The organism is Streptomyces sp. TBY4 (assembly GCF_024213195.1).
GTDB lineage: Bacteria > Actinomycetota > Actinomycetes > Streptomycetales > Streptomycetaceae > Streptomyces.
In genome coordinates, this window is the sequence record NZ_JANAVF010000009.1 from 169,101 (window position 1) to 223,707 (window position 54,607).

Below are 54,607 nucleotides of genomic sequence, written 5' to 3' on the forward strand. Positions count from 1 at the left end.
CGGGATTGAGCCGCCGGGAGGTCTCGTCCTCGCTCGCCGTATCGGTCATCTCGCCTCCTCCCCTTCCCAAGCAATGGTTCTATTCAATACCTTAGGCCCCCTCGGCTCACCGAAGGAGAGATTCCCGTGGTAGACCGCAAGCCACCGCTTTCGCCCGATGAGCTCCGCGCTCTCGTGGCCGGCGGTGAAATCGACACAGTGGTCCTGGCCTTCCCCGACATGCAGGGGCGCCTCCAGGGCAAGCGGTTCGCCGCACCGTTCTTCCTCGACGAGGTCCTCCAGCACGGAACCGAGGGCTGCAACTACCTGCTCGCCGTCGACACCGACATGAACACCGTCGACGGCTACGAGATGTCCTCCTGGGACCGGGGCTACGGCGACTTCGCCATGCACCCCGACCTCGCCACCCTGCGCCGGATCCCCTGGAACCCGGGCAGCGTCTTCCTCTTGGCCGACCTGGCCTGGAGCGACGGCTCGCCCGTGGTCGCCGCACCCCGGCAGATCCTGCGCCGCCAGCTGGAGCGGCTCGCCGAACTCGGATACACCGCGATGGTGGGCACTGAGCTGGAGTTCATGGTCTTCCAGGACACCTACGAGCAGGCCTGGAACTCCAACTACCGCGGCCTGACCCCCGCCAACCAGTACAACATCGACTACTCCGTCCTCGGGACCGGCCGGATCGAGCCCCTGCTGCGCCGCATCCGCAACGAGATGCAGGCCGCCGGCCTGGTCGTGGAGTCGGCCAAGGGCGAGTGCAACCTCGGGCAGCACGAGATTGTCTTCCGCTACGACGAGGCGCTGACCACCTGTGACCAGCACTCCGTCTACAAGACCGGGGCCAAGGAGATCGCCGCGCAGGAGGGCGTCTCCCTTACCTTCATGGCCAAGTACGACGAGCGCGAGGGCAACTCCTGTCACATCCACCTCTCGCTCTCCGACGCCGACGGGCGCAACGCGATGGCCGGTGACGGGCAGGACGCGCACGACCACGGCGGTATGTCACCCGTGATGCGCCACTTCCTGGCCGGCCAGCTCGCCGCACTGCGCGACTTCTCCCTTCTCTACGCCCCCAACATCAACTCCTACAAGCGTTTCCGGCCGGGATCCTTCGCCCCCACCGCCGTCGCATGGGGCGTGGACAACCGGACCTGCGCACTCCGAGTGGTCGGCCACGGCCGCTCCATGCGCTTCGAGAACCGCCTGCCCGGCGGCGACGTCAACCCGTACCTCGCCGTCTCCGGCCTGGTCGCGGCCGGGATCTACGGCATCGAGAACCGCCTGGAACTGCCCGAGCCCTGCGCCGGCAACGCCTACACCGCCGATTTCGCGCACGTCCCCACCACCCTGCGCGAGGCCGCCGAGCTCTGGGAGAACAGCGAGATCGCCAAGGCCGCCTTCGGCCCCGAGGTCGTCGCCCACTACCGGAACATGGCCCGCGTCGAGCTCGACGCGTACGACTCCGCCGTGACCGACTGGGAACTGCGCCGGTCCTTCGAACGCCTCTAGGCACACGCACCGCACGCACCGCACCGCACCCGAACGTCTGAAAGGCCACCACGTGTCCGATGCGCTGGAAGTCCTGAATCCGGCCACCGAGGAACTCGTCGCCGTCGTCCCGGCCGCCACACGGGACGACGTCGACGCCGCCGTCGTACGGGCCACCGCCGCCCAGCGGACCTGGTCCGCGGCCGCGCCCGCGGACCGGGCCAGGCTGCTGCGCCGCTTCGCCGCGGTCGTCGACGGGCACATCGAGGAACTGGCGCAGCTGGAGGTCCGGGAGGCGGGCCACACCATCGGCAACGCCCGCTGGGAGGCGGGCAACGTCCGTGACGTGCTCGACTTCGCCGCCGGGGGAGTGGAGCGGCTCTCCGGCCGCCAGATCCCCGTCGCCGGCGGCATCGACGTCACCTTCCTCGAACCCCTCGGCGTCATCGGCGTCATCGCGCCGTGGAACTTCCCCATGCCGATCGCCGCCTGGGGCCTGGCCCCGGCGCTGGCCGCCGGCAACGCGGTCGTCCTCAAGCCCGCCGAGACCACCCCGCTCACCGCGCTGCGCCTCGCCGAACTCGCCCTGGAGGCCGGACTCCCCGAGCACCTGTTCCAGGTGCTGCCCGGCCGGGGCGAGGTGGCGGGCGACGCCCTCGTCGAGCACCCGGGGGTGGCCAAGATCGTGTTCACCGGTTCCACCCGGATCGGCAAGCGGATCATGGCCAAGTGCGCCGACCGGGTGAAGCGCCTCACCCTCGAACTCGGCGGCAAGAACCCCAACATCGTCTTCGCCGACGCCGACCTGGAGGCGGCGGCGGCCTCGGCCCCGATGTCCTTCCTGGACAACACCGGCCAGGACTGCTGCGCCCGCACGCGGATCCTCGTACAGCGCTCCGCGTACGACCGGTTCATGGAGCTGCTCGCCCCGGCCGTCGAGAAGGTCGTCGTCGGGGACCCGTACGACGAGAACACCCAGATGGGGCCGCTGATCTCGCGGGTCCAGCTGGACCGCGTACGGTCCTACGTCACCGACGACCTCACGGTCGTCCGGGGCACCGCCCCCGAAGGCCCCGGCTTCTGGTACCCCCCGACCCTCGTGACCGGCGTCGACCCCACCGCCGCCATCGCCACCGAGGAGGTCTTCGGACCGGTCGCCGTCGTCCTGCCCTTCGAGGACGAGGAGGACGCCGTACGCCTGGCCAACGCCACCGACTACGGCCTCGCGGGCTCCCTGTGGACCCGCGACGTGGGCCGCGCGCTGCGCGTCTCGCGCGCAGTCGCCGCGGGCAACCTGTCGGTCAACTCCCACAGCAGCGTCCGCTACTGGACCCCCTTCGGCGGCTACAAGCAGTCCGGGCTCGGGCGCGAGCTCGGACCCGACTCCCTCACCGCTTTCACCGAGACCAAGAACGTCTTCATCAGCACGGAGGCCTGAACACCATGAGCAACGAGCCCACCGAAGAGATCGTCTGCCGCCGCCTGGTCGGCCGTACCGCCGTCATCACCGGAGCCGGCAGCGGCATCGGCCTCGCCACCGCCCGCCGGCTGGCCTCCGAAGGCGCCAACGTCGTCTGCGGGGACATCGACGAGACCGCGGGCAAGGCCGCCGCCGAGGAGGTCGGAGGCACCTTCGTCAAGGTGGACGTCACCAGCCCGGAGGAGGTCGAGGCCCTGTTCAAGACGGCCTTCGACACCTACGGCTCCGTGGACATCGCCTTCAACAACGCCGGCATCTCGCCCCCGGACGACGACTCGATCCTCACCACCGGCCTGGAGGCCTGGAAGCGGGTCCAGGACGTCAACCTCACCTCCGTCTACCTCTGCTGCAAGGCCGCCCTGCCCTACATGCAGCGCCAGGGCCGCGGCTCCATCATCAACACCGCCTCCTTCGTGGCGCGGATGGGCGCAGCCACCTCGCAGATCTCCTACACCGCCTCCAAGGGCGGCGTGCTCGCCATGTCCCGCGAGCTCGGCGTGCAGTTCGCCCGCGAGGGCATCCGCGTCAACGCGCTCTGCCCGGGACCGGTCAACACCCCGCTCCTGCAGGAGCTGTTCGCCAAGGACCCGGAGCGCGCCGCCCGCCGGATCGTGCACATCCCGCTGGGCCGGTTCGCCGAGCCCACCGAGATCGCCGCCGCCGTCGCCTTCCTCGCGAGCGACGACTCCTCCTTCATCAACGCCACCGACTTCCTGGTCGACGGCGGGATCTCCGGCGCCTACGTCACCCCCCTGTAGGCCGCAGCGGTCAGCAGACTCCAGCCGGGCGCCGCGAGGTGCCCGGCTGGTTCCTTTCCGGATCTCATCGAGGAGCAGCATGCAGAGAAGATGGGCGGCCCCCCTCGCCCTCATAGCGGTCACCGGCTCCGGACTCCTGGTGGCACCGCCGGCCGAGGCGGCCCGCCCCGGCGCGCACTGCACGACCCCCCGGCTCACGGAGGCCTGGTACGGGGACAACCGGGCGCGGCTCCAGCAGCTCATCGACGACTACGGCAGGTGTGCCCCGTACCGGCCGCACCGCAACAAGCCCGTCGCCGTCTTCGACTGGGACAACACCGTCGTCAAGAACGACGTGGGCGACGCCCAGATGTTCTGGCTGCTGCGCAACGGCAAGATCCGCCAGCCCGCCGGGGGCGACTGGAGCAGCACCAGCCGCTACCTGACCCCGGCCGCCGCCCAGGCCCTGGCAGAGGCCTGCGGCAGCCTCGCCGAGCCCGGCGCCCCGCTGCCCACCCACACCCCCGGGGGCGCCGCCTGCGCCGACGAGATCAACGCCGTCTACGGCACCGCCGCCACCCGCGCGGCCGCCCCCGCCTTCGCCGGCTGGGACCGCCGTACGAACGAGCCCTCCTACGCCTGGCTCCCGCAGCTCATGCAGGGCTGGACCGCGCGCGAGATCCGCGGCTTCACGGCCGCCGCGCGCGCCGAGAACCTGGCCGCCCCCGTCGACGCCAAGCAGCAGGTCGGCACCACCACCGCCACCGGCTGGGTGCGCTACTACGACCAGCAGAAGGAGCTCATCGGCGCCCTGCAGAAGGCCGGCTTCGACGTCTGGATCAGCTCGGCCTCGCCGCAGCCGGTCGTCGAGGTGTGGGCCGCGGGCGTGGGCATCGACGCCCGGCACGTCATCGGCATCCGCAACACCACCACGCGCGGCGGGAAGTTCACCTCCCACCTGCAGGGCTGCGGATCCGTCGCGGACGGCGCCGACACGATGATCACGTACATCGACGGCAAGCGCTGCTGGATCAACAAGGAGATCTTCGGGGTCCGCGGCGCCGCGGCCGAGAAGGTCCAGCCCGCCGCCCGCCGCCAGGTGTTCGCCGCGGGCGACTCCGACACCGACATCTCGTTCCTGCGGGACGCGACCGCGCTGCGGCTCGTCGTGAACCGCAACAAGAACGAGCTGATGTGCCGCGCCTACGACAACAGCGACGGCAAGTGGATCGTGAACCCGATGTTCATCCAGCCCAAGAAGCAGAAGGCCACGCCCTACCCGTGCGCGACCACCGGCTTCACCGGCCCCGACGGCACCCCGGGGCCCGTGCTCCGGGGTGACACCAGCGTCATCCCGGACCAGACGGACACGGTCTTCTGAGCCGGGCCTAGAGGAAGGTGCGGCCCTCGCCCCGGTAGGTCGGGGCGGTGGCCGTCACCCGGTCGCCCTGGACCAGGTGCAGGGTGTCGAAGCGCTCGCACAGCTCACCGGCCTTCGCGTGCCGGAACCAGACCCGGTCGCCGATCAGCAGATCGTCGGCCGGGCTGCCCAGCAGCGGGGTCTGCACCTCGCCGGCCCCCTCCTGCGGGTCGTAGCGCAGCCCCTCGGGGAGGTACGGGACCGGCAGCCGGTCCGCGCCGGGCGCGCCGGAGGCCGGGTACCCGCCGCCGAGCACCGTGACCACCCCGACCCCGGGCCGGCGGACCACGGGCTGGGCGAAGAGCGCCGCCGGGCGGCCGCTGAAGGAGGTGTAGTTGTCGAACAACCGCGGTACGTAGAGCCCCGACCCGGCGGCGATCTCCGTCACGGCGTCCTCGGCCGCGGTCTGCTGCACGCTGCCGGTGCCGCCGCCGTTGACGAACTCCAGGTCCGGGACCACCGCGCGCACGGCCCGTACGGCCTCGGCCCGGCGGGCGGCCAGCTCCCTGCGGGCCGCTCCCTGCATCAGCCGGATGGCGCGCGACCTCAGCGGACGCCCCGCGAGCGAGTCGCCGACCCCGGCCACGTGACCCTCGTAGCCCATCAGCCCGACCACCCGGAACCCGGGCCGGGCGTCCACCGCGCGGGCCAGTTCGGCGAGCTGGGCGGGCTCGCGCAGCGGGGAGCGACGGGCGCCGACCCGCACCCTGCCGCCGAAGAGGTGCAGGGCGGTGTCCAGCTCCAGGCAGACCCGGATCTCCTGGGTGCCGCCGTCGCGGGCCCGGTCCACGAGCTCCAGCTGCGCGGGGTCGTCGACCATCACGGTGACCGCGGCGGCCAGCTTCGGATCGGAGGCGAGCTCGGCGAAGCCGGCCCGGTCGGCGGACGGGTAGGCGAGCAGCACGTCCTCGAAGCCCGAGCGGGCCAGCCAGATCGACTCGGCGAGGGTGTAGGACATCAGTCCGGCGAACCCGGGCCGTGCGAGGACCCGTTCGAGGAGCGCGCGGCACCGTACGGACTTGCTCGCCACCCGGACCGGCTTCCCGCCGGCGCGCCGCACGAGATCGTCGGCGTTCGCGTCGAACGCGTCCAGGTCCACGAGGGCGAGCGGTGCGTCGAGATGCGCGGTGGCCCGGTCGTAGCGGGCCCGGTCGGCGGCGGGGGAGTTCATGGGCGGCAGCCTGCCAGACGGTTGTACTCGTGGGTAGGGGGTTCGCGGAGCCCGCGGGAGGCCCGGCCAGGTCAGGGGCCCGGGAACGGGCCGCGGTCACATCTGGGTCTCGACCGCCCGATGCCCCCTTCGGGTATTGAGACGGCGGTTCGGATGTGTTTACTGTCGCTCCTCCCCGGTCGGCATTCCGCCACTGACGGGCGCGTAAAGTATGGGCAGGCAGCCGACGGGAACGGGGGGCTGAGCCGCCGGATGAGCACGTCCACACAGCACGGCGGGGTCCAGACCGCGCCCGACCAGACCCAGGTACCGCCACGCCGGCGCCGGGGAAGGGTCCTCGCCGCCGCCCTGTGCGGCCTCCTCGGCCTCGGTCTCACCGGTGCGGCCGTGTACAAGGCCGTCGCCGACCACCGCGCCGCGCAGCAGCCGCTGGATCCCGCCACCGCGTACCGCAAGGCCGCCTCCCTCTGGCACAGCGCCCCCGTCGACACCCTGCTCCCGCCCGTCCTCGACGGGCACGACGCCGGGCCGGGCGGCGCCGACCGCACGTGGACCCGGATCACCGCCGCCGCCGACTCCGCCTGCCCCGAGGCGCTCGCCGCCGACTGGCAGGCCCTGTTCGCCGACACCGGGTGCACCCGCGTGCTCCGCGCCACCTACACCGACGCCACCCGCAGCTCCCTCGTGACCGTCGGCATGGTCTTCACCCCCGCGGACCCCCTTGCCATGGACTCCCTGCGCGGCCGCCTGACCGCCCCCACCGGCTACAAGTTCCCCGACAACCGCCGGGCCGCCTGGACCGCCTCCGTGCTCACCGAGGCCCCGGTCGTCGTCTACTCCGTCTCCGCCTTCGCCGACGGGCGCCGGCTCGGAGCGCCCAGTCCCGCCGAGGACAAGATGGCCGAGGACGCCAAGGGACGCGTGGCCAAGGCGGGCCTCGGCCACGAGGCCAAGGCCCTCGCCGACCTGATCGAGGGCACCCTGCGCACCCTCGCGACCACCCCGCCGGGGCGGTGGTCGGCCCCGCAGAAGCCGCAGCTGTCGCAGACGTCGCCGCCGCCGGAACCGGGACAGACGTCACCGGAACCGGGGCAGACGCCGGCGGAAACCCAGGAGGCCGTCCGATGACCCGCCGCGCGCCGGCCCCCGGGCCGCTGAACCGCCGCACGCTGCTCCCGGCCGCCCTCGCCCTCGGGGCCCTCTTCGCCGTCACCGCAGCGCCTCCGGCCGCCGCCGACTCCGTCCGCGACCGCCAGTGGGGCCTGACGGCCCTGCGGGCCGAGGAGGCCTGGGGCACCAGCCGCGGTGACGGGGTCACCGTGGCCGTCCTCGACACCGGGGTCGATGCGACCCACCCCGACCTGGTGGGCCAGGTCCTGGAGGGCACCGACCTCGTCGGCATGGGCGCCACGCAGGGCGACAAGACCTGGGCCAAGCACGGCACGGCGATGGCGGGGATCATCGCCGGGCACGGCCACGGCTCCCTCGGGGGCGTCCTCGGCGTCGCCCCCCGGGCGAAGATCCTCCCGGTCCGGGTGATCCTGGAGGAGGGGGACCCCGTCCGGGACCAGGCCCGCGCCACCAAGGGCGGCGCCCTCGCCGAGGGCATCCGCTGGGCCGTCGACCACGGCGCCGACGTGATCAACCTCTCCCTCGGCGACGACAGCAGCGCCGCCCACCACGAGGCCACCGAGGACGAGGCCGTCCAGTACGCCCTGGGCAAGGGCGTGGTCGTCGTCGCCTCCGCCGGCAACGGCGGCAACAAGGGGGACCGCATCTCGTACCCGGCCGCCTACCCCGGGGTGATTGCCGTCACGGCCGTCAACCGCGAGAACAAGAAGGCCTCCTTCTCCACCCGCAGCTGGTACGCCACCGTCAGCGCCCCGGGCGTCAACGTGATCATCGCCCAGCCCGACCGCTCCTACCCCTACGGCTGGGGCACCAGCGCCGCCGCCGCCTTCGTCTCCGGCGCCGTCGCCCTGGTCAAGGCGGCCCACCCCGACCTGTCCCCGGCGCAGATCAAGAACCTGCTGGAGGACACCGCCTCCGGCTCGCCGCCCGGCGGCCGCGACGACTCCCGCGGCTTCGGCCTGGTGGACCCGGCCGCCGCCCTCCAGGCCGCCGACGGGATCACCCCCGAACCGGCGCTGCCCCTGCCCGTCGCGGCCACGGCCCGCTACTTCGGCTCCGGCCCCGACCCGGTGCCCGGCCCCGGGATCTGGGCCCGGTTCGCACCCCCGGCGGGGGTGGCCGCGGGACTGGCACTGCTCGTGGCGGCCGTCGTACTGGCCCGGCGGCCCCGGGCCGGACGGTGGGATCCGCAAGGGGGATAGGCTCGGGGAACTGTGGCGAACAAAAACATCCCTGACCCCGGTTTCTCCGACGACGACGGCTCGGCCGACCCCCGGCTGAGCGCGGCCCTGGCCGCCTGGGCCGAGGACAGAGCCAGGGAGCCGGAGGTGCTGGCGGCCCTGAAGGACGCCCGCCTGCTGGTTCCCGTGGTCGCCGTCCTCGGCGAGGTCGAGACGGACCCCGAGACCGGACTCAAGCGCGAGAAGACCAGCGACATGGCCGTCCCCACCCTGCGGGCGGGGGACCGGCGGGCACTGCCCGCCTTCACCTCCATCGCCTCGCTGGCCCTGTGGGACCCGGCCGCCCGCCCGGTGGCGGTGCCGCTGCACCAGGCGCTGGCCGCCGCCGCGCACGAGAAGGCCGACACCATCGTCCTGGACCTGTCCGGACCGGTTCCGTACCAGCTCGCAGGCCCGGCGCTGCTCGCCCTCGCCGAGGGCCGCACGGACGCCGGCCCGCTCGCAGACCCCGCCGTGCGCGAGGCCGTACGGGCCGTCGTGACCGCCGAGCCGGCCGTGCTCGGCGCCCACCTGGGCCCGGGCGGCGCGGACGCCGACGGAACCCTGGCGATCGTGCTGGCGGCCGGTCTGCAGGCCGCGGCGGCGGCCCGCCGGGTGGCCGAGGCCCTGGCGGCCGACGAGACCCTGCGCGCACGCCTCGTAGCCGGACTGGACCTGGCGCTGCTCCCGGAAGGGGCCCCGGTCCCGCCGGGGGAGCCGCTCTTCACGCGCTGACCTCTTCACGCGCCGACCGCCGGATGGGCGATGGGCGCCCACCCCGGTACCGGGGTGGGCGCCCTTCGCCGTTCCGCTTCCTACAAGCAGGTGCCTACGCGTACACGGGCCCCGTGAACTTCTCGCCCGGGCCCTGCCCCGGCTCGTCCTGCACCAGCGAGGCCTCGCGGAAGGCGAGCTGGAGGGACTTCAGGCCGTCGCGCAGCGGGGCGGCGTGGAAGGAGCTGATCTCGGTGGCGCTCGCGGTGACCAGGCCCGCCAGGGCGGTGATCAGCTTGCGGGCCTCGTCGAGGTCCTTGTACTCGGAGTCCGGCTTGTCCAGGCCCAGGTTGACCGCTGCCGCGCTGAGCAGGTGGACGGCCACCGTGGTGATGACCTCGACGGCCGGCACGTCCGCGATGTCGCGGGTCAGGTCGTCGTAGTCGGGAGAGTCTTGGGGGGAACCGGAGGGCGTCGCGTCAGTCATGTGCCACACGATATGCCGTGCGGCGGGCTTGCAACGCGGGTGCTAGTATGTACTTCGACCGGCCGGACACTTATGTGCCCGGCCCACAAGTGGAGGCTCCGATTCTCCCACCCAGCCGCCCTCACGGGAGGCGGGTCACCGGTCAGGCGGTATCCATCGTTCCGTACGGACGATGGAAAGCTGCCCGATTTTGCGCCCCGCGGTTCGCACGCGACGGTGCTCCGGTTGTATTGGAGCCCTCGTCTGTGCCCGGCGGGGCTTCTTTGTATGTTCCGCCGCGGTCGGTCTGACGGAAAAACGTCAGCGGCTGTCCTCCAGGCAGCCGTGTGGTGCTACCGAGGAGGATCCATCAGCACCGAGCCCCGCATCAACGACCGGATTCGCGTTCCCGAGGTTCGACTCGTCGGCCCGAGCGGCGAGCAGGTCGGCATCGTGCCGCTTGCGAAGGCGCTTGAGCTCGCGCAGGAGTACGACCTCGACCTGGTCGAGGTCGCGGCGTCCGCACGCCCGCCGGTCTGCAAGCTCATGGACTACGGCAAGTTCAAGTACGAGTCGGCCATGAAGGCCCGTGAGGCGCGCAAGAACCAGGCGCACACGGTCATCAAGGAAATGAAGCTCCGGCCGAAGATCGACCCGCACGACTATGACACCAAGAAGGGTCACGTCGTTCGGTTCCTCAAGCAGGGCGACAAGGTCAAGATCACGATCATGTTCCGCGGTCGCGAGCAGTCCAGGCCGGAACTCGGCTACCGACTGCTGCAGCGTCTGGCTTCGGACGTCGAGGAGCTCGGCTTCATCGAGTCGAACCCGAAGCAGGACGGCCGAAACATGATCATGGTTCTCGGTCCGCACAAGAAGAAGACCGAGGCGATGGCCGAGGCCCGCGAGGCGCAGGCCGCCCGCAAGGCCGAGCGCCAGGGTGTCGCTGTCTCCGACGGCGATGCCGCCGCCGAGGACGCCGCGCTGGAGGCCGAGAACGCCGCCGTCGAGGCCGCTTCCGACGAGGCTGACGCCTCGGACGAGGCTCCTGCCGGGGCCGGCTCCGACGAGGCAGCCGCCTCGGACGAGGCTTCTGCCCAGGCCTGATTCCGAGGCAGCCCGTCTCGGATCACCGATACAACATGACGCTCCCGCGAGCCGGCCCCCACCAGGGCCGGTGGGGGCGCCACCGACGAGGAGATAACGGCGCTATGCCGAAGAACAAGACGCACTCCGGGACCAAGAAGCGCTTCAAGATCACCGGCTCCGGCAAGGTGCTCCGCGAGCGCGCCGGCAAGCGCCACCTGCTCGAGCACAAGTCGTCCCGTGTTACCCGCCGCCTTTCCGGCACCGCGGAGATGGCTCCCGGCGACACCGCGAAGATCAAGAAGCTTCTCGGCAAGTGACGTCCTCCGCTCCCCTTCCGGGAGCGGGAGCACGTCAAGACCGGGACCCCATCGAATTCGGGCCGTGTGAAGACAACCGCGGCCCCGCTACAAGGAGTACAAAGTGGCACGCGTCAAGCGGGCAGTAAACGCGCACAAGAAGCGCCGGGCAATCCTCGAGGCGGCCAAGGGCTACCGCGGTCAGCGTTCGCGCCTGTACCGCAAGGCCAAGGAGCAGGTCACCCACTCCCTGGTCTACAACTTCAACGACCGCAAGAAGCGCAAGGGCGACTTCCGTCGTCTCTGGATCCAGCGCATCAACGCGGCTGCCCGTCAGAACGGCATGACGTACAACCGCCTCATCCAGGGTCTGAACGCCGCCAACATCGAGGTGGACCGCAAGATCCTCGCCGAGCTGGCCGTCAACGACCCCAACGCGTTCGCCGCGCTGGTCGAGGTCGCGCAGAAGGCCCTCCCGGCCGACGTCAACGCCCCGAAGGTCGCTGCCTAAGCAGTACGCCTTCAAGGCCGCAGTAACCGCAGTACTTTGCCCGGACCCGCAGGCCTCGCGCCTGCGGGTCCGGTGCGTTGATCACCGAGTTCGACTGAGTTCCACCCGCTGTACGTACGGAAGCGAGCCGACCGCATGGGCACCCCCGCCGAGCTGATCTCCCCCCGGTCCACCCGGGTGGCCGCCGCCAGGCGCCTGGCGCGACGCAATTTCCGTACGAAGGAGCGCCGCTTCATCGCCGAGGGCCCGCAGGCCGTGCGCGAGGCCGTGGAGCACCGCGGTACCGGGGGCGAGTCCACGCTGATCGAGCTGTTCGCGACCGTCGAGGCCGCCGAGCGCTACGCCGACATCGTCGACGCCGCGTACGCCGCCGGGGCCCGCGTCCACTACGCCTCCGACGAGGTGCTCGCGGAGGTCTCCCAAACCGTCACCCCGCAGGGGCTGGTCGGCGTCTGCCACTTCCTCGACTCCCCGTTCGAGGAGATCCTGAAGGCCCGGCCCAAGCTCGTCGCCGTCCTCGCGCACGTCCGCGACCCCGGCAACGCCGGTACGGTGCTGCGCTGCGCGGACGCCGCCGGAGCCGACGCCGTCGTGCTGACCGACGCCTCCGTGGACCTGTACAACCCCAAGTCGGTACGCGCCTCCGTGGGCTCCCTCTTCCACCTCCCGGTCGCCGTCGGCGTGCCCGTGGAGCAGGCCGTCGAGGGGCTGCGCGCGGCCGGCGTGCGCATCCTCGCCGCCGACGGGGCCGGCACCGACGACCTCGACGCCGAGCTCGACGCGGGCACCATGGGCACCCCCTCGGCCTGGATCTTCGGCAACGAGGCCTGGGGCCTGCCCGAGGAGACCAGGGCGCTCGCGGACGCCGTCGTACGGGTCCCGATCCACGGGAAGGCCGAGAGCCTGAACCTCGCCACGGCCGCCGCGGTGTGCCTGTACGCCTCCGCGCGTGCACAGCGGGCGCCCGGAGGGTGCCGCTCCGTGACCCCCAGCTAGTAATGTGGCGGCCCGGGGGGCCCACTGCGCTACTCGGAGATGTGGGGTACGGGGACATGACCGTCGGTACGAACAGCTCGCCAGGGGCCGCCAAGGCGGCCGGCGCACCGGTCCTGGCCGCCGTGTCCCCGCCGGCCGCACCCGCCGCCCGGGTGCCCGTGCAGCAGCCTCAGGGAGCCCACGGGCCCGCCGCTGCACCTGCCCCCGGGTACGACGGGCTGGACGGGCTCGACGCGCTCGGGATCGACCCCGACGACCTGCCCGACGGGCTGGTGATCGCCGACGCCACCGGCCGGGTCATCTGCTTCAACTCCGCCGCCGCACGGATCACCGCCCTCGTGGCCGGCGAGGCCCTCGGCCTCGGCATCGAGAGCGCCCTCCCGCTGGAGGACCTCGAAGGCCGCCGCTGGTGGGCGCTGACCGACCCCTACGGAGGCCTCGCCACCCGGCGCGGACAGCCCGAGCGCAACCTGCTGCTCCCCGGCGGCCGCGAGGTGCTGGTCTCCGCCCGGTACGTGCGCACCCACCCCAGGGGCCCGGTGCGCCGGCTGGTGGTCACCCTGCGCGGCACCGAGGCCCGGCGGCGCACCGAGCGCAGCCACGCCGAGCTGATCGCGACCGTCGCGCACGAGCTGCGCTCCCCGCTCACCTCCGTCAAGGGGTTCACGGCGACCCTGCTCGCCAAGTGGGAGCGGTTCACCGACGACCAGAAGCGGCTGATGCTGGAGACCGTCGACGCCGACGCCAACCGCGTCACCCGGCTCATCGCCGAACTCCTGGACATCTCCCGCATCGACTCGGGCCGCCTGGAGGTGCGCCGCCAGCCGGTCGACATCTGCACGGCCGTGGGACGCCACGTCCAGGCGCTCACGGCGAACGGGCAGGCCCCGGAGCGGTTCCTCGTCAGCGTGAGCCGGCCGCTGCCCGACCTGTGGGCGGACCCGGACAAGATCGACCAGATCCTGGGCAACCTGCTCGAAAATGCGGTGCGCCACGGCGAGGGAACCGTCACCATCGACGTGACGCCGACCAGCTTCGCGAACGCCGCGGGGAAGACCGAGAAGGGAACCGCCGTCACCGTGACCGATGAGGGCCCCGGTATCCCCGAAGAGTCGATGAAGCGCGTCTTCACCCGCTTCTGGCGCGGCAGCAAGCGCGGCGGCACCGGCCTGGGCCTCTACATCGTCAAGGGCATCGTCGAAGCCCACGGCGGCACCATCACGGTCGGCCGCGGCCCCGGCGGCGGCGCCGAGTTCCGATTTATCCTGCCCGTCGGCGCCCCGGCCTACCTCACGCAGTAACCCTGCGGAGCGTCTCGCCAGGCGGCCCGACGGGCTCCTTCACCCCCAGCGACCTTTAGACTCGACCTTTGGCACCTTTGTGTCCTTGTGCCGAGCGCGTCCTGCGCGTCGCGCGGGGGACCCACCAGCCAGCCATCGGAAGTACGGGAAGAGATGTCGGCACCGAACAAGTCGTACGACCCTGTCGAGGTCGAGGCACTGAAACCGGAAGAGATCGAGCGCATGCGGGACGAGGCGCTCGCCGCCTTCGCCGCCGCCGGCGACCTCGACGAGCTTCGCGAGGCGAAGACCGCGCACATGGGCGACCGCTCGCCCCTGGCGCTCGCCAACCGCGAGATCGGCGCGCTGCCCCCGCAGGCCAAGGCCGCGGCGGGCAAGATCGTGGGCCAGGCCCGCGGCGCCGTGAACAAGGCGTTCGGGGCCCGCACGGTCGCGCTCGAAGCCGAGCGCGACGAGCGGGTGCTGGTCGAGGAGGCGGTGGACGTCACGCTGCCCTACGACCGCGTGCCCGCCGGCGCCCGGCACCCCCTGACCACGCTGATGGACCGCATCGCGGACATCTTCGTGGCCATGGGGTACGAGGTCGCGGAGGGCCCCGAGGTCGAGGCGGAGTGGTTCAACTTCGACGCCCTCAACTTCACGCCCGACCACCCCGCGCGCCAGATGCAGGACACCTTCTTCGTCAAGGGCCCCGAGGGCACCGAGGGCGACGAGTCCGGAGTCGTGCTGCGCACCCACACCTCCCCGGTGCAGGCGCGCTCGCTGCTGGAGCGCAAGCCCCCCGTCTACATCGTGTGCCCGGGGCGGGTGTACCGCACCGACGAGCTCGACGCGACGCACACCCCGGTCTTCCACCAGGTCGAGCTGCTCGCCGTGGACGAGGGCCTGACCATGGCGGACCTCAAGGGCACCATGGACCACATGGTCCAGGAGCTGTTCGGCGAGGGCACCACCACGCGCCTGCGCCCGCACTTCTTCCCCTTCACCGAGCCGTCCGCCGAGATGGACATGCAGTGCTACGTGTGCCGCGGCGCGTCGGTGGGCAACCCCGACCGCCCCTGCCGCACCTGCTCCAGCGAGGGCTGGATCGAGCTCGGCGGCTGCGGCATGGTCAACCCGAAGGTGCTCATCGCCTGCGGCGTCGACCCGGAGAAGTACAGCGGGTTCGCCTTCGGCTTCGGCATCGAGCGGATGCTGATGTTCCGCCACAACGTAGAAGACATGCGAGACATGGTCGAGGGTGACGTTCGTTTCACCCGGCCGTTCGGGAGTGAGATCTGATGCGCGTCCCGCTTTCTTGGCTGCGGGAGTACGTCGACCTCCCCGCGGGTGAAACCGGTCGCGACGTCGCGGCCAAGCTCGTCGACGCCGGCCTGGAGGTCGAGACCGTCGAGCAGCTCGGCGGCGGGCTCAAGGGCCCGCTCGTCGTCGGCCAGGTGCTGACCATCGAGGAGCTCGAGGGCTTCCGCAAGCCGATCCGCTTCTGCACGGTGGACGTCGGCTCGGCCAACGGCACCGGCGAGCCGCAGGAGATCGTCTGCGGCGCCCGGAACTTCTCCGTCGGCGACAAGGTCGTCGTGGTCCTGCCGGGTGCGGTGCTGCCCGGCGACTTCGCGATCGCCGCGCGCGAGACGTACGGCCGCACCTCGCACGGCATGATCTGCTCCGGCGACGAGCTGGGCATGGGCGACGACGGCACGCACGGCATCATCGTGCTGCCGCACGAGCACGAGGCCGGCACCGACGCGATCAAGCTCCTGGAGCTGGTCGACGAGGTCCTCGACATCGACATCACCCCGGACCGCGGCTACTGCATGTCCATGCGCGGTGTGGCCCGCGAGGCCGCCACCGCGTACGGCCTGCCGCTGCGCGACCCGGCGCTGCTCGACGTGCCCGCGCCGAACTCGTACGGCTACGCCGTCAAGATCGACGACCCGCAGGGCTGCGACCGCTTCACCGCGCGCACGGTGACCGGCCTCGACCCCGAGGCGCGCTCCCCGATCTGGCTCACGCGCCGCCTCCAGAAGGCGGGCATGCGCCCGATCTCGCTCGCCGTCGACATCACCAACTACGTGATGCTCGAGCTCGGCCAGCCGCTGCACGCCTACGACCGCTCGCGGATCGACGGCGCCATCGGCGTCCGCCGGGCCGAGCAGGGCGAGAAGTTCACCACCCTGGACGGGGTCAAGCGCACGCTCGACGCCGAGGACCTGGTGATCACCGACAACAGCGGCCCGATCGGGCTCGCCGGTGTCATGGGCGGCGCCAACACCGAGATCGCCGACTCCGTCACCGACCCGGAAACCGGCGCCGTCACCGGCACCACCGACGTGGTCGTGGAGGCCGCGCACTTCGACTCCGTGTCGATCTCGCGCACCGCCCGCCGCCTCAAGCTGTCCTCCGAGGCCTCCAAGCGCTTCGAGCGCGGCGTCGACCCGCAGGCGGCCGCCGCTGCCGCGCAGCGCACCGTCGACCTGCTCGTGCTGCTCGCGGGCGGCACCGCCGAGGCCGGCGTCACCGAGCTCACCGCCCCGGGAGCCCCGCGCACCATCGCGATGAGCGCGGACCACCCCGACAAGGTCGCGGGCATGGACTACGGCCGGGAGACCGTCGTACGCCGCCTGCAGGAGGTCGGCTGCGACGTCTACGGCCAGGACGAGCTCGTCGTCACCACTCCCTCGTGGCGGCCCGACCTCGCCGAGCCCAACGACCTCGCCGAGGAAGTCATCCGGCTGGAGGGCTACGGGAACCTCCCCTCCACCCTCCCGCAGGTGCCCTCCGGCCGCGGTCTGACCGCCCGGCAGCAGCTGCACCGCCGGGTCGGCCGCGCGCTGGCCGGCGCGGGCTACGTCGAGGCGCTCAGCTACCCCTTCATCGGGGAGGGCGTCTTCGACCAGCTCCAGCTGCCCGCGCACGACGCCTCCCGCCAGGTCGTCAAGCTGGTCAACCCGATCTCCGACGAGGAGCCGGCGCTGCGCACCACGCTGCTGCCGGGTCTGCTCGGCGCGCTGCGCCGCAACGACAGCCGGGGCAGCCACGACCTCGCCCTCTTCGAGACCGGCTCGGTCTTCCGGGCCGCCGCGCAGCCGGGCGTCGCCGTACGCCTCGGCGTCGACCGGCGTCCCACCGACGAGGAGATCGCCACCCTGAACGCGGCCCTGCCCGCGCAGCCGCGCTACGCCGCGGTCGTGCTGGCCGGAGCCCGCGAGCAGGCCGGCTGGTGGGGCAAGGGCCGTCCGGCCGACTGGGCCGACGCGGTCCAGGCGGCGCGCTCGCTGGCCGTCGAGGCCGGTGCGGAGCTCGTCGTGCGCCAGGGCCAGTACGGTCCCTGGCACCCGGGCCGCTGCGCCGAGCTGCTGGTCACCCTGGACGGGGTGGAGACGGTCATCGGCCACGCCGGTGAGCTGCACCCGCGCGTGGTCAAGGCGATGGGCCTGCCGGCCCGCACCAGCGCCATGGAGCTCGACCTCGACCGCCTCGCGGCGGCCGGCGGCGAGGCCCTCCAGGCGCCCCGGATCTCCTCCTTCCCGGTGGCGACCCAGGACGTCGCGCTGATCGTGGACGCGTCCGTGCCGGCTTCGGCCGTCGAGGACGCGCTGCACAAGGGCGCCGGTGAACTGCTGGAGTCCCTGCGGCTGTTCGACGTGTTCGAGGGCGAGCAGGTGGGCGAGGGCAAGAAGTCCCTCGCGTACGCGCTGCGCTTCCGCGCGGCGGACCGGACGCTGACCGCCGAGGAGTCGACGGCTGCGCGTGACGCGGCGGTCGCCCTGGCGGGCGAGCGTACCGGGGCGGTCCTGCGCGGCGCGTAGCCGCTGCCGCCGCTCCTTGCGGCACCGAGGGGGTGCATCCCGATCAGGGGGTGCACCCCCTCACCCGTACCCGGGGCCGGGCGGCCCTGCGGGGGCTGTCCCCTACCCGCCCTTCGCCCGTTCCCTGGGGCTCCGCCCCAGACCCCGCGCCTCAAGCGCCGGCGAGGCTGGATTTTTCCAGCCCGTCCGGCGTTTGAGGACCGGGTCCGGGCGGAGCCCGGGGAACGGTGGAAGGGCGGGTAGAGGACCAGCCCCGCAGGGTCGGGTGGGGGCGCGGACGTCCGGGCGGCTGGGGCGCGGACGTCCGGGCCGGTAGGGGCGGCCATGCGGCCGGTGACGGGACCACGCGGGCCGGGCCCGGTGGGTGGGCCCGGCGCGCGCTCGGTCCGGCCCGGCCGGGGCCCGGCGACCAACCAGGACCCGGCGGAGCCGAAGCGCGCCGCCCGCCTGCCGTGGAGTGTCGGGCAGACAACAGGACGGGCGGCGCGGTTGACGGGTCGTCGCACTGTACGAGGGGGAGCCGACGACCCGGGCTACCTCTTTGGCGAGGCCCTTAAGTGAAGCGCCCGGACGGCCCTCCGCGGCAGGGTGCGTATCGCATTTATGCGCGTACTCGGTTCACACCCCGTGTGAACCCCGCACCCACTAGCCTGGATGCGACGAGCCCTTGGAGGGGCCCATGCAGCCCAATGCCCTGCTCGACGCCCTCCTCGCCGAGGCGGGCATGTCCCATGCCGGACTCGCCGCGCACGTGAACCAGGCGGGCCGCACGCGCGGACTCGCCCTGCGGTACGAACACACCGCCGTGACCCGGTGGTTGAAGGGCCAGCGCCCGCGCGGCCAGGTCCCGGACCTGATCTGCGAGGTGATCGGGGGCCGGCTGCGGCGCCCGCTGTCGCTGGACGACGTGGGCTTCGGCGTGCCCGGGCAGCCCGCCGATCCCCATGGGTCCCCGCTCAGCGGCTTCGTCGACCGCGCCGCCGCCCTGTGGCGTTCCGACGGCAACGGCCGCCAGCCCCTCGACGCCGGGGCCCTCACGGGTACCCCCGCGGTGATGCCCGTGTGGGAGTGGGAGAACCCGCCGGAGGACGCCGACGTCTCCCGCGAGGGGCCGATCCGCGTGGGACCCGAGCACGTGGAGATCCTGAAGGCCGCCCGCGCCCACTACGAGCTGATGTACCGCCGGGCCGGCGGCGTGGCCACCCGCGACCGGGTCGTCCGCTTCCTCGGCACCGAGACCGCCCCCATGCTGCGCGGCAGTTACTCCGACGGGCTCGGCCGCGGCCTGCACCGGGCCGGCGGCTCCCTGGTGGCCGTGGCGGGGATCTGCGCGTACGACTCGGACGCGCACGGGCTGGCCCAGCGCTACTTCCACCAGGCGCTGAGGCTGGCCAAGGCGAGCGGGGACCGGGGGCTCGGGGCCTATGTGATCGCGCTGATCGTCAACCAGTGCCTGCATTTGCGGGAGTTCCGCCAGGCGGTGGCCTTCGCCGAGGCGGCCCTGCGCGCCGCGGGCCGGCACACCACCCCGGCCCTGGCCGCGGACCTGTACGCCATGCAGGCCAAGGCCTACGCCCAACTCGGCGACACGGCAGCCGCGTTGGCCTGCATCCGCAGGGCCGAGGCGGCGGCGGAGCGGATCCGGCCCGGCACGGAGCCCGACGAGACGGGGTACGTGCAGCCCGGGCTGGTCAACGTACAGGTGGCCGAGGCGCTGCTGGGGATGGGGGATCTGCGGGCGGCCCATCAGCAGGCCGCGGCAGCGGTCGGGACCCCCGCGCACGACCGGGGGCGGGTGCACCGGCTCGCGATGCTGTGCGAGATCCAGCTGCGCCAGGGCGAGGCCGATCAGGCGGTGGCCTCGGCGGCCGAAATGGCCGAGCGGGCCAAGGGTATGGAGTCCCTGCGCCTGCGCGACCGGCTGCGTGCGGTCCGGGAACAGCTGCTGACCAGCGGTTGTTCGGGGGCGGAGGAGACGGCCGAGCTCATCGACGGGGCGCTGCGCGTTCCGCTGTGACATCCCCCGTGGCGTTCTCTGCGCCGCCCTTTGCGCGTTCCCCCGGGCCGGGGTGAGCTGCTGCCATGTTGCCACCTACTCGATCGGAAGGTGGCAGAACCGTGCAGTGGATGAACCTGAGTGAGCAAACCGTGTACACGAACCGCTGGTTCGACGTGAATCTCGCCGATGTGGAGCTCCCCGACGGCCGGCACCTGGACCACTTCGTCATCCGGCTGCGCCCGGTCGCCGTCGCCACGGCCGTCAACGCGGCCAACGAGGTGCTGCTGCTGTGGCGCCACCGCTTCATCACCGACAGCTGGGGCTGGGAACTGCCCGCCGGGGTCGTCGAGGACGGGGAGTCGGTGGAGCGGGCGGCCGCCCGCGAGATGGAGGAGGAGTCGGGCTGGCGGCCCGGTCCCCTGCACCACCTGATGACCGTCGAGCCGTCCAACGGGCTGACCGACGCCCGCCACCACCTCTACTGGGCGGACGGGGCCACGTACGTAGGTCATCCCGAGGACGACTTCGAGTCCTCGCGCCGCGAGTGGGTCCCGCTCAAGCTGGTCCCCGACATGATCGCGCGCGGCGAGATCCCGGCCGCCAACATGGCGGCCGGGCTGCTGTTGCTGCACCACCTGCGGCTCGGCTGAGCCGCGGGCGGCCGCCCGTACGGATCAGCCGTACGGGCCGGTCGCCGGGGTCAGCCGTACGGGTAGAAGCCCGAGCCGGTCTTGCGGCCCAGGCGGCCGGCGTCGACCATGCGCTGGAGCAGCGGGGGAGCGGCGTACAGGGGCTCCTTGTACTCGGCGTACATCGAATCGGCGATCGAGGCGATCGTGTCCAGACCGATCAGGTCGGAGAGCTTGAGCGGACCCATCGGGTGGGCGCAGCCCAGCTCCATGCCGTTGTCGATGTCCTCGCGGCTCGCGATGCCCGACTCGAACATCCGGATGGCCGACAGCAGGTACGGGACCAGGAGAGCGTTGACGACGAAGCCGGAACGGTCCTGGGCGCGGATCGCGTGCTTGCCCAGCACCTTCGCGACCAGGGCCTCGGAGCGCTTGACCGTCTCGTCGCTCGTGGTCAGCGCCGGGATCAGCTCGACGAGCTGCTGCACCGGGGCCGGGTTGAAGAAGTGGATGCCGATGACCTGGTCGGGCCGCGAGGTCGCGACGGCCAGCTTGACCAGCGGGATCGAGGAGGTGTTGGAGGCGAGGATCGCGTCCGGGCGGGTGATCACCTGGTCGAGGACCTGGAAGATCTCCGTCTTGACCTGCTCGTTCTCGACGACCGCCTCGATGACGAGGTCGCGGTCGGCGAACTCGCCGAGGTCCGTGGTGAACGACAGGCGGGCCAGGGTCGCGTCCCGCTCCTCCTCGCTGATCTTGCCGCGTTCGGCGGCCCTGGTCAGAGAGGTGTGCAGCCGGGTCCGCCCGATTTCGAGGGCCTCGCCGGTGGTCTCGGCGACCATCACTTCGAGACCGCTGCGGGCGAACACCTCGGCGATGCCCGCGCCCATCTGGCCACAGCCCACTACGCCGACGCGTGCGATGTCGTCTGGGAGGTCCGTCACATCGTGCCTTTCGCTGCTCTCCATCGCGGGTCCCCCGTACTCGTGCAGTGGTAACTGCGTTCCGGCGCCCGCCACGCTCCCCGACGTTACCCCCGTCGTTGCCCGGCGTGTCGGGCCGGGGCGGGCATGCTGGGCGGACACGAGGCAATGTCACGGAGCGGAACGGAGTCGTCACATGGCGTCCATCGGAAGGCGGAGCGTACTGGCCGGAGCGGCGGGGGTGCTGGCGTCCGCGGCGACGGCGGCCCCGGCCAGGGCGGTCAGGTCGTCCGCGGGGGCCGGCGCGGCCGCGGGGGCGGGCACTCCGGCGTTCCGCGGGATGTGGGTCGCCTCCGTGCAGAACGTGGACTGGCCCTCGCAGAGCGGGCTTTCCGCGCGGGAGCAGCGCGCCGAGCTGCTGGAGCTCCTCGACACCGCCGTCGCCCGCCGCCTCAACGCGGTGATCCTCCAGGTCCGGCCGACCGCCGACGCCATGTGGCCCTCGACGCGCGAGCCCTGGTCCCAGTGGCTCACCGGCGTGCAGGGCGTGGATCCCGGCTGGGACCCGCTGGGCACGGCGGTCGCGGAGGCCCACGCCCGGGGGCTGGAGCTGCACGCCTGGTTCAATCCGTACCGGGTGGCCAACCACACCGACCGGAGCCTGCTCGTCCCCGGGCACCCGGCCCGCCGGAACCCGGGCTGGACCGTCCCCTACGGGGGCAAGCTCTACTACAACCCGGGGCTGCCGGAGGTCCGCCGCTTCGTGCAGGACGCCATGCTCGACGCCGTCGCCCGCTACCCCCTCGACGGGGTGCACTGGGACGACTACTTCTACCCGTACCCCGTCGAGGGCCGCGACTTCGACGACGACGCCGCCTACGAGACGTACGGCCGTGCCTTCGCGACCCGCGCCGACTGGCGCCGCCACAACACCGACACCCTGGTCCGCGAGATGTCCGAGCGGCTGCGGGCGCTGCGCCCCGCGGCGCGCTTCGGGATCAGCCCCTTCGCCATCTGGCGCAACTCCGACCGGGATCCCCTCGGTTCGCCGACGCAGGCCGGCGTCGCCACGTACGACGACCTGTACGCGGACACCCGCAAGTGGGTGCGCGAGGGCTGGATCGACTACATCGTGCCGCAGGCGTACTGGCAGATCGGCCACCCGGCAGCCGACTACGCCGCCGTCGTCCCCTGGTGGGCGCGGACCGTCGCGGGCACCCGGGTCCAGCTCTACGTGGGGGAGGCGCTGTACCGCTGCGATCCGCAGAGCTCCACCGCAGCGTGGCGCGATCCGCGCGAGCTCTCCCGGCACCTGCGGTTCGCCGCCGGATACCCGGAGGTCCGCGGCCACGTCTACTTCTCTGCGAAGCAGGTGGTCGCGGACCCCAACGGGGCGATGGCTCGCGTGGTGGCCGACCACTACCCGACGGCGGTTGCGGTGCCGCCGCGCTGATCCGGTGTCCTCCGGCAGTCCCTCCGGCAGTCCCTTCTGAGGCTCTCGCCGGCGCTCCGGCCGCCGCTCCTCAGCGGTCGTGCTCGGCCGGGTGCTTCACGACGCAGTCGGGGCCGGGGGACATGACGGCCTCGTGTCCGTCCGTGAAGCGGACGCGGTAGGGAGGGGTTCCGTTCTCTCCCAGGACCTGGGTGATCTCACCGACCTTGTCGTGCTGGCCCACGATCCTGCCGTGCTGAACCAGCTGGTCGCCCTCGGTCGCGCGCATAGCTGACCTCCTCGGTGGCGGTCCGATCCGGTGCTAGCAGTTTAGGTCGTTCCGCCCCTGTTTGACCTGTCGGGTCGGCCGGTCCGACCGCTGCGTCACGACGATGCAGACGAGCACCGCGCAGGCGGCGACGGGAGCGGCCGCGGACAGGTGCTCGCCGAGCAGCAGCACCGACCACACCAGGGTGAGCAGCGGCTGCGCGAGCTGGAGCTGGCTGGCGCGGGGCGCGCCGATCTCGGCCATGCCCCGGTACCAGACGTAGAGGCCGAGGAAGGAGGAGCCGACCGCCACCCAGAGGAGCCCGGCCACCCCGCGGCCGCTCAGCTCGACCGGTTCGTACGCGAGCCCGAGCGCGGAGCCGGCCACGGCGATGGGCAGGCACAGCACCAGCGCCCAGGCGATCACCTGCCAGCCGGGCATCAGCCGGGCCAGCCGACCGCCCTCGGTGTACCCGGCCGCGCACACCAGCAGCGAGGCGAAGAGGAAGGCGTCGCCGGCCGAGAGGGCGCCGCCGCTCTGGGCCACGGTGAAGCCGAGGACCACGACCGCGCCGGCCACGGCCGCGGCCCAGAAGCGGCGTGAGGGCCGGGCTCCGGTGCGCAGCGAGGAGACGACCGCCGTGGTGAGCGGCAGCAGGCCGACCACCACGGCGGCGTGCGAGGTGGTGGAGGTCCGCAGGGCGAGGGTGGTGAGCAGCGGGAAGCCGATGACCACGCCGCCGGCGACGACGGCCAGCCCCGCCCAGTGGGCGCGGGCGGGCACCGGGACGCGCAGGGCCAGCAGGAAGGCGCCGGCCGTCAGGCCCGCGAGCAGGCAGCGCAGGCCGAAGAGGGACCACGGGCCGAAGCTCTCCAGGCCCCAGGCGGTGCCGGGGAAGGTCAGCGAGAAGGCTACGACCCCGGCCGCGGCGAGGGTGGTGCCGCCGAGGGCGGGGCGGGACCGGGTCGCTCCGCTGCCTCGAACCCCTCCGGTGCCCCGAACTGCTCCTGAACCTCGAACTGCTATCGCGTGGGGGAGAGTAGCGCTATTCTTTGCCGTCATGTATGAGCGTAGCAGTGTGGCGGAACTGGCGGAATCCCTTCGGATCGAGCTCGACCGCTACTCGGTAGGTGGAAAGCTCCCCTCGAGCAGGGCGCTGGTCGAGGAGTACCGGGTCAGTCCCGTCACGGTCTCCCGGGCCCTCGCCCAGCTCGCCGCCGAAGGCCTGGTCGTCACCCGACCCGGAGCCGGGGTCTACCGAGCCCGGCCCCGTACGGCGGTCCGGCCGCCCGGCGACACCTCCTGGCAGGCCGTCGCGCTGAACGCGGAGGACTCCGGCGAGGTGATCCCGCGCTCCGTGGACGCCTCCGGGGTCCTGGTCACCCTGGCCGCCCCGCCGGCCGGGGTCATCGAACTGCACAGCGGCTACCTGCACTCGGCGCTCCAGCCCGAGCGGGCCATGGCGGCGGCCCTCGCCCGGGCCGGCCGCCGGCCCGGGGTGTGGGGGCGGCCGCCCGTGGAGGGGCTGCCGGAGCTGCGGGACTGGTTCGCGCGGGAGATCGGCGGGGCCGTCGCGGCCGGGGACGTGCTGGTGACCGCGGGCGGCCAGAGCGCGCTCGCCACCGCGCTGCGCGCCCTCGCCCCGCCGGGGGCGCCGATCCTCGTCGAATCCCCGACCTACCCGGGACTGCTGGCCCTCGCGCGGGCCGCCGGCTGCCGGCCCGTGCCGGTCCCGGTGGACGCGGACGGGGTCCGGCCGGAGCTGCTGGCCGCCGCCTTCGAAGCGACCGGGGCGCGGGTGTTCGTATGCCAGCCGCTCTTCCAGAACCCGACCGGGGCCGTGCTGTCCGGCGAGCGGCGGGGCGAGGTGCTGCGGATCGCGCGCGCCGCCGGGGCGTTCGTGCTGGAGGACGACTACGCGCGGTCCCTGGCCCACGAGGACTCGGGCCCGCTGCCCGCACCGCTCGCCGCCGAGGACCCGGACGGGGTGGTCGTCCACGTGCGGTCGCTGACCAAGGTCACCTCGCCCAGTCTGCGGGTGGGCGCGCTCGCCGCCCGGGGGCCCGTCTTCGACCGGCTGCGCGCCATCCAGGTCGTCGACACCTTCTTCGTGCCCCGGCCGCTCCAGGAAGCCGCCCTGGAACTGGTCGGCGCACCCGCCTGGCCGCGCCACCTCAAGGCCGTGGCCGCCGAGCTGCGCCACCGCCGGGACGTCCTCGCGGGGGCCCTGCGGCGGGAGCTCCCCGATCTGGAAGTGCCGCATCTGCCGCGCGGGGGCTACCAGTTGTGGGCCCGGCCCGGCGGGGGCGGTGACGACGCGGACTTCGTGGCGGCCGCCCTGCGGGCCGGGGTCGCGGTCGCACCGGGACGGCCGTACTTCTGCGCGGAGCCGCCCGGTCCGTTCGTCCGGCTGAGCTTCGCCGGGGTGTCCGGCGCGGGAGAGCTGACCGAGGCCGCCCGGCGGCTGCGGTCCGGGCTTCGTCCCGACGCTTGACCCCGTGCGCCCCGCGGCTCACCATCGCCGCATGCATGTTCGGGTTTCGCTAGTCGCAGCAGCCCGTAGTACCTCGCTGCTCGCCGAGCGCTTCGACGACGACCGCCCCCTCGACGTGGACGGCTGGCGCGCGGTGGAATCCGCCGCGCGCGGGCTCGTACCCCTGGGCTCGGCCGAGCTCCGCTACTGTTCGCCGACCTCGCGCAGCCGGGCCACCGGCACCGCCCTCGGCTACGCCCCGATGGCGCAACCGGCCCTGCGGGAGTGCGACATGGGCCGCTGGCGCGGGCTCACCCTGGCCGAGGTGGCCGCCCGGGACCCCGCGGCCGTGGACCTCTGGCTCACCGATCCGCACGCCGCGCCGCACGGCGGGGAGTCCCTGCTCGCCTTCATCGCCCGGATCGGCGGCTGGCTCGACACCCGGCCGGCCGACGACGGGGGAGCGATCGTGGCGGTGGCGGAGCCGTCGGTGGTGCGGGCGGCGCTGGTGTACGCCCTGAAGGCGCCGCCGCTGACCTACTGGAACGTGGACGTCCGCCCCCTGTCCACGCTGACCCTCGCGGGCCGGCCGCGGAGCTGGCACCTCTCCCTCCAGGCGCCCGTCTGAAAACCCGCTAAATCGGTTGAGGTGCAGGTGGGGCGTGCCTAGCCTGCGGACATGGACGACATCACACACATCAGCGGCGCCGCGGACATCCGGATCACCACGCTCGCGGAGCGGCCCGAACTGGCGGCCCGGCTCTGGGACATGAAGGACTCGTGGCCCGAGTTCGCCCAGCACGACGCGCTGGCCTGGCTGCTGTATCCGCGGATGGTGGCCGAGCTCCCGGAGTTCGTCCTGATCGCCACGGACGGCGACGCGGTGGTCGCCCGGGCCTTCAGTGTGCCCTTCGCGCAGCACGCGCCGGGCCGTGACGGGGTGCTGCCCGCACAGGGCTGGGACCGGGTCCTCATGTGGGCCTTCTCCGACCTGCGGCGCGGGGTCGAGGCCGACACCGTCAGCGCGATCGAGATCAGCGTGGCCACCGACCGGCAGGGCGAGGGACTCTCCGGCCGGATGCTCGCCGCGATGCGGGAGAACGCCCGCGCGCGGGGCTTCACCGAGGTGGTGGCGCCGGTGCGGCCCAGCGGAAAGCCGGCCGAGCCGGACACCTCGATCCACGAGTACGCGTACCGCACCCGCGAGGACGGTCTCCCGTACGACCCGTGGCTACGGGTCCACGTGCGGGCGGGCGCCGTCATCGACTCGGTGGCCCCCCTGTCGATGACGATCACCGGCTCCCTCGACGACTGGCGGCAGTGGACCGGCCTCCCCTTCGACACGACCGGTCCGGTCCGCGTTCCCGGCGCCCTGTCGCCGGTCCACTGCGAACCGGAGCAGGGCTTCGCGGTCTACGTCGAGCCGAACGTCTGGCTCCGCCACCGCCTGGGACCCGTATCGGCCTCCGTCGCCACCGGGGCTTGAGTCTCCCCCGGGGGGAGACCCGAAGCTGAGGACATGAACGGCCACACGCCCCGCACTCCCGGCACACCGGGCACGCTCCACTCGATCGGCGAGCTGGCCCGGCGGACCGGCACCACGGTCAAGACCGTCCGGTTCTACTCCGACCGCGGGCTCCTGCCGCCCGCGGGGCGGAGCCCGGCCGGCTACCGCCTCTACGACGAGGGCGCCGTCGCACGCCTGGACCTGGTCCGGAGCCTGCGCGACCTGGGACTGGACCTCGCCGCCGTCCGGAAGGTCATGGACCGGGAGCTCGAGCTGCCGGAGGTCGCCGCGGCGTGCGCGGAGGCGCTGGACGCGCAGATCCGGATCCTGCGGATGCGGCGCGCGGTGCTCACCGCGGTGGCGGGGCGTGGGGCCACCCCCGAGGAGGCGGATCTGATGCACAGACTGGCAAGGCTCTCCGAGGCGGAACGCCGCAGGCTCGTCGACGAGTTCCTGGGCTCCGCCTTCGACGGCGTGGGATCCGGCGGCCCCGTGTTCGCGGGGATCATGCAGTCCATGACCCCGCACCTGCCGGACGACCCCGACGCCGAACAGCTCCGGGCGTGGGTGGAACTGGCCGAACTGGCCGAGGACCCGGAGTTCCGCGCCCACGTGCGGCACCTGGCCGAGGACCTGGCGGCCGACCACCGCCCGGACGCTCCACCCAGCCGGCACCGCGACGTGGCCGCGATCGTCGCCGACCTGATCACCCCGGCCGTGACGGCGGCCGTCGAACCGGCCTCACCCGGGGCCGACCCGCTCGTCGCGACCCTGCTGACCCGCTGCGCACACCTGCTCGGCCACCGGGACGGCCCCGGGGCCCGGAGCCGGCTCCTGGCCCGGCTGGAACGCATCGACGACCCGCGCAGGGAACGGTACTTCTCCCTGCTCGCGGTGATCAACGGCTGGCCCCGCCCGCAGACCCTGCACCCGCCGCTCGACTGGTCCATCCAGGCCCTGCGGGCCCGTACGGTCCGCCCATGAACGCTCCCGCCACCCTCCACGCCGCCGCGACGCCGGCCGCTCCGGCTCTCGTGCTGCGCCCCTGGCGCGCGGAGGACGTCGCCGCGCTGGTCGAGGCGTACCGGGACCCCGTCCTGCGGCGCTGGGCGAGCGCTCCCGTGCAGAGCGAGGACGAGGGCCTGCGGTGGGTGCGGGCCCAGGAGGCGGGCTGGGCCGCCGGGACCCGGATGGGCTTCGCCGTCCTGGAGGCGGCCCCTGACGGGGGACCGCCGCGGTTGGTGGGCGGCGTAGTGCTGAAGCGGGCCGGATCCGGTCGGCCCTCCGCCGAGGTCGGCTACTGGACGGCGGCACGGGCCCGTGGGTGGGGTGTGGCCCCACGAGCCCTGGGCGCCCTCACCGACTGGGCCTTCGCCGCCTTCCGGCGCGACGGTCTGGAACGCCTCGAACTCCTCCACCAGGTCGACAACCCGGCCTCCTGCCGCGTCGCCGAGAAGAGCGGCTACCCGTTCGACACGGTCCTGCCGTCGCTCCCTCCCGCCCACCCGCTCGACGGGCATCTGCACCTGCGGCGCGCGGGCGCGTCCCCAGGGGGCGGCTCCTAGAGGAGCGAGACGGGGGCGGTGGCGGAGGAGGGGAGGTAGATCCCGCCGATGCCCGCGTAGGTGGCCCGGTAGCCGCGCAGGAGTTCGTCCAGCGGGATCGTCAGCCGGGCCGGGCTGTCGCAGCGGGCGGCTCCGAACTGGTCGGTGACGGCGGTGCAGAGGGTCCGGCCCCCGAGGGTGGTGAAGGTGACCGGTACGCCGTCCAGCCCGGCGGGGGCGTCCGCGATCCGCACGGTGGTGCTGAGGTTCCTGACCCCGAAGAGCAGCCCGTTCAGCTTCGCCGGACCGGCCGTGGCGACCGTGGCCACGGCGGGCCGGACCAGCTCGGGCGCCTGGCAGAGCTGGGGGCCGGCGGCGTAGACCTGCCCGGTGGGGCAGGTGACGACCGTGGCGACCCCGCCCGCGCACTGTACGTAGAACCGGTGGTCCTGCAGGCGCGGCAGCCGCCCGGTGGCACCCCCGGCGCACGAGCCCTCGGCGGCGCCCGCGGGCACCGCCCCCACGCCCAGGGCGAGGACCGCCCCGGTGGCGAGTGCGGCGAGCGAGGCCAGTGCCCTGACGACCGGTCCCTTGGCGATGCGTAACACCCTTGCCCCCAGCTCACTCAGTGTGACGAAATGAATACGAAGTGACTATAGGGACGGGCGTGTGGCGGGCGCAACGCTCTCGGGTCATCGCCAGGGAGTACGAATATCCGCTAGCTTGAACGCGTTCAAGTCGACTGGGGCGGGCCCGGACGGAGCACCGGACGGACCGAAGGGGCGGGCATGGCGGGGAGTGCGGCAGCCGGGCGGGGCGCCCACCCGTGGCAGTGGGGGATCGCGCTGGCCGCGCTGATCCTCCCGGTGCCCCTCGCGGCGGAGCTGCTCGCGGCGGGGCGCTCGCCCTTCGTGCTGATCGCCCCGCTCCTGCTGCTCGCGGCGCCGCCGGCCCTGCGCGCGCACCGGGCCCGGTTCATGACCTCGTGCGTGGCCCTCGCGGTCGTGCTGTTCTGGTGGTCGCTCTTCGGGCTGGGGGACGGGGCGCTGGTCTTCCTGCCCTCGTCGCTGCTCCTGCTGTGCGCGAACTTCGCCGACCCGCGCGCCTACCCGACCCCGGCCGCCGTCTTCACGTTCGCCGCCGTGATCATCGGGGTGCTGCCCGCCGTCGCCTCTCTGGCGGCCGCCGTCCACCTGCTGGGCGGCTGAGCCGGCCTAGGCCCTAGCGCCCCCGGGGCTTGCCCCGCTTGCCGGTGGACTTGGCCGTGGCCTTGCCGCCCTTGGGGGCGCCGGACCGCGGGTTCTTCGCGGCCGACTTGCCTCCCGACCGGGGGGCCGGCTTCCGGGCCGGCTTCGCCTTCTTCGGCTCGGGCTCGGGCTGCGTACGGCCGCGCCCGCGCGAGCTGTTGACCGTCCGCCCGCGCACGATCCCGATGAACTCCTCGACCAGGTCGGGGGTCTCGTCCGCCTCGGGCCACGACAGCGCGACGCGCGACTCGGGGGCGTCCAGCAGGGTCCGGTACGTGAGGTCCTTGCGGTGGTGCAGCCGCGCGAGCGACTGGGGTACGACCAGGAGCCCGATGCCCGCCGCCACGAGCTCGATCGCGTCGGCCGTGGTCTCCGGCCGCTGCAGCGCGGGCTTGCCCGGCAGCTGCTCCCAGCCGAGGGTGTCGTCCAGCGGGTGGAGGACGATGTCGTCGGCCAGCTCCGCGATCGACAGCTCCTCGACCGCGGCCATGAGGTGGTCCTTGGGGATCACGACGACCGTGGTCTCGGTGTAGAGCGGGATCGCGCTGAGGCCCGTACGGTCGATCGGCAGCCGGACGAACCCGGCGTCGGCGCCGCCGCCGCGCAGCAGGCCGGGGGCTTCGGCCGGACCGACCTGGACGAGGGTCAGCGGAACGTCGGGCAGCCGCTCCTTCCAGATCCGGACCCACTTCGTGGGAGTCACCCCGGGGACGTATGCGAGCTGGAACGAGGGGGGTGTCCGGGAGTCTGTCACCCGGCCAGATTACCGGCCGTGGTCGGAGGTGGCGCACATGCTCGATACCCTGGACCCCATGACGTCGCACCAGACCACCCAGACCATGAAGCCCGCTACTGCGGCGAAGAAGCTGGGTGTGTACCTCGAGGCCACCCCCGCAGAGTTCCAGGAGGGTGTCGTCTCGCGCACCGAGCTGAACGCCCTCCAGTCCGAGCCGCCCCAGTGGCTGCAGGACCTCCGGGCCAACGGTCCGCACCCCCGTCCGGTGGTCGCGGCGAAGCTCGGCATCTCCATCGCCGGTCTGGCGCGCGGCGGTGTCACCGACCCGCTCACCACGGAGCAGATCGAGGCCCTGAAGCAGGAGATGCCGGAGTGGCTCGCGAACGAGCGCGCCACCCAGGCCGACGTCCGCAAGGAAACCGTCCGCATCAAGCAGATGCAGGCGGAGAAGGCCGCGAAGGCCGCGAAGAACGAGAAGTAGGCGCAGGCGGCCGGGAGGCGGCCGGTGAGCCGGTGCGCTCCCGGTCCCACGGCCCCTCTCCGACCGCACCGGCCGTGAGATGCTGGTGCGCGTGACGATCGAGGACCTGGTACGGCTGCGGTGCGCGCGGGACGTGATGGACCGCGACTACGCCGAGCCGCTGGACGTGCCGGCGCTGGCCTCCGTCGCCCTCATGTCCCCCGGGCACTTCTCCCGCAGTTTCCGGGCGGCCTTCGGGGAGACCCCGTACAGCTATCTGATGACCCGCCGCGTCGAGCGGGCGAAGGCGCTGCTGCGCCGGGGCGACCTCAGTGTGACCGAGGTCTGCTTCGCGGTCGGATGCACCTCGCTGGGCTCCTTCAGCTCGCGTTTCACGGAGCTGGTCGGCGAGACCCCCAGCGCCTACCGGGCCCGCCGGCACGAGTCCGGCGCCGCTATCCCCGCGTGTGTCGCCAAGGTCTTCACCCGGCCCGTCCGCAGGCCCGCGGCCAACGGGGGAGCGGGATCCACGGCCAGGTCGTAGCGTCGGGGCATGACCATCAAGCTCTCGCAGTGCTTCCTCTCCGTCGATGACCTAGACAAGGCGCTCGCCTTCTACCGTGACGCCCTCGGCATGGAAGTGCGCAACGATGTCGCCTTCGAGGGAATGCGCTGGGTGACGGTCGGCTCGCCCGAGCAGCCCGACGTGGAGATCGTCCTCGAACCCCCGCTCGCCGATCCCGGCGCCTCCCCGGCCGACCGGCAGGTGATGGCGGAGCTGCTGGCCAAGGGCGTGCTCCGCGGGGTGATCTTCACGACGGACGATGTGGACGCCACCTTCGAGCGCATCCGGGCCGCCGGCGCCGAGGTGCTCCAGGAGCCCGTCGACCAGCCGTACGGGGTCCGCGACTGCGCCTTCCGCGATCCGGCCGGCAACCTGCTCCGCTTCAACCAGCCCCGGCGCCGCTGACGCCGTTACAGATCCCGACCCGGTGGTGCGTCCCACCCCGGGACCGTCGGCAGCACCTGCTCGGCGACGCGCAGCAGGACCGCGTCGTCGGGCAGCGCGCCGTCGGAGCGCCACAGGCTCACTTCGAAGGAGCCGCCGCCGTCCTCCGGGTCCCGGGCCACCACGAGGGCGCGGATCGGGAGGCCGGGGCCGGCGCTCGTACTGCCGCCGCCCGGGCGGAGGCTGATGCTGATGGTGCGGTCCGAGTAGAAGGCGGCCGGGCGGCCCAGGACCGTCCGCGGTGCCGTGCGGTCTCCCAGGAGTCCGGCGACCGTGGCGACCGTCACCCGGCCGTAGGAGGCCCTCATGTGCACGGTGTAGGTCTCGAACTCGACCTCGGCCGTGGGGCTGTGGATCTCCCGGTCGCCGTCGGCGGGCTTGATGCCGCTGCTCCCGCCCTGGGCGCTCTTCGCGCGCTCCCCGGGTATGCCCAGCAGGTCGGGGAGATCAGGGCGGTGCAGTGCCGTGCACAGCTCGGCCCCGGAGGCCTGCCCGGGCGGCAGCTCCCCGGCCTTCGCCGGCGTCTTCCCGGACCCGGCGCTCCAGCAGGCGGCGGGCTCGGGCTCACCGCCCGACCCCGTCGATTCCCCGACCACCCAGAGCCCGGCCCCGAGCCCCCCGATCAGAGCCACGGCCGTGAGGGCCTGCCCCCAGGCGGCGCCCGCCGTGATCGTCCCGCTGCCTTCGGTCATGTCCCCCACCTGCTGTGATCCCCCGATACGCGCCCGGGGACCCTAACCCGTGATCGCCGGGGCTACAACGGAGTAACGGTGGGCGGGGCTACAGGATGAACAGGCTCATGCCGGGGGCGGGGCGGACGAGCTGACCCGGCAGGACGGAGCCGGTCACCCGGCCGTCACAGTGGGGTCCCGACCACAGGAAGGCGGTCCCGTCCGTGAAGTTGGCCACCTCCGAGGGCACGAAGTCGCCCAACGGGTAGCAGCCGGACGGATCGTGGATCGCCGCCCGGTCGATGAACAGCACCCCGTCCGCCGCCCGCGCCGCGCCCGGAGCCGCCAGCGCCAGCGTCAGCGCCGCCGCGCACGCCCCCAGTACCCGTACCGCCCGCACCACGCGTCGTGTCTCGCGCATCCCGGTCCACCTGCCTCAATCTTCGCGCCGCAATCCATGTCGTCACCGACAGTAGGGTGTTGCTACTCAACGTGACACGGCGTGCGGGGGTGCGGGAGGGGCGCGCGAGGCGCGGGAAACGCCGGGAAATCCTGGGGCGGGTGAGGGGTGCGTCCTGATCGATCAGGATTCGAGAAGCGGGCTCACCCAACTGCCTCTAGCCTGATGATCGTTGGCCGGCGCGCACGCGCGGCACGTATCCATCCACAGGGCAGGAGCAAGACATGAAGGCGCACGTCAGCTCGATCCTTCTTGGCGTCAGGGACATGGACCGGGCCAAGCAGTTCTACACGGAGGGTCTCGGCTGGAAGATCGAGAACGACTTCGGGATCTCGGTGTTCTTCGCGTCCGACGGCGCTTCGCCCGTCGGCTTCTACAGCCGCGAAGGCCTGGCCGGCCAGGTGGGCACGGACCCGGAGGGCAGCGGCTTCAGCGGGCTGGTCCTGACCTACGTGGTCCGCAGTGAGGCGCGGGTCGACGAGATCATGGCGGAGGCCCAGCAGGCCGGCGCCAAGATCCTCAACCCCGCGGGCGCCCTGCCGTGGGGCGGGTACGGCGGCACCTTCGCCGACCCGGAGGGCTACATCTGGAGCCTCGGCTACAGCGACCAGGGGACCGACCAGCCTTACGCGGAGTAGGAGAAGACCTTGAAGTTTCGGACCCGTGTAGAGCCGCCCGAGCCCATGCGGGGCCTGGAGGTCCCGCCCGAGGTGATGGCGGCGCTCGGCGAGGGCTCGCGGCCCCCGGTCACGATCACCATCAACGGGCATTCCTGGAGGAGCAGGATCGCCCACCTGCGCGGCCGCCACCTGATCGGCCTCAGCCATGCCAACCGGCATGCCGCCGAGGTGGAGATCGGCGAGGAGATCGAGGTCGAGGTGGAACTCGACACCGAGCCGCGCGTGGTCGTCGAGCCCGCGGACTTCGCCGAGGCCCTGGACGAGGACCCGGCCGCCCGCGCCGCGTACGACAGCCTCACCTACAGCCGCAAGCGCGAGCACGTGCGCGCCATCGAGGGCGCGAAGCTGCCCGAGACGCGCCGGCGCCGCATCGAGAAGGCCGTCGCCACCCTGCGGGGCTGACCGGCGGCCGACTCCGAACTCCGGCCGAAGTCTCACACTGGGGGTGTACGGGGGGACGACTGCTTTGCATAAACGTGCGGTCGTACGTATAGTCATGCCATCGAGGAGGAGGGTCCGATGGTGGTACGTGTAGCGGTGGCCGGTGCGAGCGGATACGCGGGCGGGGAGGTGTTGCGCCTGCTCCTGGCCCACCCCGAGGTCGAGATCGGCGCGCTGACCGCGAACTCCAACGCCGGGCAGCCGCTCGGCGCGCTCCAGCCGCACCTGGTGCCGCTGGCCGGACGCGTGCTGGAGGCGACCACGCCCGAGGTGCTCTCCGGACATGATGTCGTCTTTCTGGCCCTCCCGCACGGCCAGTCCGCCGCCGTGGCCGCCCAGCTCGGCGAGGACGTCCTCGTCGTCGACATGGGCGCCGACCACCGGCTCCAGGACTCCGCCGACTGGGACAAGTTCTACGGCGCCCCGCACGCCGGGACCTGGCCCTACGGCCTCCCCGAGCTGCCCGGCGCCCGCGCCGCCCTGGCCGGCTCCAAGCGCATCGCCGTCCCCGGCTGCTACCCGACCGCCGTCTCGCTCGCGCTGTTCCCGGCCTACGCCGCACAGCTCGCCGAGCCCGAGGCCGTGATCGTCGCCGCCTCCGGCACCTCCGGCGCCGGCAAGGCGCTCAAGCCGAACCTGCTCGGCTCCGAGGTCATGGGCTCCATGAGCCCGTACGGGGTGGGCGGCGGCCACCGGCACACGCCCGAGATGGTGCAGAACCTCAGCCCGGTCGCCGGACAGCGGGTCTCCGTCTCCTTCACGCCCACGCTGGCCCCGATGCCCCGCGGCATCCTGGCCACCTGCACCGCCAAGGCGCTGCCGGGCACCACGGCCGACGCGGTCCGCGCCGCGTACGAGAAGGCGTACGCGGACGAGCCCTTCGTGCACCTGCTGCCCGAGGGCCAGTGGCCGGCGACGGCCTCCGTCTACGGTTCCAACGCCGTTCAGATCCAGGTCGCGTACGACGAGTCCGCGCAGCGGATCATCGCGATCAGCGCCATCGACAACCTCACCAAGGGGACCGCCGGCGGCGCGGTCCAGAGCATGAACATCGCCCTCGGCCTCCACGAGAGCCTGGGTCTTTCCACGATCGGAGTCGCACCGTGACGGTCACGGCAGCACAGGGGTTCACGGCGGCGGGCATCGCCGCCGGGATCAAGGCGAACGGCAATCCCGACCTGGCCCTCGTGGTCAACCACGGGCCGCGCCTGGCCGCGGCGGGCGTCTTCACCTCCAACCGGGTCAAGGCCGCTCCCGTGCACTGGTCCGAGCAGGTCCTGCGCGGCGGCACCGTCAGCGCGGTCGTCCTCAACTCCGGCGGCGCCAACGCCTGCACCGGCCCCAAGGGGTTCCAGGACACCCACGCCACCGCCGAGAAGGTCGCAGAGGTCCTGGGCGGCGAGGTCAACGCCGGCGAGGTCGCCGTCGCGTCCACCGGCCTGATCGGCGTCCTGCTCCCGATGGACAAGCTGCTCCCCGGCATCGGGACCGCGGCCGCCGCACTCTCCGCCGACGGCGGCGAGGCCGCCGCCATCGCCATCAAGACCACCGACACGGTCCACAAGACGGCCGTCGCCGGCCAGGACGGCTGGACCGTCGGCGGCATGGCCAAGGGCGCGGGCATGCTCGCCCCGGGCCTGGCCACCATGCTCGTCGTCCTCACCACCGACGCCGACCTAGACAGCGCCACCCTCGACAAGGCGCTGCGCGCCGCGACCCGCACCACCTTCGACCGGGTCGACTCCGACGGCTGCATGTCCACCAACGACACGGTGCTGCTGCTCGCCTCCGGTGCCTCCGGCCAGGTGCCGGCGTACGAGGCGTTCGCGGAAGCCGTGCGCACGGTCTGCTCCGACCTGGCCCGCCAGCTGATCGGCGACGCCGAGGGCGCCAGCAAGGACATCCGCATCGAGGTCATCGGCGCGGCCACCGAGGAGGACGCGGTCGAGGTCGGCCGGTCCATCGCCCGGAACAACCTGCTCAAGTGCGCCATCCACGGCGAGGACCCGAACTGGGGCCGCGTCCTGTCCGCGATCGGCACCACGAAGGCCGCCTTCGACCCGGACCGGCTGAACGTCGCCATCAACGACGTCTGGGTCTGCAAGAACGGCTCCGTCGGCGAGGACCGCGACCTGGTGAGCATGAAGGGCCGGGAGGTCCGCATCACCGCCGACCTGTCCACCGGCTCCGAGTCCGCGGTCATCTGGGCCAACGACCTGACCGCCGAGTACGTCCACGAGAACAGCGCGTACTCCTCATGAGCACCGCACGCAGGCACACCGCCCTGCCCAAGGCCGAGATCCTCATCGAAGCCCTGCCCTGGCTGACCCGGCACAACGGCAAGATCGTCGTCATCAAGTTCGGCGGCAACGCCATGATCGACGAGGACCTGAAGGCCGCCTTCGCCCAGGACGTCGTCTTCCTGCGCCAGGCCGGCCTGAAGCCGGTCGTCGTGCACGGCGGCGGCCCGCAGATCAACGCCCAGCTCGACAAGCAGGGCCTGGTCAGCGAGTTCAAGGCGGGGCTGCGCGTCACCACGCCCGAGGCCATGGACGTCGTACGGATGGTCCTGGCGGGGCAGGTCCAGCGCGAGCTGGTCGGGCTGCTCAACCAGCACGGGCCGCTGGCCGTTGGCATGACGGGCGAGGATGCGCACACCATCACTGCCACCAAGCACACGCCCGAGATCGACGGCGAGAGCGTCGACATCGGGCGGGTCGGCGAGATCACGGCCATCGACACCGGCGCGATCGAAGCGCTGCTGGCGGACGGCCGGATCCCGGTGATCTCCTCCATCGCGCGCAGCGCCGACGACCACCACGTGTACAACGTGAACGCCGACACGGCCGCCGCGGCGCTCGCCGCCGCGCTCGGCGCCGAGACGCTGATGGTCCTCACCGACGTGGAGGGGCTCTACGCGGACTGGCCCAACAGCGACGAGGTCATCAGCAGGCTCACCGTCAGCCAGCTGGAGAAGCTCCTGCCCGAGCTTTCCAGCGGCATGGTCCCGAAGATGGAGGGCTGCCTGCACGCCGTCCGCAACGGAGTGACCACCGCCCGCGTGATCGACGGGCGGGTCCAGCACTCGATCCTGCTGGAGATCTTCACCGACGAGGGAATCGGCACGATGGTCGTGCCCGACTCCCAGGCAGCAGCGACCCAGGGAGGGGACCCCGCATGACCGGCAACCAGGCCACCAGCAACCAGCACTTTGCCGCCCGCTGGCAGGGCGCGCTGACCAACAACTACGGCACCCCCGCGCTGGCTCTCGTACGCGGCGATGGCGCCCAGGTCTGGGACGCGGACGGCAAGCAGTACACCGACTTCGTCGGCGGCATCGCGGTCAACGCCCTCGGCCACGCGCACCCCGCCATCGTCACCGCCGTGACCGAGCAGATCTCCACCCTGGGCCACGTCTCCAACCTCTACGCCTCCGAGCCGGTCCTCGCCCTCGGCGAGCGGCTGCTCCAGCTCTTCGGCCGCCCCGGCAAGGTTTTCTTCTGCAACTCCGGAGCCGAGGCCGTCGAAGGCGCCTTCAAGATCGGCCGGCTGACCGGGCGGACCCACATGGTGTCCACCTCCGGCGGCTTCCACGGCCGGACCATGGGCGCCCTCGCGCTCACCGGCCAGCCCTCGAAGCAGGACCCCTTCCTGCCGCTCCCCGGAGACGTCACGCACGTCCCGTACGGCGATGTGGAGGCCCTGCGGGCCGCCGTCACCGAAGAGACCGCGTTCGTGATCATCGAGCCGATCCAGGGCGAGAACGGCGTGGTCGTACCCCCCGCCGGGTACCTGACGGCCGCCCGCGAGATCACCCGGGCCACCGGCACCCTGCTCGTCCTCGACGAGGTGCAGACCGGCATCGGGCGCTGCGGCCAGTGGTTCGAGCACCAGGCGCACGAGGGCGTCGAGCCGGACATCGTCACGCTCGCGAAGGGTCTCGGCGGCGGTCTGCCGATCGGCGCCGTCGTCGCCTTCGGGCCCGTGGCCGACCTGCTGCAGCCCGGCCAGCACGGCACCACCTTCGGCGGCAACCCGATCGCGTGCGCCGCCGGCCTCGCCGTGGTCGACACCATCGCCGCCGACGGGCTCCTCGACCAGGTCAAGGAGCGCGGCGAGCGCCTGCGGAGCGGAATCGAGGGATTCGCACACCCGCTCGTCTCGCACGTCCGCGGCGCGGGCCTTCTGCTGGGTATCGTGCTGACCGAGCCGCTCGCACCGCAGGTCCAGCGCGCGGCTCAGGACGCCGGCTTCCTGGTCAACGCGCCCGCCCCCGACGTCGTACGGCTCATGCCTCCGTACGTGCTCTCCGAGGCCGAGGCGGACGTGTTCCTGCGGGCCCTGCCCGGCGTGCTCGACGCAGCGAAGTCCGCCGCAGGCGTGGACGGATGATCAAACGGGGAATGGGACGACGATGAGCCAGGCGCAGGACCACGAGCCGAACGGCCAGTCCGTTCCGCAGACCCGCACCGCCCGCCACCGCCGGATCGTGGACATCCTCAACCGGCAGCCGGTCCGCTCCCAGAGCCAGCTGGCCAAGCTGCTCGCCGACGACGGGCTGAGCGTCACCCAGGCGACGCTCAGCCGCGACCTCGACGAGCTCGGCGCGGTGAAGATCCGCAACACCGGCGGAGAGCTGATCTACGCGGTCCCCAGCGAGGGCGGCTTCCGCACCCCGCAGGCGCCGCTCGGTGAGTCGGCGAAGGAGGAGCGCATGCGGCGCCTCTCCGGCGAGCTGCTGATCTCGGCGGAGGCCTCCGCGAACCTCGTGGTCCTGCGCACCCCGCCGGGTGCGGCCCAGTTCCTCGCCTCCGCGATCGACCAGGCCGAGCTCCAGGCCATCCTCGGCACGATCGCGGGCGACGACACCCTGATGCTGATCAGCCGCGACCCGGCGGGCGGCCAGGCCCTCGCCGACCACCTGCTGAGGCTGGCCCAGAAGGAAGGCTGACCTCCGGGTCATCCCCCCGGTTCAGTACCGCGTGACGGCCAGCGGGCCCGACTCCGTGCCGATCGCGATGTGCGGGTTCCTGCGCGGGTTCGCCCAGCGCAGCACCGCGCGCATCGCGTCCTCGGGGACGGAGACGCAGCCGGCCGTCGCGCCCTTGCCGTTCACGTGCAGGAAGATGCCCGCGCCCCGGCCCCGTACCGGCTCCTCGTAGTTGAAGGCGATGACCAGGGCGTGCGCGTACTGCCGCGCGTACGAGGTCAGGTGCTCGGCCTCGCCCGGCGCGCAGTCCGCGGGCAGCGGCTCCACCCAGCGGTTGTAGCTCCGCGAGGCGTTGTCCTGGCACCACCAGGAGTCGGGGGTCACCCGCCGGTAGCGGTACGCCGTCCCGGCCGGGACGCGGGCGAGGCCGAAGGCGTAGGGGAGCGCGTACAGGCCGGCCGGGGTGGTGTTCGTGCCCTGGGTCCGGGTCGCGCCCTCGGTCAGCCCGTTCGCGCCGAACCGGGCCGGGGCGCTGCCCACCTCGTGCCAGCGCCCCGACCACCGGTTCCACCAGGTCAGGCGTCCGGTCGTGGAGCCGGGGGCCGGGGCCACCGCGGTGATCAGCTGGCTGCCGCCGCCGGTGTCGGCGAGCAGGTCGGGCAGCGGGGGACCGCCGTGGGGGTCCTGGGGCAGCAGGGTGGTGGCGAGCAGTGAGGCGGCGAGGAGCGCGGTACGCAGCACATGTCAGACGGTACGGGGCGGAAGGGGCAGCGGCAGCGCAGGCAGGCCGTCGACGCTCACCCCGATGAACTCCTTCTTCTCGCAGTACTCGTTGAACTCCTCGTCCGTCTTGCGGCCGAAGTACTCCGCGTGGAGCGTGCGCTCGCCCTGGTAGTCCATCAGGGGGACGGCGAACCCGCACACGGTGGCGATCCGCCGGGTCCTGACGAGGATGACGGCGCGCGCCGAGGGTCCGTCGGCGTCCCCGAACCGCTCGATCAGCCCGTCCCAGCGCGGGTCGTCGCGGAAGACGGCCTCACCTTCGCCGTGGATGCGCACGATGTTCGGCGGCCCGCTGAAGGCGCACCACATCAGCGTGATGCGGCCGTTCTCCCGGACGTGTGCGATGGTCTCGGCGCCGCTGCCGCCGAAGTCCAGGTAGGCGAGGGTCTGATCGTCGATGACGACGAGCGTCCCGGCGCGGCCCTTGGGGGAGAGGTTGACGTGGCCGTCGCCGGACAGCGGGGCGGTGGCGGTGAAGAAGATCGGCTGTTCCTCGATGAAGGTGCGGAGCCTGCCGTCGATGCGATCGTAGAGCTTTCCCATGATCCGATTATCGGTGCGACGGGGCCGGGCGAGACCGCATTTTCACCAGAGGAAACGGGTCCTGCGCATCTCGTTCCAGCTGAGCTTGAAGTAGTACTCCTTGTGGAAGGCCCGCAGCTCCGGCCGTTCGAAGGTCCCCCGACCGAGCGACGCCTGCCAGTCCCACCTCCGCAGCAGGTCCAGCGCGATGCGGCGCAGCTCCGGGAGGGGGTCGTCCAGTGCGGCGGTCAGCGCCGGCAGCCCCTCGTCGGCGGCCTGGGCGGCCAGCAGCCGCAGGGCGGCCGCGCGCACGTGCGCGGGGCGGTCCCGCACGGTGCGTGCCACCAGCGGGCCCGCCGACAGCCGGCCGGCCACCGGTCGCAGCGACCGGGTCACCTCCCGGAGCACCGCAGCCGACGGGTCGTCCAGGAGCGCGGCCAATGCCTCCGTGCCGGGTCCGGGCCCGTCGAGCAGCCGCAGTCCCGCGACGGCCGCCGCCCGGACCGGGCCGTCCCGGTGGCCGAGCAGGCCGGTCAGCACGGCCGCGTCGGACGGCTCGCCGCACTCCGCGAGCCCGAGCACGGCGCCGGCCGTCGGGGAGTCCGCGCACAGCCGCAGGTACGCGGCGTGCGCGTCGGCCCCGGACTGCCGCAGCAGCCACCGGGCGCAGGCCCGTACGGCCGCCGACGGGTCGGAGAGGTGCCGGGGTGCCTCACCGGCCCGGCCGGCCGCGCGCAGGGCGGTGACGCCCGCCGCCCGCACGAACCCGGCGCGGGAGGCCAGCAGCGCGTCGACGGCGGGGTCCTCGGAGCCCCGCGCGGCCAGGGCGGCCAGCGCGGCCTGCGTCCACAGGTGCCGCAGTACGGCGTCCCGTTCCCCGGCGGCGCGCCGGGCCAGGTCGAGGGCCGTGAAGGAGTCCGCGGCCTCCAGGGTGATCCGTACGGCCGCCCGGCGGGTGCGCAGGTCGCGGTGGGAGCACAGCTCCGCCCGGACCGCTGCGTGCCGGGGCTCGCGCAGCGCGGCCTCGAACGCCCCGACGGCCCACCGGCCCTGCCGGCGCTTCGCCAGGTGCATCACCATCGGGGTCAGGGCGCGCAGGGCGTCCTCCCCGGAGTCCCGGAGCGCCTGCGCGATGACGTGCCGCGCGGCCTCCCGGACCTGCAGGGTCCAGTCGGCGCAGCGCAGGACGACCAGCGGCAGCAGCTCGGGCGTGCCCGCGGCCTCGGCGACGGCGCGCTCCCGGATCCGCCCGTCCCAGTGGCACAGGGCGGTCGCGGTGAGGGAGCCGACGGCCTCGGGCCCGAGGGGGGCCGCAGAGCGCACCCCGAGGTCCAGTGCGGACCAGGAGGACGGGTCCTCGGTGTCGAGGACTTCGTCCAGCGGTCTCCCCGTCCCGTCCGCGAACGCCCACGCCGCGTGCCGGCCCGTCTCCTCGTCCCATCTCGGGCGCTGCTGCAGCAGCTTGCGGGCCCACCCGCGCACGGCGGTGTCGCGGTGGGAGGTCAGGGAGCGGGCGATCCGGCGCCGGACCATCGGCGGGCGCAGCTCCAGCAGGGCCAGGGCCGCGACCCGTACGGGCTCGGGGCGGCCGGGCGCGAACAGCTCCAGCAGCCAGGACTCCGGCCGGGCCTGCGCGTACGGGACCACCAGCGAGCGGGCCGCCCGGGCGGCGGGCGGATACGGGTCGGCAAGGCAGGCCAGCAGATCTCCCGGTGTCGTGGCGCCGTGCCTGCGCAGCCCGTGCACGGCGGCGGCCCGTATCCGCCCTTCGGGGGACCGGGTGAGGAGCCGCAGCAGGGGCAGGTCCGAGGCGTCCCCGGTCTCGGCCAGCCCGAACACCGCCCCGGGCACGGGGGAGTCCGTGCACAGTGCGCGGTAGCGGGCCAGCGGGTCCTGCCCGGCGGCGCGCAGCTCGTCCCGGGCCGCCTCCCGTACCGGCGCAGCGGGGTCCGTCAGGTGGGCGGCCGCCTCACCGCTCCGCCCGGCGGGGCGCAGGGCGCGGACGGCGGTGGCGCGCAGGGACGCCCGGCCCTGTGCGAGGAGGGAGTCGATCAGGCGGTCGGGCAGCGCGGCGGAGCGGGTGTCCGAGGCGGCCCTGGCGGCCTCCTCGCAGCGCCTGCGCACCACCCGGTCCCGGGTCGCGGCGGCGGTTTCCAGGAGCTGCTCGGGCGTCAGGAACCCGGCCTCCAGCGCCAGGGCGAGGGCCTCCCGGCGGACCTCGGGGGTCGGCCCGGTGAGTACGAGCCGGGCCGTCCGCTCGGCCGGGAGCTCCCCGGAGTACAGCGCCGCCAGGCGGTTGCGCGCGTCGGGGTCCGCGGTGAGGTCCGCGATCCGCTCCGCCGGGAGCAGCCGGTGGGCCAGCGCGGCCCGTACGGCGGCGAAGCGGGTCCCCGGGTCAGGGTCGTGCGTCAGCTCGAGGATCATGGCGGCGGGCGGTGAGCCGAGCCGTTCCAGGAGCAGCTCCCAGGCCCAGGCGCCGTACCGGCGCGTGCTCATGAGCAGGGCGAGGGGCGCCAGGGCGTGCAGGAGGCCGGCATCGGCCAACCCCGGTTCCGCGGCCAGCACCGCCCGCGCCCGCTCCCGTACGGGCTCCTCCGTGTCGGCGCACCGGATGAGCACCAGCTCCAGGACCTCGGGCCGGCCGGCGGCCCGTCCGAGGGCGGCCTCGCGCACCCGGGGGTCGGCGTGGCACAGGCAGAGCGCGAGCTCGGGGGCGGCCGGGGGCGTGGCGGCCCAAGTCACCCCGTGTCCGTCGTGCCAGTGCGGGGCGGTGCCCCAGTCGGCGATCTCGCGGTCGTCGAACCAGTGCGGGCCCACCCGGACGGTGCAGGACGTCCTCCAGCCGCTGTAGCGGTCGATGGTGGCCCAGAAGACGCTCGTGTCGAGCTCCGCCCATGCCTGCGGGCCGTCGCCGTCGAGGGCGCGCGCAGGGCTCTCGCCGTGCAGCAGGCGCTCGGAGGGGGAGCGGAACGTGGTCCGGGACAGGGGTGGGAGCATCTCCATCCGCGCACTCTAAGCGGTCGGCATACCCGCTGACCTCTGGTTATTCCTTCCTGACCTTCCATCGATTGACGAAACATACGGAGCAGTGCATAGTTATGCCTACCGCTGTTGGACGTGACGGCGGATGCACCGTGTAAGGAGACCCCCGTGACCGAGCGCGTCGTACTCGCCTACTCAGGCGGTCTGGACACCTCCGTCGCCATCGGCTGGATCGCCGAGGAGACGGGCGCCGAGGTCATCGCCGTCGCGGTGGACGTCGGTCAGGGCGGCGAGGACCTGGACGTCATCCGCAAGCGGGCGCTCGACTGCGGTGCGGTCGAGGCCGAGGTGGCCGACGCCCGGGACGAGTTCGCCGAGGAGTACTGCCTCCCGGCGATCAAGGCCAACGCCCTCTACATGGACCGCTACCCGCTGGTCTCGGCCCTCTCACGGCCCGCCATCGTCAAGCACCTCGTCGCCGCCGCCCGCAAGCACGGCGCCACCACCGTCGCCCACGGCTGCACCGGCAAGGGCAACGACCAGGTCCGCTTCGAGGCCGGCATCGCCGCCCTCGGCCCCGACCTCACGTGCATAGCCCCGGTCCGCGACTACGCGATGACCCGCGACAAGGCCATCGCCTTCGCCGAGAAGGCGAACCTCCCGATCGCGACCACCAAGAAGTCCCCGTACTCCATCGACCAGAACGTCTTCGGGCGCGCCGTCGAGACGGGGTTCCTGGAGGACATCTGGAACGCGCCGATCGAGGACATCTACGAGTACACCGCGGACCCCGCCCTGCCGCGCGAGGCCGACGAGGTCGTCATCTCCTTCAAGGAGGGCGTCCCGGTCGCCATCGACGGCAAGCCCGTCACCGTGCTCCAGGCCATCCAGCAGCTCAACGAGCGCGCCGGAGCCCAGGGCATCGGCCGGATCGACATCGTCGAGGACCGCCTCGTCGGCATCAAGTCCCGCGAGGTGTACGAGGCCCCGGGCGCGATCGCGCTGATCACCGCCCACCAGGAGCTGGAGAACGTCACCGTCGAGCGCGAGCTCGCCCGCTACAAGCGGCAGGTCGAGCAGCGCTGGGGCGAGCTGGTCTACGACGGACTGTGGTTCTCCCCGCTCAAGCGCGCCCTGGACGGCTTCGTCAACGAGGCCAACCAGCACGTCAGCGGTGACGTCCGGATGACCCTGCACGGCGGCCGCGCCGTCGTGACCGGCCGCAAGTCCGAGGAGTCGCTGTACGACTTCAACCTCGCGACCTACGACTCGGGCGACACCTTCGACCAGTCGAAGGCCCAGGGCTTCATCGAGATCTTCGGCCTCTCCTCGAAGATCGCGGCCCGCCGCGACCTCGCCTGATCCCTACCCTTGCAGTACGGAACCCCTGCAGTACGAAACCCTTTCAGTACGAACCGCCTCCCCGTTACCTCCGCGGCGGGGAGGCGGTTGCACATCCGAAGCCATGCACGTTCTTGAGGAGCAGCAGCTGTGAGCAGCAACAACGGTGGTGACGTCCGGCTCTGGGGCGCCCGGTTCGCCGACGGTCCCGCCGAGGCCCTCGCGAAGCTGTCCGCGTCGGTCCACTTCGACTGGCGCCTGGCCCCGTACGACATCGCGGGCTCCAAGGCCCACGCACGCGTGCTCGCCAAGGCGGGCCTGCTCACGGCCGACGAGCTCGGCCGCATGATCGCCGGCCTGGACCAGCTCGCGGCCGACGTGGAGGACGGCTCCTTCACCGGCACCATCGCCGACGAGGACGTCCACACCGCGCTGGAGCGGGGCCTGCTGGAGCGGCTCGGCGCCGACCTCGGCGGCAAGCTGCGCGCCGGCCGGTCGCGCAACGACCAGATCGCCACCCTCTTCCGCATGTACCTGCGCGACCACGCCCGGATCATCGGCGGCCTCGTCGCCGACCTCCAGGACGCGCTGGTCGGCCTCGCCGAGGCGCACGCCGAGGTGGCCATGCCCGGACGGACCCACCTGCAGCACGCGCAGCCGGTGCTCTTCGCCCATCACGTACTGGCCCACGTGCAGGCCCTGTCCCGGGATGCGGAGCGGCTGCGCCAGTGGGACACCCGGACCGCGGTGTCCCCGTACGGCTCGGGCGCGCTGGCGGGCTCCTCGCTCGGCCTGGACCCGGAGGCGGTCGCCGCCGAGCTGGGCTTCGAGCGCGGCTCGGTGGGCAACTCCATCGACGGCACCGCCTCGCGCGACTTCGTCGCCGAGTTCGCCTTCGTCACCGCGATGATCGGGATCAACCTGTCCCGGATCGCGGAGGAGATCATCATCTGGAACACGAAGGAGTTCTCCTTCGTGACCCTGCACGACGCCTTCTCCACCGGGTCGTCGATCATGCCGCAGAAGAAGAACCCGGACATCGCGGAGCTGGCGCGCGGCAAGTCGGGCCGCCTCATCGGCAACCTGACGGGCCTGCTCGCCACCCTCAAGGCCCTTCCCCTGGCCTACAACCGGGACCTCCAGGAGGACAAGGAGCCCGTCTTCGACTCCTGCGACACCCTCGAGGTCCTGCTGCCGGCCTTCACCGGGATGATGGCCACCCTCACGGTCAACCGGGAGCGGATGGAGGAGTTGGCCCCGGCCGGCTTCTCGCTCGCCACCGACATCGCGGAGTGGCTGGTCAAGCAGGGCGTGCCGTTCCGGGTGGCGCACGAGGTGGCCGGTGCGTGCGTCAAGGAGTGCGAGGGGCTCGGCATCGAGCTCGACGGGCTGACGGACGAGCAGTTCGCGAAGATCTCGGAGCACCTGACGCCGGAGGTCCGTACGGTCCTCAACGTCAAGGGCGCGCTGGCCTCCCGCGACGGCCGCGGCGGCACCGCCCCGTCGGCGGTGGCGATCCAGCTCACGGAGCTCAAGGCCGACCTGGTCATCCAGCACGCCTGGGCGGCGCACAAGAACTGACGCTCGTCCCCGGAGGGGCGGTCGGGGCCCCTCGGGTCCCGGCCGCCCCTCCGGCGCGTCCGGGACCTTCCGCGGCTACACCGCCCACTCCGCCAGCACGTCGAAGTCGGTCCGGACCAGCCCGATCCGCTCGTCGATCCGCAGCAGCAGGGCGTGCGCGGGATGGAGCTGCTCCACGTACGCGCGGTCCATGTCGGTGATGTCGTCGTCGATCCAGGCGAAGGGCCGCTCGCCCGCGTACTCCAGGATGTACTGGGTCTTCCAGAACGTCCCGCGCGGTGCGCGCCCGTGCATCTGCGGCCAGTCGATCCAGGGGAGCTCCGGCAGGCCCAGGTGCGGGCCTATCCACTCGTTCGCCTCGCCCTTCCAGGTCGTCGCCCAGACCAGCTCGTACGCGCCCGCGAGCGCGAGCAGCTCCGCGCCGTGGTCCGGATTCAGCCAGACCCGCAGCGGCTTCGCGCTCTCGGCCGCGGTCCAGCCCGTCGGGCGCATCCGGTGGGTGCGGTAGCCCTCGGGGCGCCGCTGGGGCTTGGCGGCGTAGGGGTTCAGGGGGCCGTCCACGTCGATCAGCAGCAGGGGCTTCGGGTTCATTCCGGCAGGATTCCTCTCGGCGCCCGGAAGGGCAGCTCAATTAAATGAGACGTCAACGTCTCATTCGGGTTATGCTTGTCTCATGGCCATGGATCGTGATCAGGTGCTCCGCACCGCCGCAGCCCTGCTCTCCCGCAAATCGACCGCCACGATGGACGAGGTCGCGAAGGCCGCCGGCATCGGCCGCGCGACCCTCCACCGGCACTTCGCCGGGCGCGACGCCCTCGTACGGGCGCTCGAAGAGCTCGGCATCCGGGAGTTCGAGGTGGCCTTCGACAACGCCCGCCTCGACGAGGGCACGGCGATCGACGCGCTCCGCCGGCTCATCGCCGAGGCGGAGCCCAACGCCGAGCTGCTGGCCTTCCTCGTCACCGAGAACCAGCTCTTCGAGGGCGACCAGGTCAACGAGGGCTGGGCCCGCCTCGACGCCCGCGTCGGCGACCTCTTCCGGCGCGGCCAGCACGAGGGCGACATCCGGATCGACCTGAGCCCCGCCTGGCTCACCGAGGCCCTTTACAGCCTCATCGGCGCCTGTGCCTGGGCCGTCATGGACGGCCGGGTCGCGGGCAAGGACTTCCAGTTCATGATCACCGAGTTGCTGCTCGGTGGCGCACGACGGAGTGTGGAGAAATGAGCCGTACCGAACAGTTGACCCGGACGAAGGGGGCGGAGGGCCGGCACCCGGGGCGCTGGCTCGCGCTCTCCGTGCTCGTGCTGGCCGTCCTGCTGGTCGCCGTCGACGCCACCGTACTCGGGCTCGCCACGCCCGCCCTCAGTGAGGACCTGAAGCCCACCGGCACCCAGCTCCTGTGGATCGGCGACATCTACTCCTTCGTCATCGCCGGCCTGCTCGTCTCCATGGGCTCCCTCGGTGACCGGATAGGCCGCAAGAAGCTCCTCCTCGTCGGCGCGACCGCCTTCGGAGCCGTCTCGGTCCTCAACGCCTACGCCACCAGCCCCGAGATGATGATCGTCGCCCGGGCCCTGCTCGGCGTGGCCGGCGCGACCCTGATGCCCTCCACCCTCGCGCTGATCCGCAACATCTTCCACGACCCCAAGGAGCGCAGCCTCGCCATCGGCATCTGGGGCGCCACCGCCTCGGCCGGCGCGGCCGTCGGCCCGGTGGTCGGCGGAGCCCTGCTCCAGCACTTCTGGTGGGGCTCGGTCTTCCTCATCAACCTCCCCGTGATGATCGTCCTGGTCCTCGTCGGCATCAAGCTGCTCCCCGAGTCCAAGAACCCCGTCGCCGGCCCCTGGGACCTCTTCAGCGTCGGCCTCTCCCTCGTCGGCATCATCGGAGTCGTATACGCCGTCAAGCAGGTCGCCACCCACGGCATGGGCTGGGAGGTGTGGGCCGCCGCCGTCATCGGAGCGGGCGCGCTCTACGCCTTCGTACGCCGCCAGTTCACCCTTGAGGCCCCGCTCCTCGACATGCGGCTGTTCAAGCACCGCGGGTTCTCCGGCGCGGTCCTCGCCGACCTGCTCACCGTCTTCGGCCTGTCCGGACTGGTCTTCTTCCTCTCCCAGTTCCTCCAGCTCGTCCAGGGCCGCCAGCCGCTGGAAGCGGGCCTCGCCGAACTGCCCGCCGCCATCGGCGCCGTGGTCACCGGCCTGGTCGCGGGCAAGTACGCCCGCAAGTACGGGGTACGGGGCATCGTGGCCGGAGGCCTCGCCGCCATCGGCATCGCGCTGGCCGCGCTCACCGTGATCCACAAGGAGACCGGCTACCCGCTGCTCGGCGCGGCCCTGCTCATCGTCGGCCTCGGCGCCGGCTTCTCCTTCACGGTCACCGCCGACGTGATCCTCTCCAGCGTCCCCAAGGAGCAGGCCGGTTCCGCCTCGGCCGTCTCCGAGACCGCCTACGAACTGGGCGCCGCCCTCGGCATCGCCCTGCTCGGCTCGGTCGTCACCGGCGTCTACCGGGACTTCACCGCCCCGGCCTCCGTCCCCGGACCCGTCGCCGACGCCGCCCACGAATCGCTCGGCGGCGCCGTCGAAGCGGCCAAGACACTGGACCCGCAGACCGCCCAGCAGATGGTCGGCGCCGCCCAGGAGGCCTTCGTGGACGGGCTGCGGCTGGCCTCGGGGGTGGGCGCGGCCGTCCTGCTGGCCACCGCCGTGGCCGCCTGGTTCCTGCTCAAGGGGCAGGAGCTCCAGGAGGGCATCGAGCACTGATGAACCACTGACGCCACGCCAGAGGGTGGTGTCCCGCGCGGAGTTGACAGTCCGTCGATGCGCGGGACACCATCCCGGCGATGGAGATCAACGACCTGACCCCGGCGGAGCGACGCGTATGGGACGCCTTCCCCCGCGGGGAGCGCGTCGACTTTCTCGAGGAACCCGCGGAAACCGGCTCCGGCGGCGCCGACTGGGGGCCGGAACGGACCGTGCGCGCCGAGGTCCTCACCGCGCTCCTGCTGGGTGGCCCCACCGCCGAAGGCCAGGTCGCCGGACTCAACGTCCGGGGTGCGCGGATCACCGGCAAGCTGAACCTCAAGTACGCCGTCGTGGAGCACCCGATCCGGCTGCGGGCCTGCTGGTTCGAACGCAAGCCCCTGCTCTACGGAGCCAAGTTGCGGGTCTTCGTGGCCAACGACTCCACCCTTCCCGGCCTCACCGCGGACACCGTCAGCGTCGAAGTCGCGCTCAAGCTGTCCTGCTGCCGCATCACCGGGCCGGTTCGCCTCGCGGGTGCACGGATAACCGGCGGGCTCTTCCTCCGGAAGGCGGTCATCGGCATCGCGGGCCCGGCCGAGGAGGGCCAGGAGCCGGCGCTCCGGTTCAACCACGCCGACATCGGCACCGACGTCATCGCCATGGAACTCACCGTCCACGGCCAGACCCGCATCAACGGCGCGACCGTCGGCGGCCAGATCAACTTCGACGACGCCCGGCTCCTCGCCCCCGGCGCGACCGCCCTGCACGCCGAGATCCTCACCGTCGGCACCGACCTGCGCGCCATGCGGCTGGAGGCCCGCGGCCGGGTCAACCTCACCGGCTCCCGGATACCGGGCCAGCTCAACCTCGCCTACGCCCGCCTCATCAACCCCGGCGGGGTCGCCCTGCGCGCCTCCAGCTGCGTCGCCGGCGAGGTGTGGCTGCGCAACTGCCCGACCATCCAGGGCGGCGTGAACCTGCGCCGCTCCCAGTTCGACCTGCTCCACATCACGCCCGAGACCTGGCCGCCGCAGGTCCGCATAGCGGGACTCACCTACCGCGCCCTCAGCCCGCACGTTCCCGCCGAGCAGAGGCTGCCCGTGCTGGAGCGCGAGGAGTCGGGCTACCTTCCGCACGCCTACGAACAGCTCGCCACGGCCTTCCGGGCGGCGGGCGACGAGGCGGGGGCGCGGACCGTCCTGCTTGCCAAACTGCGGCGGCACCGCCACACCCTGCCCCGGGCCGCCAGGGTCTGGGGCCTGCTCCAGGACGCCACCGTGGGGTACGGGTTCCGGCCGCTGCGCGCCGCGGGCTGGCTGCTGGCGCTGCTGATCACGGGGACCGTCGCGTACGGACTCCACCCGCCCCGGGAGCTGAAGCAGGGGGAGGCGCCGGAGTTCAACCCGGTCTTCTACACGCTCGACCTGATGCTGCCGATCATCGGCTTCGGGCAGGAGGGGCCGTTCGCGCCGGACGGCTGGCTCCAGTGGCTGTCGTACCTGCTGATCGTGACCGGCTGGATCCTCGCCACGACGACCGCGGCGGGCGTCAGCCGGTCACTGCAACGGCAGTAGCGGGCCCTCAGGCGGCCTTGGCCTTGGTCGCGTACATGTCCACGTACTCCTGGCCGGAGAGCCGCATGACCTCGGCCATCACGGAGTCGGTGACGGCGCGCAGCACGTAGCGGTCGCGGTCCATGCCCTCGTACCGGGAGAACTCCATCGCCTCGCCGAACCGGACCGTGACCCGGCCCGGGCGCGGCATGCCGGCGCCACCGGGCTGGATCTTGTCGGTGCCGATCATCGCGAAGGGGACCACGGGCGCCCCGGTCATCAGGGTCAGGCGGGCGATGCCGGTGCGGCCCCGGTAGAGACGGCCGTCGGGGGAGCGGGTGCCCTCGGGGTAGATGCCGAAGACCTTGCCCTCTTCGAGGATCCGGCGGCCGGTCATCAGGGCGGCGACGCCGCCGTTGGCCCCGTCGCGGTCCACCGGGATCATGCCCGAACCGCTGAAGAACCAGGCCATGGCCCGGCCCTTGATGCCCTTGCCGGTGACGTACTCGTCCTTGCCGATGAAGTGGACCGTGCGGTCGCACACCAGCGGCAGGATCATCGAGTCGATGAAGGTGAGGTGGTTGCCCGCGAGGATCACCGGCCCGGTGCCCGGAATGTTCTCGATGCCCTCGACGCGAGTGCGGAACATCAGGCGCATGACGGGTCCGACAGTGGCTTTGATCAGGCGCGTACGGAACAACGTGGGCCCTCCGGCATCGAAAAGCTAGGGTTCTCGCACCCACCACACGGCGGTAGTGCAGGTGAGGACGATACTCGCGGGTCCGCTCTGATCGCACATCGGGTTCACGACGTGGATACGCAGTGTTGACGTGCGTTTCCGCCGTGTTCCGCCCGCACACCCCCGCGCGCCACCGGCGCTTGCCTACCATCGGCACGCGGATTCGGGTCGCAGGCCCCGGAGATCCCGGGACGCCCGCCCCTTGTCCGGTGGGGAGTGGCACTCATGACACAGGGTGGGGCAGCGCGGCGCACGGTACTGGGCGCGGCCGTCGTCGCGGCGGGCGGAGCCTTCGGCACACTCGCGGCGGGCGGCACGGCGGCCGCGGCGGCGGAGAACGGCCGCGGGGGAGGCGCGGGAGGCGGTTTCCGGGACCTGCCGGTGCCGACGGTCATCGGACACCGGGGAGCCAGCGGCTACCGGCCCGAGCACACGCTCGCGTCCTACCAGCTCGCGCTCGACCTCGGCGCCGACGTCGTCGAACAGGACCTCGTGCCCACCCGGGACGGCCACCTGGTGTGCCGCCACGAGAACGAGATCGGCGGCACGACGGACGTCGCCGACCACCTGGAGTTCGCCTCCCGGAAGACGACCAGGACGGTCGACGGGGTCCCGGTCACGGGCTGGTTCACCGAGGACTTCACCCTCGCCGAGCTGAAGACCCTGCGCGCGAAGGAGCGCATCCCCGCCCTCCGGCAGCGCAACACGCTCTACGACGGCCGCTGGGAGATCCCCACCTTCGAAGAGGTGCTCCGCTGGGCCGACCGCGAGGGCCGGCGGCGCGGGAAGCGCGTGTGGCTGCACGTGGAGACCAAGCACCCCAGCTACTTCCGCGGCCTGGGCCTCGGCCTGGAAGAGCCCCTCGCGAAGCTGCTGCGCCGCTACGGGCGCGACGGCCGGGGCGCCCCGGTCTTCCTGCAGTCCTTCGAACCCTCCAGCATCCAGCGGCTCTCCCGGCTGGTCTCCAGCCCGCGCGTGGTGCTGCTCTCCGCGGCGGGCACCCGACCGTGGGACTTCGAACTGGCCAAGGACCCCCGGACGGTCGCCGATCTGGTCAAGCCCGAGGGGCTGCAGTGGATCGCCGGCTTCGCCCAGGGCATCGGGCCGACCATGGACCTGATCCTGCCGCGCGATGCCGCGGGCAAGCTCGGCGCCCCGACCACCCTGGTCGCGGACGCCCACGCGCGGGGGCTGATCCTGCACCCCTACACCGCGCGCAACGAGAACAACTTCCTGCCGGCCGACTTCCGCAAGGGCACCGACCCGACGGCCTACGGGGACGCCTTCGGCGCCTTCAAGGCCTACTTCGAGCAGGGCATCGACGGCATCTTCACCGACCACCCCGACACCGGGCTGCTCGCGGCGGAGGCCTTCCGCCCCGGCCGCGGCGTCAACGGCTGACCGGAGCTTCTCGTACGAGTGGGCCGTGCCCGGCGGGGAAACCGCCCGGCACGGCCTTCGCGTCCCGCCCGGCATGGACCTGCTGAAGGCTGATCTCCCCGACCTCCCCGACCTCCCCGACCTACTCGAAACGCTCCGCCCGCTGCTCGCGGCCGAAGCCGCCGCCGAGACCGCCGGCACCGGGGTGGACGCCGACGATGTGGAACAAGCCGTCTGGGTCAGGCTGCTGGAGCACCGGCGCATCCCCGCGGAGCCCGCCGACTGGCTGCGGCGGGCGGTGCGCGGGGAGGGCCGGCGGGCGCGGCGGCGGGCCCGGCGCGAAGTCCCGTACGGCCACCGCCACCACGCGGCGGGCGACGGGCCCGGCACGGGAACCCGTACCAGCACGGGTGCGGAACCGGAAGACGCCCTCCTGCACGGCGAGGAGAACCGGGCCCTCCGATCGGCGGTCGCCCGATTGCCCGGAAGGTGTCCGGAGCTCATGAGGGCACTTCTTTCGCCCAGGGACCTCACTTACCGTGAAATCGCAGGAGAGTTGGGTATCTCACAAGGAAGTTTGGGGCCCGTCCGTTCCCGTTGCCTGGGATGTCTGCGCAGAATGCTGGCCGTAGAGGTTGCGGCTCCCGCCCTGCGGGGAATGGAGCGGTAGACCAACAGGCCACCAGGTGAGCGGGAGGCATGCGCACATGGGCATGAGCGTGACCATTTCGGCGGCAACTGCCGAGGATGCCGAGCAGATCATCAAGCTGCAGTATCTGGCGTTCCAGAGCGAGGCCGAGCTGTACGGCAACTACCGCATCCAGCCGCTCACCCAGTCCCTGGACTCCCTCAAGGCAGAGCTGGCCTCGGACACCGTTCTGGTGGCCCGGCTCGGCGAGGAGATCGTCGGAGCCGTGCGCGGCACCGTCGACGAGGAGGGCACCGGCAAGATCGCAAAGCTCTGCGTGCACCCCCGGCTCCAGGGCCACGGCCTCGGCGCCCGGCTGCTGAGCGCGGTCGAGACGGCCCTGTCGGGGAACGACGCGACCACCCGCTTCCGGCTGTTCACCGGCCACAAGAGCGAGTCGAACCTGCGGCTCTACCGCAAGGCCGGCTACACCCAGGTCGGCGGGCGCACGGCGTCCGACGGCGTCCGCCTGGTGATCCTGGAGAAGGAGGCCAAGGAGGCCACCGACTTCGCGGTCAGCGCCTAGCGCCCAGCGCCTAGCGCTTCGCGCGGAGCCAGAGCATCCCGGTGATCGGAAGGATCACCGGGATGAACAGGTACCCCATCCCGAAGTCCGACCACACGGTCGCGTCGGGGAAGGCCTCGGGCCGCACCAGCGTCCAGGTGCCCACGACGAGTACGCCGGCCAGCTCGGCGGCGCAGCAGATCCGCGCCGCCTTGCGGGCCGTCTCCCCGCCGCGCACCAGCGAGTACGTGATGAAGGCGTAGACGAAGGCGGCCAGGGCCGACAGCGAGTACGCGAGCGGCGCCCGGTCGAACTCGGTGGAGATCTGGTAGATCGAGCGCGAGACCGCGCCGACGGTGATCACTCCGTAGAACCAGACCAGCAGCACCCCGGGCCCGGTCACCAGCTGCTTGCGCCCGGCCTGCGGGGTGGCGGCGGTGGCGTCCGCGCCCGTGGCGTCCGTGTCGGTATCAGGCACCGGTGTTTCCCCAGATGTCGTAGAGCCGTACTTCGAGCACGGCGAGGACGAACGCTCCCGCGGCCACCGTCA

At 72.7% G+C, this 54,607-nt stretch carries 58 protein-coding genes (2 of these 58 only partly in view); 41 read left to right on the plus strand and 17 right to left on the minus strand.

The window, feature by feature from the left end; all coding sequences use genetic code 11:
• Window positions 1-49, minus strand: the 5' end (the start) of a protein-coding gene (locus tag NLX94_RS22465; protein ID WP_254384796.1) for a FadR/GntR family transcriptional regulator. It extends 698 nt beyond the left edge of the window; only the first 49 of its 747 coding nucleotides appear in the window; it begins with the start codon at window positions 47-49; the stop codon falls past the left edge of the window.
• Between the two features lie 77 nt (window positions 50-126).
• Between NLX94_RS22465 and NLX94_RS22470 the strand changes: the two genes are divergently transcribed.
• The 4 genes from NLX94_RS22470 (at window position 127) to NLX94_RS22485 (ending at window position 5,083) form a co-directional block, all read left to right on the plus strand.
• Window positions 127-1,506, plus strand: a complete 1,380-nt coding sequence (locus tag NLX94_RS22470; RefSeq protein ID WP_254384797.1) for a glutamine synthetase family protein — start codon at window positions 127-129, stop codon at window positions 1,504-1,506.
• Window positions 1,507-1,558: 52 nt separating this feature from the next.
• Window positions 1,559-2,923 carry an aldehyde dehydrogenase family protein gene (locus NLX94_RS22475; protein WP_254384798.1) on the plus strand — a complete coding sequence of 455 codons (1,365 nt, stop codon included), beginning with the start codon at window positions 1,559-1,561 and terminating at the stop codon, window positions 2,921-2,923.
• Between the two features lie 5 nt (window positions 2,924-2,928).
• Window positions 2,929-3,723, plus strand: a complete 795-nt coding sequence (locus NLX94_RS22480) for a 3-oxoacyl-ACP reductase (RefSeq protein ID WP_254384799.1) — start codon at window positions 2,929-2,931, stop codon at window positions 3,721-3,723.
• Between the two features lie 79 nt (window positions 3,724-3,802).
• Window positions 3,803-5,083 carry an HAD family hydrolase gene (locus tag NLX94_RS22485; RefSeq protein WP_254384800.1) on the plus strand — a complete coding sequence of 427 codons (1,281 nt, stop codon included), beginning with the start codon at window positions 3,803-3,805 and terminating at the stop codon, window positions 5,081-5,083.
• Window positions 5,084-5,090: 7 nt separating this feature from the next.
• Here the strand turns inward: NLX94_RS22485 and NLX94_RS22490 are convergent, their stop codons facing one another.
• On the minus strand, window positions 5,091-6,293 hold the full coding sequence (locus NLX94_RS22490) for an amino acid deaminase/aldolase (RefSeq protein ID WP_254384801.1): 1,203 nt from the start codon (window positions 6,291-6,293) through the stop codon (window positions 5,091-5,093).
• 252 nt (window positions 6,294-6,545) lie between these two features.
• Here NLX94_RS22490 and NLX94_RS22495 point away from each other — a divergent pair, with 252 nt between their 5' ends.
• From NLX94_RS22495 to NLX94_RS22505, 3 genes are read left to right on the plus strand one after another with little or no spacing between them, the layout of a single operon-like run.
• Window positions 6,546-7,421: a hypothetical protein gene (locus NLX94_RS22495; protein WP_254384802.1), complete on the plus strand. Its 876-nt coding sequence runs from the start codon at window positions 6,546-6,548 to the stop codon at window positions 7,419-7,421.
• Entirely contained in the window at window positions 7,418-8,626 is a 1,209-nt protein-coding gene (gene mycP / locus NLX94_RS22500; protein WP_254384803.1) for a type VII secretion-associated serine protease mycosin, read from the plus strand. The genes NLX94_RS22495 and mycP overlap by 4 nt, the downstream gene beginning before the upstream one ends.
• Before the next feature lie 12 nt (window positions 8,627-8,638).
• Window positions 8,639-9,379, plus strand: coding sequence for an SseB family protein (locus NLX94_RS22505; RefSeq protein ID WP_254384804.1), 741 nt, complete (start codon window positions 8,639-8,641; stop codon window positions 9,377-9,379).
• A gap of 94 nt (window positions 9,380-9,473) precedes the next feature.
• Here the strand turns inward: NLX94_RS22505 and NLX94_RS22510 are convergent, their stop codons facing one another.
• Window positions 9,474-9,845, minus strand: a complete 372-nt coding sequence (locus tag NLX94_RS22510) for a DUF1844 domain-containing protein (protein WP_254384805.1) — start codon at window positions 9,843-9,845, stop codon at window positions 9,474-9,476.
• 324 nt (window positions 9,846-10,169) lie between these two features.
• On the opposite strand from NLX94_RS22510, the gene infC reads away from it, so the two are divergent.
• From infC to NLX94_RS22555, 9 genes are all read left to right on the plus strand, one after another.
• Window positions 10,170-10,931 (plus strand): translation initiation factor IF-3, encoded by a 762-nt coding sequence (gene infC, locus NLX94_RS22515; protein ID WP_254384945.1) that lies wholly within the window; start codon window positions 10,170-10,172, stop codon window positions 10,929-10,931.
• 104 nt (window positions 10,932-11,035) lie between these two features.
• Window positions 11,036-11,230: a 50S ribosomal protein L35 gene (gene rpmI, locus NLX94_RS22520; RefSeq protein ID WP_254384806.1), complete on the plus strand. Its 195-nt coding sequence runs from the start codon at window positions 11,036-11,038 to the stop codon at window positions 11,228-11,230.
• A gap of 103 nt (window positions 11,231-11,333) precedes the next feature.
• Window positions 11,334-11,720 (plus strand): 50S ribosomal protein L20, encoded by a 387-nt coding sequence (rplT, locus tag NLX94_RS22525; protein ID WP_112446980.1) that lies wholly within the window; start codon window positions 11,334-11,336, stop codon window positions 11,718-11,720.
• 135 nt (window positions 11,721-11,855) lie between these two features.
• Window positions 11,856-12,716, plus strand: a complete 861-nt coding sequence (locus NLX94_RS22530) for an RNA methyltransferase (RefSeq protein WP_254384807.1) — start codon at window positions 11,856-11,858, stop codon at window positions 12,714-12,716.
• A 56-nt stretch (window positions 12,717-12,772) separates the two neighbouring features.
• Window positions 12,773-14,017 (plus strand): ATP-binding protein, encoded by a 1,245-nt coding sequence (locus NLX94_RS22535; protein WP_254384808.1) that lies wholly within the window; start codon window positions 12,773-12,775, stop codon window positions 14,015-14,017.
• A 153-nt stretch (window positions 14,018-14,170) separates the two neighbouring features.
• Window positions 14,171-15,298, plus strand: a complete 1,128-nt coding sequence (pheS, locus tag NLX94_RS22540; protein ID WP_254384809.1) for a phenylalanine--tRNA ligase subunit alpha — start codon at window positions 14,171-14,173, stop codon at window positions 15,296-15,298.
• Window positions 15,298-17,826 carry a phenylalanine--tRNA ligase subunit beta gene (gene pheT, locus NLX94_RS22545; protein ID WP_254384810.1) on the plus strand — a complete coding sequence of 843 codons (2,529 nt, stop codon included), beginning with the start codon at window positions 15,298-15,300 and terminating at the stop codon, window positions 17,824-17,826. The genes pheS and pheT overlap by 1 nt, the downstream gene beginning before the upstream one ends.
• A 679-nt stretch (window positions 17,827-18,505) precedes the next feature.
• Window positions 18,506-19,843, plus strand: coding sequence for a transcriptional regulator (locus NLX94_RS22550; RefSeq protein ID WP_254384811.1), 1,338 nt, complete (start codon window positions 18,506-18,508; stop codon window positions 19,841-19,843).
• 110 nt (window positions 19,844-19,953) lie between these two features.
• Window positions 19,954-20,475: an NUDIX hydrolase gene (locus tag NLX94_RS22555; RefSeq protein WP_284716918.1), complete on the plus strand. Its 522-nt coding sequence runs from the start codon at window positions 19,954-19,956 to the stop codon at window positions 20,473-20,475.
• 50 nt (window positions 20,476-20,525) lie between these two features.
• On the opposite strand, the gene NLX94_RS22560 is transcribed toward NLX94_RS22555, so the two are convergent.
• Complete coding sequence (locus tag NLX94_RS22560; RefSeq protein WP_254384812.1) at window positions 20,526-21,422, minus strand: 3-hydroxybutyryl-CoA dehydrogenase; 897 nt, start codon at window positions 21,420-21,422, stop codon at window positions 20,526-20,528.
• A gap of 151 nt (window positions 21,423-21,573) precedes the next feature.
• Here NLX94_RS22560 and NLX94_RS22565 point away from each other — a divergent pair, with 151 nt between their 5' ends.
• Window positions 21,574-22,830, plus strand: coding sequence for a glycoside hydrolase family 10 protein (locus tag NLX94_RS22565; RefSeq protein WP_254384813.1), 1,257 nt, complete (start codon window positions 21,574-21,576; stop codon window positions 22,828-22,830).
• A gap of 70 nt (window positions 22,831-22,900) precedes the next feature.
• Here the strand turns inward: NLX94_RS22565 and NLX94_RS22570 are convergent, their stop codons facing one another.
• Window positions 22,901-23,098: a DUF1918 domain-containing protein gene (locus NLX94_RS22570; protein ID WP_254384814.1), complete on the minus strand. Its 198-nt coding sequence runs from the start codon at window positions 23,096-23,098 to the stop codon at window positions 22,901-22,903.
• 33 nt (window positions 23,099-23,131) lie between these two features.
• A complete protein-coding gene (locus NLX94_RS22575) occupies window positions 23,132-24,139 on the minus strand; it encodes a DMT family transporter (protein WP_254384815.1) in 1,008 nt (335 codons plus the stop codon).
• Between NLX94_RS22575 and NLX94_RS22580 the strand changes: the two genes are divergently transcribed.
• From NLX94_RS22580 to NLX94_RS22600, 5 genes are read left to right on the plus strand one after another with little or no spacing between them, the layout of a single operon-like run.
• Window positions 24,138-25,571, plus strand: coding sequence for a PLP-dependent aminotransferase family protein (locus NLX94_RS22580; protein WP_254384816.1), 1,434 nt, complete (start codon window positions 24,138-24,140; stop codon window positions 25,569-25,571). The two genes, NLX94_RS22575 and NLX94_RS22580, sit on opposite strands and share 2 nt — an antisense overlap.
• Before the next feature lie 31 nt (window positions 25,572-25,602).
• Entirely contained in the window at window positions 25,603-26,178 is a 576-nt protein-coding gene (locus NLX94_RS22585; protein ID WP_254384817.1) for a histidine phosphatase family protein, read from the plus strand.
• A gap of 51 nt (window positions 26,179-26,229) precedes the next feature.
• Entirely contained in the window at window positions 26,230-27,036 is an 807-nt protein-coding gene (locus tag NLX94_RS22590) for an N-acetyltransferase (protein ID WP_254384818.1), read from the plus strand.
• Between the two features lie 33 nt (window positions 27,037-27,069).
• Window positions 27,070-28,041, plus strand: a complete 972-nt coding sequence (locus tag NLX94_RS22595; RefSeq protein ID WP_254384819.1) for a MerR family transcriptional regulator — start codon at window positions 27,070-27,072, stop codon at window positions 28,039-28,041.
• Window positions 28,038-28,622, plus strand: a complete 585-nt coding sequence (locus NLX94_RS22600; RefSeq protein ID WP_254384820.1) for a GNAT family N-acetyltransferase — start codon at window positions 28,038-28,040, stop codon at window positions 28,620-28,622. The genes NLX94_RS22595 and NLX94_RS22600 overlap by 4 nt, the downstream gene beginning before the upstream one ends.
• On the opposite strand, the gene NLX94_RS22605 is transcribed toward NLX94_RS22600, so the two are convergent.
• Complete coding sequence (locus NLX94_RS22605) at window positions 28,619-29,209, minus strand: chitin binding peritrophin-A domain-containing protein (protein ID WP_254384821.1); 591 nt, start codon at window positions 29,207-29,209, stop codon at window positions 28,619-28,621. The two genes, NLX94_RS22600 and NLX94_RS22605, sit on opposite strands and share 4 nt — an antisense overlap.
• A gap of 180 nt (window positions 29,210-29,389) precedes the next feature.
• Between NLX94_RS22605 and NLX94_RS22610 the strand changes: the two genes are divergently transcribed.
• Window positions 29,390-29,809 (plus strand): hypothetical protein, encoded by a 420-nt coding sequence (locus tag NLX94_RS22610; RefSeq protein WP_254384822.1) that lies wholly within the window; start codon window positions 29,390-29,392, stop codon window positions 29,807-29,809.
• 13 nt (window positions 29,810-29,822) lie between these two features.
• On the opposite strand, the gene NLX94_RS22615 is transcribed toward NLX94_RS22610, so the two are convergent.
• The gene (locus NLX94_RS22615; protein WP_254384823.1) at window positions 29,823-30,602 is read right to left on the minus strand and encodes a LysR family substrate-binding domain-containing protein; all 780 of its coding nucleotides are present in this window, start codon (window positions 30,600-30,602) and stop codon (window positions 29,823-29,825) included.
• A gap of 58 nt (window positions 30,603-30,660) precedes the next feature.
• On the opposite strand from NLX94_RS22615, the gene NLX94_RS22620 reads away from it, so the two are divergent.
• From NLX94_RS22620 to NLX94_RS22630, 3 genes are all read left to right on the plus strand, one after another.
• Window positions 30,661-31,065, plus strand: a complete 405-nt coding sequence (locus NLX94_RS22620) for a DUF5997 family protein (protein WP_254384824.1) — start codon at window positions 30,661-30,663, stop codon at window positions 31,063-31,065.
• A 91-nt stretch (window positions 31,066-31,156) separates the two neighbouring features.
• On the plus strand, window positions 31,157-31,588 hold the full coding sequence (locus NLX94_RS22625) for a helix-turn-helix transcriptional regulator (RefSeq protein ID WP_254384825.1): 432 nt from the start codon (window positions 31,157-31,159) through the stop codon (window positions 31,586-31,588).
• 9 nt (window positions 31,589-31,597) lie between these two features.
• The gene (locus NLX94_RS22630; RefSeq protein ID WP_254384826.1) at window positions 31,598-32,014 is read left to right on the plus strand and encodes a VOC family protein; all 417 of its coding nucleotides are present in this window, start codon (window positions 31,598-31,600) and stop codon (window positions 32,012-32,014) included.
• 5 nt (window positions 32,015-32,019) lie between these two features.
• Here NLX94_RS22630 and NLX94_RS22635 read toward each other — a convergent pair whose 3' ends face one another.
• Entirely contained in the window at window positions 32,020-32,745 is a 726-nt protein-coding gene (locus NLX94_RS22635; RefSeq protein ID WP_254384827.1) for a DUF6215 domain-containing protein, read from the minus strand.
• An 88-nt stretch (window positions 32,746-32,833) separates the two neighbouring features.
• Window positions 32,834-33,145, minus strand: a complete 312-nt coding sequence (locus tag NLX94_RS22640) for a hypothetical protein (RefSeq protein WP_254384828.1) — start codon at window positions 33,143-33,145, stop codon at window positions 32,834-32,836.
• Window positions 33,146-33,408: 263 nt separating this feature from the next.
• On the opposite strand from NLX94_RS22640, the gene NLX94_RS22645 reads away from it, so the two are divergent.
• The 7 genes from NLX94_RS22645 to NLX94_RS22675 all read left to right on the plus strand — a co-directional run bounded on the left by NLX94_RS22645 (window position 33,409) and on the right by NLX94_RS22675 (window position 39,256).
• On the plus strand, window positions 33,409-33,822 hold the full coding sequence (locus NLX94_RS22645; protein ID WP_254384829.1) for a VOC family protein: 414 nt from the start codon (window positions 33,409-33,411) through the stop codon (window positions 33,820-33,822).
• A 9-nt stretch (window positions 33,823-33,831) separates the two neighbouring features.
• The gene (locus tag NLX94_RS22650) at window positions 33,832-34,266 is read left to right on the plus strand and encodes a YdeI/OmpD-associated family protein (protein WP_254384830.1); all 435 of its coding nucleotides are present in this window, start codon (window positions 33,832-33,834) and stop codon (window positions 34,264-34,266) included.
• A gap of 117 nt (window positions 34,267-34,383) precedes the next feature.
• Complete coding sequence (gene argC / locus NLX94_RS22655) at window positions 34,384-35,412, plus strand: N-acetyl-gamma-glutamyl-phosphate reductase (RefSeq protein ID WP_254384831.1); 1,029 nt, start codon at window positions 34,384-34,386, stop codon at window positions 35,410-35,412.
• The gene (gene argJ / locus NLX94_RS22660; RefSeq protein WP_254384832.1) at window positions 35,409-36,566 is read left to right on the plus strand and encodes a bifunctional glutamate N-acetyltransferase/amino-acid acetyltransferase ArgJ; all 1,158 of its coding nucleotides are present in this window, start codon (window positions 35,409-35,411) and stop codon (window positions 36,564-36,566) included. Before argC ends, argJ begins: the two co-directional genes overlap by 4 nt.
• A complete protein-coding gene (gene argB, locus NLX94_RS22665) occupies window positions 36,563-37,486 on the plus strand; it encodes an acetylglutamate kinase (RefSeq protein ID WP_254384833.1) in 924 nt (307 codons plus the stop codon). Before argJ ends, argB begins: the two co-directional genes overlap by 4 nt.
• The gene (locus NLX94_RS22670; protein WP_254384834.1) at window positions 37,483-38,697 is read left to right on the plus strand and encodes an acetylornithine transaminase; all 1,215 of its coding nucleotides are present in this window, start codon (window positions 37,483-37,485) and stop codon (window positions 38,695-38,697) included. Before argB ends, NLX94_RS22670 begins: the two co-directional genes overlap by 4 nt.
• 22 nt (window positions 38,698-38,719) lie before the next feature.
• Window positions 38,720-39,256, plus strand: coding sequence for an arginine repressor (locus NLX94_RS22675; protein ID WP_254384835.1), 537 nt, complete (start codon window positions 38,720-38,722; stop codon window positions 39,254-39,256).
• A 21-nt stretch (window positions 39,257-39,277) separates the two neighbouring features.
• On the opposite strand, the gene NLX94_RS22680 is transcribed toward NLX94_RS22675, so the two are convergent.
• Genes NLX94_RS22680 through NLX94_RS22690 form a run of 3 tightly spaced genes read right to left on the minus strand, consistent with a single transcriptional unit; the run spans window position 39,278 to window position 43,543 of the window.
• A complete protein-coding gene (locus NLX94_RS22680; RefSeq protein ID WP_374684009.1) occupies window positions 39,278-39,976 on the minus strand; it encodes a L,D-transpeptidase in 699 nt (232 codons plus the stop codon).
• Between the two features lie 3 nt (window positions 39,977-39,979).
• Window positions 39,980-40,561: a pyridoxamine 5'-phosphate oxidase family protein gene (locus tag NLX94_RS22685; protein ID WP_254384836.1), complete on the minus strand. Its 582-nt coding sequence runs from the start codon at window positions 40,559-40,561 to the stop codon at window positions 39,980-39,982.
• Window positions 40,562-40,603: 42 nt separating this feature from the next.
• Window positions 40,604-43,543 carry a hypothetical protein gene (locus tag NLX94_RS22690; RefSeq protein WP_254384837.1) on the minus strand — a complete coding sequence of 980 codons (2,940 nt, stop codon included), beginning with the start codon at window positions 43,541-43,543 and terminating at the stop codon, window positions 40,604-40,606.
• 147 nt (window positions 43,544-43,690) lie between these two features.
• Here NLX94_RS22690 and NLX94_RS22695 point away from each other — a divergent pair, with 147 nt between their 5' ends.
• Together NLX94_RS22695 and argH are read left to right on the plus strand one after the other, a co-directional pair.
• Entirely contained in the window at window positions 43,691-44,884 is a 1,194-nt protein-coding gene (locus NLX94_RS22695; protein WP_254384838.1) for an argininosuccinate synthase, read from the plus strand.
• Between the two features lie 129 nt (window positions 44,885-45,013).
• Window positions 45,014-46,444 carry an argininosuccinate lyase gene (argH, locus tag NLX94_RS22700; protein ID WP_254384839.1) on the plus strand — a complete coding sequence of 477 codons (1,431 nt, stop codon included), beginning with the start codon at window positions 45,014-45,016 and terminating at the stop codon, window positions 46,442-46,444.
• 75 nt (window positions 46,445-46,519) lie between these two features.
• Here argH and NLX94_RS22705 read toward each other — a convergent pair whose 3' ends face one another.
• On the minus strand, window positions 46,520-47,035 hold the full coding sequence (locus tag NLX94_RS22705; RefSeq protein ID WP_254384840.1) for an HAD domain-containing protein: 516 nt from the start codon (window positions 47,033-47,035) through the stop codon (window positions 46,520-46,522).
• Window positions 47,036-47,117: 82 nt separating this feature from the next.
• Here NLX94_RS22705 and NLX94_RS22710 point away from each other — a divergent pair, with 82 nt between their 5' ends.
• The 3 genes from NLX94_RS22710 to NLX94_RS22720 all read left to right on the plus strand — a co-directional run bounded on the left by NLX94_RS22710 (window position 47,118) and on the right by NLX94_RS22720 (window position 50,766).
• Window positions 47,118-47,669, plus strand: coding sequence for a TetR/AcrR family transcriptional regulator (locus tag NLX94_RS22710; RefSeq protein ID WP_254384841.1), 552 nt, complete (start codon window positions 47,118-47,120; stop codon window positions 47,667-47,669).
• Window positions 47,666-49,210, plus strand: a complete 1,545-nt coding sequence (locus NLX94_RS22715; protein ID WP_254384842.1) for an MFS transporter — start codon at window positions 47,666-47,668, stop codon at window positions 49,208-49,210. Before NLX94_RS22710 ends, NLX94_RS22715 begins: the two co-directional genes overlap by 4 nt.
• 80 nt (window positions 49,211-49,290) lie before the next feature.
• A complete protein-coding gene (locus tag NLX94_RS22720) occupies window positions 49,291-50,766 on the plus strand; it encodes a membrane-associated oxidoreductase (protein ID WP_254384843.1) in 1,476 nt (491 codons plus the stop codon).
• 7 nt (window positions 50,767-50,773) lie between these two features.
• Here the strand turns inward: NLX94_RS22720 and NLX94_RS22725 are convergent, their stop codons facing one another.
• Window positions 50,774-51,394, minus strand: coding sequence for a 1-acyl-sn-glycerol-3-phosphate acyltransferase (locus NLX94_RS22725; RefSeq protein ID WP_254384844.1), 621 nt, complete (start codon window positions 51,392-51,394; stop codon window positions 50,774-50,776).
• A gap of 315 nt (window positions 51,395-51,709) precedes the next feature.
• On the opposite strand from NLX94_RS22725, the gene NLX94_RS22730 reads away from it, so the two are divergent.
• The 3 genes from NLX94_RS22730 to NLX94_RS22740 all read left to right on the plus strand — a co-directional run bounded on the left by NLX94_RS22730 (window position 51,710) and on the right by NLX94_RS22740 (window position 54,078).
• Window positions 51,710-52,885: a glycerophosphodiester phosphodiesterase gene (locus NLX94_RS22730; protein ID WP_254384845.1), complete on the plus strand. Its 1,176-nt coding sequence runs from the start codon at window positions 51,710-51,712 to the stop codon at window positions 52,883-52,885.
• Between the two features lie 73 nt (window positions 52,886-52,958).
• On the plus strand, window positions 52,959-53,534 hold the full coding sequence (locus tag NLX94_RS22735; RefSeq protein WP_254384947.1) for a sigma-70 family RNA polymerase sigma factor: 576 nt from the start codon (window positions 52,959-52,961) through the stop codon (window positions 53,532-53,534).
• A 37-nt stretch (window positions 53,535-53,571) separates the two neighbouring features.
• Entirely contained in the window at window positions 53,572-54,078 is a 507-nt protein-coding gene (locus tag NLX94_RS22740) for a GNAT family N-acetyltransferase (protein WP_254384846.1), read from the plus strand.
• A gap of 10 nt (window positions 54,079-54,088) precedes the next feature.
• Here the strand turns inward: NLX94_RS22740 and NLX94_RS22745 are convergent, their stop codons facing one another.
• Entirely contained in the window at window positions 54,089-54,535 is a 447-nt protein-coding gene (locus NLX94_RS22745; protein WP_254384847.1) for a hypothetical protein, read from the minus strand.
• Window positions 54,528-54,607, minus strand: partial view of a hypothetical protein gene (locus NLX94_RS22750; protein ID WP_254384848.1) — the end only. It continues 289 nt past the right edge of the window; the window shows 80 of its 369 coding nt (coding positions 290-369); the start codon falls outside the window, past its right edge; the stop codon is at window positions 54,528-54,530. The genes NLX94_RS22745 and NLX94_RS22750 overlap by 8 nt, the downstream gene beginning before the upstream one ends.

Coding starts and splice junctions, on each gene's coding strand:
- NLX94_RS22480 (WP_254384799.1), top strand. CDS start 2,929: ATGAGCAACGAGCCCACCGAAGAGATCGTCTGCCGCCGCCTGGTCGGC.
- NLX94_RS22485 (WP_254384800.1), top strand. CDS start 3,803: ATGCAGAGAAGATGGGCGGCCCCCCTCGCCCTCATAGCGGTCACCGGC.
- NLX94_RS22490 (WP_254384801.1), bottom strand. CDS start 6,293: ATGAACTCCCCCGCCGCCGACCGGGCCCGCTACGACCGGGCCACCGCG.
- NLX94_RS22495 (WP_254384802.1), top strand. CDS start 6,546: ATGAGCACGTCCACACAGCACGGCGGGGTCCAGACCGCGCCCGACCAG.
- mycP (WP_254384803.1), top strand. CDS start 7,418: ATGACCCGCCGCGCGCCGGCCCCCGGGCCGCTGAACCGCCGCACGCTG.
- NLX94_RS22510 (WP_254384805.1), bottom strand. CDS start 9,845: ATGACTGACGCGACGCCCTCCGGTTCCCCCCAAGACTCTCCCGACTAC.
- rpmI (WP_254384806.1), top strand. CDS start 11,036: ATGCCGAAGAACAAGACGCACTCCGGGACCAAGAAGCGCTTCAAGATC.
- NLX94_RS22530 (WP_254384807.1), top strand. CDS start 11,856: ATGGGCACCCCCGCCGAGCTGATCTCCCCCCGGTCCACCCGGGTGGCC.
- NLX94_RS22535 (WP_254384808.1), top strand. CDS start 12,773: ATGACCGTCGGTACGAACAGCTCGCCAGGGGCCGCCAAGGCGGCCGGC.
- pheS (WP_254384809.1), top strand. CDS start 14,171: ATGTCGGCACCGAACAAGTCGTACGACCCTGTCGAGGTCGAGGCACTG.
- pheT (WP_254384810.1), top strand. CDS start 15,298: ATGCGCGTCCCGCTTTCTTGGCTGCGGGAGTACGTCGACCTCCCCGCG.
- NLX94_RS22550 (WP_254384811.1), top strand. CDS start 18,506: ATGCAGCCCAATGCCCTGCTCGACGCCCTCCTCGCCGAGGCGGGCATG.
- NLX94_RS22555 (WP_284716918.1), top strand. CDS start 19,954: ATGAACCTGAGTGAGCAAACCGTGTACACGAACCGCTGGTTCGACGTG.
- NLX94_RS22560 (WP_254384812.1), bottom strand. CDS start 21,422: ATGGAGAGCAGCGAAAGGCACGATGTGACGGACCTCCCAGACGACATC.
- NLX94_RS22565 (WP_254384813.1), top strand. CDS start 21,574: ATGGCGTCCATCGGAAGGCGGAGCGTACTGGCCGGAGCGGCGGGGGTG.
- NLX94_RS22570 (WP_254384814.1), bottom strand. CDS start 23,098: ATGCGCGCGACCGAGGGCGACCAGCTGGTTCAGCACGGCAGGATCGTG.
- NLX94_RS22580 (WP_254384816.1), top strand. CDS start 24,138: ATGTATGAGCGTAGCAGTGTGGCGGAACTGGCGGAATCCCTTCGGATC.
- NLX94_RS22575 (WP_254384815.1), bottom strand. CDS start 24,139: ATGACGGCAAAGAATAGCGCTACTCTCCCCCACGCGATAGCAGTTCGA.
- NLX94_RS22585 (WP_254384817.1), top strand. CDS start 25,603: ATGCATGTTCGGGTTTCGCTAGTCGCAGCAGCCCGTAGTACCTCGCTG.
- NLX94_RS22590 (WP_254384818.1), top strand. CDS start 26,230: ATGGACGACATCACACACATCAGCGGCGCCGCGGACATCCGGATCACC.
- NLX94_RS22595 (WP_254384819.1), top strand. CDS start 27,070: ATGAACGGCCACACGCCCCGCACTCCCGGCACACCGGGCACGCTCCAC.
- NLX94_RS22600 (WP_254384820.1), top strand. CDS start 28,038: ATGAACGCTCCCGCCACCCTCCACGCCGCCGCGACGCCGGCCGCTCCG.
- NLX94_RS22610 (WP_254384822.1), top strand. CDS start 29,390: ATGGCGGGGAGTGCGGCAGCCGGGCGGGGCGCCCACCCGTGGCAGTGG.
- NLX94_RS22620 (WP_254384824.1), top strand. CDS start 30,661: ATGACGTCGCACCAGACCACCCAGACCATGAAGCCCGCTACTGCGGCG.
- NLX94_RS22630 (WP_254384826.1), top strand. CDS start 31,598: ATGACCATCAAGCTCTCGCAGTGCTTCCTCTCCGTCGATGACCTAGAC.
- NLX94_RS22635 (WP_254384827.1), bottom strand. CDS start 32,745: ATGACCGAAGGCAGCGGGACGATCACGGCGGGCGCCGCCTGGGGGCAG.
- NLX94_RS22640 (WP_254384828.1), bottom strand. CDS start 33,145: ATGCGCGAGACACGACGCGTGGTGCGGGCGGTACGGGTACTGGGGGCG.
- NLX94_RS22645 (WP_254384829.1), top strand. CDS start 33,409: ATGAAGGCGCACGTCAGCTCGATCCTTCTTGGCGTCAGGGACATGGAC.
- argC (WP_254384831.1), top strand. CDS start 34,384: ATGGTGGTACGTGTAGCGGTGGCCGGTGCGAGCGGATACGCGGGCGGG.
- argB (WP_254384833.1), top strand. CDS start 36,563: ATGAGCACCGCACGCAGGCACACCGCCCTGCCCAAGGCCGAGATCCTC.
- NLX94_RS22670 (WP_254384834.1), top strand. CDS start 37,483: ATGACCGGCAACCAGGCCACCAGCAACCAGCACTTTGCCGCCCGCTGG.
- NLX94_RS22675 (WP_254384835.1), top strand. CDS start 38,720: ATGAGCCAGGCGCAGGACCACGAGCCGAACGGCCAGTCCGTTCCGCAG.
- NLX94_RS22685 (WP_254384836.1), bottom strand. CDS start 40,561: ATGGGAAAGCTCTACGATCGCATCGACGGCAGGCTCCGCACCTTCATC.
- NLX94_RS22690 (WP_254384837.1), bottom strand. CDS start 43,543: ATGGAGATGCTCCCACCCCTGTCCCGGACCACGTTCCGCTCCCCCTCC.
- NLX94_RS22705 (WP_254384840.1), bottom strand. CDS start 47,035: ATGAACCCGAAGCCCCTGCTGCTGATCGACGTGGACGGCCCCCTGAAC.
- NLX94_RS22710 (WP_254384841.1), top strand. CDS start 47,118: ATGGCCATGGATCGTGATCAGGTGCTCCGCACCGCCGCAGCCCTGCTC.
- NLX94_RS22715 (WP_254384842.1), top strand. CDS start 47,666: ATGAGCCGTACCGAACAGTTGACCCGGACGAAGGGGGCGGAGGGCCGG.
- NLX94_RS22720 (WP_254384843.1), top strand. CDS start 49,291: ATGGAGATCAACGACCTGACCCCGGCGGAGCGACGCGTATGGGACGCC.
- NLX94_RS22725 (WP_254384844.1), bottom strand. CDS start 51,394: ATGTTCCGCACTCGCGTCGAGGGCATCGAGAACATTCCGGGCACCGGG.
- NLX94_RS22730 (WP_254384845.1), top strand. CDS start 51,710: ATGACACAGGGTGGGGCAGCGCGGCGCACGGTACTGGGCGCGGCCGTC.
- NLX94_RS22735 (WP_254384947.1), top strand. CDS start 52,959: ATGGACCTGCTGAAGGCTGATCTCCCCGACCTCCCCGACCTCCCCGAC.
- NLX94_RS22740 (WP_254384846.1), top strand. CDS start 53,572: ATGGGCATGAGCGTGACCATTTCGGCGGCAACTGCCGAGGATGCCGAG.